60 protein-coding genes and 1 tRNA gene (2 of these 61 cut by a window edge) are annotated in these 54,901 nt (G+C 74.9%); 35 read left to right on the forward strand and 26 right to left on the reverse strand.

The window, feature by feature from the left end; translation table 11 throughout:
* Window positions 1-493, reverse strand: the beginning of a protein-coding gene (gene argS, locus ACWIX3_RS24140; protein ID WP_448609877.1) for an arginine--tRNA ligase. The gene continues 1,181 nt to the left of window position 1, outside the view; only the first 493 of its 1,674 coding nucleotides appear in the window; its start codon is at window positions 491-493; the stop codon falls past the left edge of the window.
* 189 nt (window positions 494-682) lie between these two features.
* Between argS and ACWIX3_RS24145 the strand changes: the two genes are divergently transcribed.
* From ACWIX3_RS24145 to ACWIX3_RS24155, 3 genes are all read left to right on the forward strand, one after another.
* Window positions 683-1,462 carry a DUF3105 domain-containing protein gene (locus tag ACWIX3_RS24145; protein ID WP_448609878.1) on the forward strand — a complete coding sequence of 260 codons (780 nt, stop codon included), beginning with the start codon at window positions 683-685 and terminating at the stop codon, window positions 1,460-1,462.
* Entirely contained in the window at window positions 1,459-2,112 is a 654-nt protein-coding gene (locus ACWIX3_RS24150) for a DUF305 domain-containing protein (RefSeq protein ID WP_448609879.1), read from the forward strand. The genes ACWIX3_RS24145 and ACWIX3_RS24150 overlap by 4 nt, the downstream gene beginning before the upstream one ends.
* A 59-nt stretch (window positions 2,113-2,171) precedes the next feature.
* Window positions 2,172-2,243, forward strand: a tRNA-Arg gene (locus ACWIX3_RS24155).
* Window positions 2,244-2,347: 104 nt separating this feature from the next.
* On the opposite strand, the gene ACWIX3_RS24160 is transcribed toward ACWIX3_RS24155, so the two are convergent.
* The gene (locus ACWIX3_RS24160) at window positions 2,348-3,211 is read right to left on the reverse strand and encodes an NmrA family NAD(P)-binding protein (protein WP_448609880.1); all 864 of its coding nucleotides are present in this window, start codon (window positions 3,209-3,211) and stop codon (window positions 2,348-2,350) included.
* Window positions 3,212-3,328: 117 nt separating this feature from the next.
* The gene (locus ACWIX3_RS24165; protein ID WP_448609881.1) at window positions 3,329-4,099 is read right to left on the reverse strand and encodes an SDR family NAD(P)-dependent oxidoreductase; all 771 of its coding nucleotides are present in this window, start codon (window positions 4,097-4,099) and stop codon (window positions 3,329-3,331) included.
* Window positions 4,100-4,248: 149 nt separating this feature from the next.
* On the opposite strand from ACWIX3_RS24165, the gene ACWIX3_RS24170 reads away from it, so the two are divergent.
* The 5 genes from ACWIX3_RS24170 (at window position 4,249) to ACWIX3_RS24190 (ending at window position 8,567) form a co-directional block, all read left to right on the forward strand.
* Window positions 4,249-5,748, forward strand: coding sequence for a long-chain-fatty-acid--CoA ligase (locus ACWIX3_RS24170; protein WP_448609882.1), 1,500 nt, complete (start codon window positions 4,249-4,251; stop codon window positions 5,746-5,748).
* Between the two features lie 72 nt (window positions 5,749-5,820).
* Entirely contained in the window at window positions 5,821-6,216 is a 396-nt protein-coding gene (locus ACWIX3_RS24175; protein WP_448609883.1) for a hypothetical protein, read from the forward strand.
* A complete protein-coding gene (locus ACWIX3_RS24180; protein ID WP_448609884.1) occupies window positions 6,137-7,255 on the forward strand; it encodes an alpha/beta fold hydrolase in 1,119 nt (372 codons plus the stop codon). Before ACWIX3_RS24175 ends, ACWIX3_RS24180 begins: the two co-directional genes overlap by 80 nt.
* On the forward strand, window positions 7,252-7,791 hold the full coding sequence (locus tag ACWIX3_RS24185; RefSeq protein ID WP_448609885.1) for an N-acetyltransferase family protein: 540 nt from the start codon (window positions 7,252-7,254) through the stop codon (window positions 7,789-7,791). The genes ACWIX3_RS24180 and ACWIX3_RS24185 overlap by 4 nt, the downstream gene beginning before the upstream one ends.
* Before the next feature lie 131 nt (window positions 7,792-7,922).
* Window positions 7,923-8,567, forward strand: coding sequence for a hypothetical protein (locus ACWIX3_RS24190; protein WP_448609886.1), 645 nt, complete (start codon window positions 7,923-7,925; stop codon window positions 8,565-8,567).
* 30 nt (window positions 8,568-8,597) lie between these two features.
* Here the strand turns inward: ACWIX3_RS24190 and ACWIX3_RS24195 are convergent, their stop codons facing one another.
* The 3 genes from ACWIX3_RS24195 to ACWIX3_RS24205 form a co-directional block, all read right to left on the reverse strand.
* Window positions 8,598-10,235 carry an ABC-F family ATP-binding cassette domain-containing protein gene (locus ACWIX3_RS24195; protein WP_448609887.1) on the reverse strand — a complete coding sequence of 546 codons (1,638 nt, stop codon included), beginning with the start codon at window positions 10,233-10,235 and terminating at the stop codon, window positions 8,598-8,600.
* A gap of 149 nt (window positions 10,236-10,384) precedes the next feature.
* Window positions 10,385-11,446 (reverse strand): adenylate/guanylate cyclase domain-containing protein, encoded by a 1,062-nt coding sequence (locus ACWIX3_RS24200; RefSeq protein ID WP_448609888.1) that lies wholly within the window; start codon window positions 11,444-11,446, stop codon window positions 10,385-10,387.
* A gap of 35 nt (window positions 11,447-11,481) precedes the next feature.
* Window positions 11,482-11,940, reverse strand: coding sequence for a universal stress protein (locus ACWIX3_RS24205; RefSeq protein ID WP_448609889.1), 459 nt, complete (start codon window positions 11,938-11,940; stop codon window positions 11,482-11,484).
* 184 nt (window positions 11,941-12,124) lie between these two features.
* On the opposite strand from ACWIX3_RS24205, the gene ACWIX3_RS24210 reads away from it, so the two are divergent.
* From ACWIX3_RS24210 to ACWIX3_RS24235, 6 genes are all read left to right on the forward strand, one after another.
* Window positions 12,125-13,129: an ABC transporter ATP-binding protein gene (locus ACWIX3_RS24210; RefSeq protein ID WP_448609890.1), complete on the forward strand. Its 1,005-nt coding sequence runs from the start codon at window positions 12,125-12,127 to the stop codon at window positions 13,127-13,129.
* Entirely contained in the window at window positions 13,126-13,893 is a 768-nt protein-coding gene (locus ACWIX3_RS24215) for an ABC transporter permease (RefSeq protein WP_448609891.1), read from the forward strand. Before ACWIX3_RS24210 ends, ACWIX3_RS24215 begins: the two co-directional genes overlap by 4 nt.
* 205 nt (window positions 13,894-14,098) lie before the next feature.
* Complete coding sequence (locus tag ACWIX3_RS24220; protein ID WP_448609892.1) at window positions 14,099-14,932, forward strand: ankyrin repeat domain-containing protein; 834 nt, start codon at window positions 14,099-14,101, stop codon at window positions 14,930-14,932.
* 157 nt (window positions 14,933-15,089) lie between these two features.
* On the forward strand, window positions 15,090-18,917 hold the full coding sequence (locus tag ACWIX3_RS24225; protein ID WP_448609893.1) for a multifunctional oxoglutarate decarboxylase/oxoglutarate dehydrogenase thiamine pyrophosphate-binding subunit/dihydrolipoyllysine-residue succinyltransferase subunit: 3,828 nt from the start codon (window positions 15,090-15,092) through the stop codon (window positions 18,915-18,917).
* 13 nt (window positions 18,918-18,930) lie between these two features.
* Window positions 18,931-19,110 (forward strand): DUF6104 family protein, encoded by a 180-nt coding sequence (locus tag ACWIX3_RS24230; RefSeq protein WP_448609894.1) that lies wholly within the window; start codon window positions 18,931-18,933, stop codon window positions 19,108-19,110.
* Between the two features lie 195 nt (window positions 19,111-19,305).
* Complete coding sequence (locus ACWIX3_RS24235; RefSeq protein ID WP_448609895.1) at window positions 19,306-20,019, forward strand: metal-dependent hydrolase; 714 nt, start codon at window positions 19,306-19,308, stop codon at window positions 20,017-20,019.
* 60 nt (window positions 20,020-20,079) lie between these two features.
* Here the strand turns inward: ACWIX3_RS24235 and ACWIX3_RS24240 are convergent, their stop codons facing one another.
* Window positions 20,080-21,267 carry an NAD(P)-dependent malic enzyme gene (locus tag ACWIX3_RS24240; RefSeq protein WP_448609896.1) on the reverse strand — a complete coding sequence of 396 codons (1,188 nt, stop codon included), beginning with the start codon at window positions 21,265-21,267 and terminating at the stop codon, window positions 20,080-20,082.
* 123 nt (window positions 21,268-21,390) lie between these two features.
* On the opposite strand from ACWIX3_RS24240, the gene ACWIX3_RS24245 reads away from it, so the two are divergent.
* Window positions 21,391-21,996 (forward strand): dTDP-4-dehydrorhamnose 3,5-epimerase family protein, encoded by a 606-nt coding sequence (locus tag ACWIX3_RS24245; protein ID WP_448609897.1) that lies wholly within the window; start codon window positions 21,391-21,393, stop codon window positions 21,994-21,996.
* A 212-nt stretch (window positions 21,997-22,208) separates the two neighbouring features.
* Complete coding sequence (locus ACWIX3_RS24250) at window positions 22,209-23,828, forward strand: FAD-dependent monooxygenase (RefSeq protein ID WP_448609898.1); 1,620 nt, start codon at window positions 22,209-22,211, stop codon at window positions 23,826-23,828.
* A 26-nt stretch (window positions 23,829-23,854) separates the two neighbouring features.
* On the opposite strand, the gene ACWIX3_RS24255 is transcribed toward ACWIX3_RS24250, so the two are convergent.
* Window positions 23,855-24,238, reverse strand: a complete 384-nt coding sequence (locus tag ACWIX3_RS24255) for a S26 family signal peptidase (protein ID WP_448609899.1) — start codon at window positions 24,236-24,238, stop codon at window positions 23,855-23,857.
* 51 nt (window positions 24,239-24,289) lie between these two features.
* Between ACWIX3_RS24255 and sodN the strand changes: the two genes are divergently transcribed.
* The 6 genes from sodN (at window position 24,290) to ACWIX3_RS24285 (ending at window position 28,328) form a co-directional block, all read left to right on the forward strand.
* Window positions 24,290-24,691: a superoxide dismutase, Ni gene (sodN, locus tag ACWIX3_RS24260; RefSeq protein WP_448609900.1), complete on the forward strand. Its 402-nt coding sequence runs from the start codon at window positions 24,290-24,292 to the stop codon at window positions 24,689-24,691.
* Window positions 24,692-24,820: 129 nt separating this feature from the next.
* On the forward strand, window positions 24,821-25,234 hold the full coding sequence (locus ACWIX3_RS24265) for a VOC family protein (RefSeq protein WP_448609901.1): 414 nt from the start codon (window positions 24,821-24,823) through the stop codon (window positions 25,232-25,234).
* A 125-nt stretch (window positions 25,235-25,359) separates the two neighbouring features.
* A complete protein-coding gene (locus ACWIX3_RS24270) occupies window positions 25,360-26,037 on the forward strand; it encodes a phosphatidylserine decarboxylase (protein WP_448609902.1) in 678 nt (225 codons plus the stop codon).
* A gap of 10 nt (window positions 26,038-26,047) precedes the next feature.
* Window positions 26,048-26,875, forward strand: coding sequence for a CDP-diacylglycerol--serine O-phosphatidyltransferase (gene pssA / locus ACWIX3_RS24275; protein WP_448609903.1), 828 nt, complete (start codon window positions 26,048-26,050; stop codon window positions 26,873-26,875).
* A 74-nt stretch (window positions 26,876-26,949) separates the two neighbouring features.
* Window positions 26,950-27,435 (forward strand): N-acetyltransferase family protein, encoded by a 486-nt coding sequence (locus ACWIX3_RS24280; protein WP_448609904.1) that lies wholly within the window; start codon window positions 26,950-26,952, stop codon window positions 27,433-27,435.
* Between the two features lie 110 nt (window positions 27,436-27,545).
* Window positions 27,546-28,328: an HAD-IIA family hydrolase gene (locus ACWIX3_RS24285; protein ID WP_448609905.1), complete on the forward strand. Its 783-nt coding sequence runs from the start codon at window positions 27,546-27,548 to the stop codon at window positions 28,326-28,328.
* 59 nt (window positions 28,329-28,387) lie between these two features.
* Here the strand turns inward: ACWIX3_RS24285 and ACWIX3_RS24290 are convergent, their stop codons facing one another.
* Window positions 28,388-28,870, reverse strand: a complete 483-nt coding sequence (locus ACWIX3_RS24290; protein ID WP_448609906.1) for a hypothetical protein — start codon at window positions 28,868-28,870, stop codon at window positions 28,388-28,390.
* A 126-nt stretch (window positions 28,871-28,996) separates the two neighbouring features.
* On the opposite strand from ACWIX3_RS24290, the gene ACWIX3_RS24295 reads away from it, so the two are divergent.
* Together ACWIX3_RS24295 and ACWIX3_RS24300 are read left to right on the forward strand one after the other, a co-directional pair.
* Window positions 28,997-30,019 carry a diacylglycerol/lipid kinase family protein gene (locus tag ACWIX3_RS24295; RefSeq protein WP_448609907.1) on the forward strand — a complete coding sequence of 341 codons (1,023 nt, stop codon included), beginning with the start codon at window positions 28,997-28,999 and terminating at the stop codon, window positions 30,017-30,019.
* A gap of 373 nt (window positions 30,020-30,392) precedes the next feature.
* Window positions 30,393-30,644, forward strand: a complete 252-nt coding sequence (locus ACWIX3_RS24300) for a WhiB family transcriptional regulator (protein ID WP_448609908.1) — start codon at window positions 30,393-30,395, stop codon at window positions 30,642-30,644.
* A 150-nt stretch (window positions 30,645-30,794) separates the two neighbouring features.
* On the opposite strand, the gene ACWIX3_RS24305 is transcribed toward ACWIX3_RS24300, so the two are convergent.
* Window positions 30,795-32,291: a sensor histidine kinase gene (locus ACWIX3_RS24305; protein WP_448609909.1), complete on the reverse strand. Its 1,497-nt coding sequence runs from the start codon at window positions 32,289-32,291 to the stop codon at window positions 30,795-30,797.
* Between the two features lie 74 nt (window positions 32,292-32,365).
* Between ACWIX3_RS24305 and ACWIX3_RS24310 the strand changes: the two genes are divergently transcribed.
* The gene (locus ACWIX3_RS24310) at window positions 32,366-32,872 is read left to right on the forward strand and encodes a GNAT family N-acetyltransferase (RefSeq protein ID WP_448609910.1); all 507 of its coding nucleotides are present in this window, start codon (window positions 32,366-32,368) and stop codon (window positions 32,870-32,872) included.
* Between the two features lie 72 nt (window positions 32,873-32,944).
* Here the strand turns inward: ACWIX3_RS24310 and ACWIX3_RS24315 are convergent, their stop codons facing one another.
* Both ACWIX3_RS24315 and ACWIX3_RS24320 read right to left on the reverse strand, forming a co-directional pair.
* Window positions 32,945-33,166, reverse strand: a complete 222-nt coding sequence (locus ACWIX3_RS24315) for a biotin/lipoyl-binding carrier protein (RefSeq protein WP_448609911.1) — start codon at window positions 33,164-33,166, stop codon at window positions 32,945-32,947.
* A gap of 118 nt (window positions 33,167-33,284) precedes the next feature.
* Window positions 33,285-34,328 (reverse strand): biotin carboxylase N-terminal domain-containing protein, encoded by a 1,044-nt coding sequence (locus ACWIX3_RS24320; RefSeq protein ID WP_448609912.1) that lies wholly within the window; start codon window positions 34,326-34,328, stop codon window positions 33,285-33,287.
* A 228-nt stretch (window positions 34,329-34,556) separates the two neighbouring features.
* Here ACWIX3_RS24320 and ACWIX3_RS24325 point away from each other — a divergent pair, with 228 nt between their 5' ends.
* Window positions 34,557-34,631: a 50S ribosomal protein bL37 gene (locus ACWIX3_RS24325; RefSeq protein ID WP_014377707.1), complete on the forward strand. Its 75-nt coding sequence runs from the start codon at window positions 34,557-34,559 to the stop codon at window positions 34,629-34,631.
* A 131-nt stretch (window positions 34,632-34,762) separates the two neighbouring features.
* Here the strand turns inward: ACWIX3_RS24325 and rsrA are convergent, their stop codons facing one another.
* Window positions 34,763-35,107: a mycothiol system anti-sigma-R factor gene (gene rsrA, locus ACWIX3_RS24330; RefSeq protein WP_448609913.1), complete on the reverse strand. Its 345-nt coding sequence runs from the start codon at window positions 35,105-35,107 to the stop codon at window positions 34,763-34,765.
* Entirely contained in the window at window positions 35,104-35,814 is a 711-nt protein-coding gene (locus ACWIX3_RS24335) for a sigma-70 family RNA polymerase sigma factor (protein ID WP_448609914.1), read from the reverse strand. Before ACWIX3_RS24335 ends, rsrA begins: the two co-directional genes overlap by 4 nt.
* Window positions 35,815-36,049: 235 nt before the next feature.
* Between ACWIX3_RS24335 and ybaK the strand changes: the two genes are divergently transcribed.
* A complete protein-coding gene (gene ybaK / locus ACWIX3_RS24340; RefSeq protein ID WP_448609915.1) occupies window positions 36,050-36,598 on the forward strand; it encodes a Cys-tRNA(Pro) deacylase in 549 nt (182 codons plus the stop codon).
* Here the strand turns inward: ybaK and ACWIX3_RS24345 are convergent.
* Both ACWIX3_RS24345 and ACWIX3_RS24350 read right to left on the reverse strand, forming a co-directional pair.
* Window positions 36,577-38,127, reverse strand: coding sequence for a fused MFS/spermidine synthase (locus tag ACWIX3_RS24345; RefSeq protein ID WP_448609916.1), 1,551 nt, complete (start codon window positions 38,125-38,127; stop codon window positions 36,577-36,579). The two genes, ybaK and ACWIX3_RS24345, sit on opposite strands and share 22 nt — an antisense overlap.
* Window position 38,128: 1 nt before the next feature.
* Entirely contained in the window at window positions 38,129-38,875 is a 747-nt protein-coding gene (locus ACWIX3_RS24350; protein ID WP_448609917.1) for an SOS response-associated peptidase, read from the reverse strand.
* 134 nt (window positions 38,876-39,009) lie between these two features.
* Between ACWIX3_RS24350 and ACWIX3_RS24355 the strand changes: the two genes are divergently transcribed.
* The 3 genes from ACWIX3_RS24355 to rsgA all read left to right on the forward strand — a co-directional run bounded on the left by ACWIX3_RS24355 (window position 39,010) and on the right by rsgA (window position 42,910).
* Window positions 39,010-40,473: an NAD-dependent succinate-semialdehyde dehydrogenase gene (locus ACWIX3_RS24355; protein WP_448609918.1), complete on the forward strand. Its 1,464-nt coding sequence runs from the start codon at window positions 39,010-39,012 to the stop codon at window positions 40,471-40,473.
* 140 nt (window positions 40,474-40,613) lie between these two features.
* A complete protein-coding gene (gene aroA, locus ACWIX3_RS24360) occupies window positions 40,614-41,894 on the forward strand; it encodes a 3-phosphoshikimate 1-carboxyvinyltransferase (protein ID WP_448609919.1) in 1,281 nt (426 codons plus the stop codon).
* A gap of 143 nt (window positions 41,895-42,037) precedes the next feature.
* Window positions 42,038-42,910, forward strand: a complete 873-nt coding sequence (rsgA, locus tag ACWIX3_RS24365; protein ID WP_448609920.1) for a ribosome small subunit-dependent GTPase A — start codon at window positions 42,038-42,040, stop codon at window positions 42,908-42,910.
* A 142-nt stretch (window positions 42,911-43,052) separates the two neighbouring features.
* On the opposite strand, the gene ACWIX3_RS24370 is transcribed toward rsgA, so the two are convergent.
* Window positions 43,053-43,736, reverse strand: coding sequence for a helix-turn-helix domain-containing protein (locus ACWIX3_RS24370; protein ID WP_448609921.1), 684 nt, complete (start codon window positions 43,734-43,736; stop codon window positions 43,053-43,055).
* Between the two features lie 51 nt (window positions 43,737-43,787).
* On the opposite strand from ACWIX3_RS24370, the gene ACWIX3_RS24375 reads away from it, so the two are divergent.
* A complete protein-coding gene (locus ACWIX3_RS24375) occupies window positions 43,788-44,219 on the forward strand; it encodes a VOC family protein (protein ID WP_448609922.1) in 432 nt (143 codons plus the stop codon).
* Window positions 44,220-44,318: 99 nt separating this feature from the next.
* On the opposite strand, the gene ACWIX3_RS24380 is transcribed toward ACWIX3_RS24375, so the two are convergent.
* Together ACWIX3_RS24380 and ACWIX3_RS24385 are read right to left on the reverse strand one after the other, a co-directional pair.
* Window positions 44,319-44,954, reverse strand: a complete 636-nt coding sequence (locus tag ACWIX3_RS24380) for a hypothetical protein (protein ID WP_448609923.1) — start codon at window positions 44,952-44,954, stop codon at window positions 44,319-44,321.
* 93 nt (window positions 44,955-45,047) lie between these two features.
* The gene (locus ACWIX3_RS24385) at window positions 45,048-45,584 is read right to left on the reverse strand and encodes a DUF2087 domain-containing protein (RefSeq protein ID WP_448609924.1); all 537 of its coding nucleotides are present in this window, start codon (window positions 45,582-45,584) and stop codon (window positions 45,048-45,050) included.
* A 53-nt stretch (window positions 45,585-45,637) separates the two neighbouring features.
* On the opposite strand from ACWIX3_RS24385, the gene ACWIX3_RS24390 reads away from it, so the two are divergent.
* Window positions 45,638-45,814, forward strand: coding sequence for a DUF2795 domain-containing protein (locus ACWIX3_RS24390; RefSeq protein ID WP_448609925.1), 177 nt, complete (start codon window positions 45,638-45,640; stop codon window positions 45,812-45,814).
* Between the two features lie 21 nt (window positions 45,815-45,835).
* A complete protein-coding gene (locus ACWIX3_RS24395) occupies window positions 45,836-46,642 on the forward strand; it encodes an inositol monophosphatase family protein (RefSeq protein ID WP_448609926.1) in 807 nt (268 codons plus the stop codon).
* 61 nt (window positions 46,643-46,703) lie between these two features.
* On the opposite strand, the gene ACWIX3_RS24400 is transcribed toward ACWIX3_RS24395, so the two are convergent.
* From ACWIX3_RS24400 to ACWIX3_RS24430, 7 genes are all read right to left on the reverse strand, one after another.
* Entirely contained in the window at window positions 46,704-46,874 is a 171-nt protein-coding gene (locus ACWIX3_RS24400) for a hypothetical protein (RefSeq protein WP_448609927.1), read from the reverse strand.
* A gap of 52 nt (window positions 46,875-46,926) precedes the next feature.
* Window positions 46,927-48,327, reverse strand: a complete 1,401-nt coding sequence (locus tag ACWIX3_RS24405; RefSeq protein WP_448609928.1) for an FGGY family carbohydrate kinase — start codon at window positions 48,325-48,327, stop codon at window positions 46,927-46,929.
* Window positions 48,328-48,400: 73 nt separating this feature from the next.
* Complete coding sequence (locus tag ACWIX3_RS24410) at window positions 48,401-48,919, reverse strand: XdhC family protein (protein WP_448609929.1); 519 nt, start codon at window positions 48,917-48,919, stop codon at window positions 48,401-48,403.
* Window positions 48,916-49,704 carry an alpha/beta fold hydrolase gene (locus ACWIX3_RS24415; RefSeq protein ID WP_448609930.1) on the reverse strand — a complete coding sequence of 263 codons (789 nt, stop codon included), beginning with the start codon at window positions 49,702-49,704 and terminating at the stop codon, window positions 48,916-48,918. Before ACWIX3_RS24415 ends, ACWIX3_RS24410 begins: the two co-directional genes overlap by 4 nt.
* Window positions 49,701-50,717, reverse strand: a complete 1,017-nt coding sequence (locus tag ACWIX3_RS24420; protein WP_448609931.1) for an aldo/keto reductase — start codon at window positions 50,715-50,717, stop codon at window positions 49,701-49,703. The genes ACWIX3_RS24415 and ACWIX3_RS24420 overlap by 4 nt, the downstream gene beginning before the upstream one ends.
* A 44-nt stretch (window positions 50,718-50,761) precedes the next feature.
* Window positions 50,762-51,982: a cytochrome P450 family protein gene (locus tag ACWIX3_RS24425; RefSeq protein ID WP_448609932.1), complete on the reverse strand. Its 1,221-nt coding sequence runs from the start codon at window positions 51,980-51,982 to the stop codon at window positions 50,762-50,764.
* Between the two features lie 126 nt (window positions 51,983-52,108).
* Window positions 52,109-52,843: an aldo/keto reductase gene (locus ACWIX3_RS24430; RefSeq protein ID WP_448609933.1), complete on the reverse strand. Its 735-nt coding sequence runs from the start codon at window positions 52,841-52,843 to the stop codon at window positions 52,109-52,111.
* Between the two features lie 158 nt (window positions 52,844-53,001).
* Here ACWIX3_RS24430 and ACWIX3_RS24435 point away from each other — a divergent pair, with 158 nt between their 5' ends.
* On the forward strand, window positions 53,002-54,396 hold the full coding sequence (locus ACWIX3_RS24435) for a cystathionine beta-synthase (RefSeq protein WP_448609934.1): 1,395 nt from the start codon (window positions 53,002-53,004) through the stop codon (window positions 54,394-54,396).
* A gap of 77 nt (window positions 54,397-54,473) precedes the next feature.
* Window positions 54,474-54,901: the start of a cystathionine gamma-synthase gene (locus ACWIX3_RS24440; protein WP_448609935.1), read on the forward strand. The gene runs 739 nt beyond the window's last position; the window shows 428 of its 1,167 coding nt (coding positions 1-428); its start codon is at window positions 54,474-54,476; its stop codon lies off the right edge, out of view.

Genomic DNA, 54,901 nt, shown 5'->3' on the forward strand with positions numbered 1-54,901 from the left:
AGTACTCCCGCGTGACCGTGGCGCCGCTGGCCTCCAGCAGCCGGCCGAGGGCGTCGCCGACGGCGGCCCAGCGGGTGCCCCCGATGTGCACCGGGCCGGTCGGGTTGGCCGAGACGAACTCCAGGTTGAGCTTCTGCCCGGCCAGGGTGTCGGTGTGCCCGTAGGCGGGGCCGGCGGTGACGGCGTCGACGGCGATCCTGCCCAGCGCGCCCTGCGCCAGGGTGATGTTGAGGAAGCCGGGCCCCGCGGGGTCGACGGAGGCGATGCCCGGGTGCGCCCGCAGCTCCTCGGCGAGCAGCTCGGCCACCTCGCGCGGCGGCCGCCCGGCCGGCTTGGCCAGCCGCAGCGCCACGTTGGTCGCGTAGTCACCGTGGTCGGGGTTCTTCGGCCGCTCGACCACGACCTCGGCGGGCACCTCGACGGACAGCGCGCCTCGCTCGACGACCGCGCCCACGGCGGTGCGGACGACGGCCTGCAGCTGCTCGGGTGTCACCGCACGAGCGTACTGACCGCACGTCCGCGCCCCGTGCGGCCTTCCTCACCCCCCGGACCCGCCGTTCCCCCAGGGTGCGTTCAGGTGCCGCACCTAGACTCGGCCGCCGGAACCACCGCGTGGACGTCGTCCGTGGCCCACCCGGCAGGACACCGAGCACCCGAGGAAACGAGCACCCGAGGAGAGGCCTTGGCCAAGGACCGCAAGCCCGAGCCCGGCCGCACGCGCGGCGGAGCCAGCCGGGCGGGCGCGGCAGGCGCGAAGGGCGGGCGCACGCGCCCGCCGGTGACCAACGTCGTCACGCCGCAGCGGCCGTGGGGGCTGATCGCCGCCGCGGTCGCCGTCCTGGTGTTCGCCGCCGCCGTCCTCACCTACGCGGTCCTGCAGGTCAACGAGTCCGAGGCCGGCCGGGTCGACGCCGTCGACGAGATCGGGGGCGTGCAGACCTTCGACTACCCCGCCGGCCAGGAGCACGTGACCACCCCCGTCACGTACGAGCAGTCCCCGCCGGTGGGCGGGCCGCACGACGGCGAGTGGGCCGACTGCACCGGCACCGTGTACGACGTGCAGATCCGGCAGGAGAACGCCGTCCACAGCCTCGAGCACGGCGCCGTCTGGATCACCTACGACCCCGAGGTCGTCACCGGGGACGCGCTGCAGACGCTCACCGACGTGGCCAGCGAGTCCGGCCGGATGCTCTCCCCCAACCCCGGCCAGGCCTCCCCGATCAGCCTGCAGTCCTGGAACCACCAGCTCGCGGTGGACTCGGCCGACGACCCGCGCATCGAGCAGTTCGCCGACTTCCTGACCTACAACCAGGAGTTCTTCCCCGAGCCGGGCGCCAGCTGCGAGAACCCGCAGTTCATCGCCGAGCCGCTCACGGTCGGCGACAGCAGCCGCGGCGCCGCCGCCATGACGACCGACTCCCCGACCACGCCGACGGCCGGGGCCGGGACCGGCGCTCCGTGACGGCCGCGCGCAGCCCGCTGCGGGTCCTCCTGCTGGCGGTCATCGCCGTCGGGCTGGTCCTGATCGGCGGGGGCGCCGCGGTCGCCCTGGGCATCGGCCGCGCCGAGCCGGCGCCGGCCGCGGACTCCGTGGAGGCCGGCTTCGCCCGTGACATGTCCCGGCACCACCTGCAGGGCGTGGAGATGGCGAACCTGGCGCTGGAGCGCAGCGCCGACGCGGAGGTCCGCCAGCTGGCGTTCGACATCGCCGAGACCCAGCAGAACCAGGTCGGGCGGATGCAGGGCTGGCTGGCGCTGTGGGGCCTGCCGCCGACCGGTGGGGACACCATGGCCTGGATGGCCTCGGACGGCGGGCACGCCGGGCACGACGCGGCCTCGGCGCACGGCGGCCTGATGCCGGGGATGGCCACCGAGTCGGAGCTGACGCGGCTGCGCTCCCTGTCGGGTGCGGAGTTCGACGTCGAGTTCCTGCGGTTGATGATCCGGCACCACCAGGGCGGCTTCGACATGGCGCAGTACGCGGCCGAGCACGCCGGCCTCGCCGCCGTCGCGGGCCTGGCCGGCACGATCGCCGAGACCCAGACGGCGGAGGTGACGACCATGGAGCGGATGCTCGCCGCACGTGGTGGGACCCCCCTCCCCGCGCCCTGACGCACCACCGTCGGAACGCCGCGGCGCGGCTGGTAGGTTCTACGACGCCCCACCGCAGAGCCCCCGTAGCTCAGGGGATAGAGCACCGCCCTCCGGAGGCGGGTGCGCAGGTTCGAATCCTGCCGGGGGCACTCCAGGAGCACCGAGAGGCCCCGCCGTCCGCGGCGGGGCCTCTCGCGTGTCCGGACGGCTCCTGCCCGGCGGGAACGCCGTACGGCGCCCCGCCGCGTCGCCGTCAGCCGCGCAGTGCGGCGACGGCGGCGGCCACGGCGTCGGTCAGCGGTGTCGGCGCCCGGCCGAGCAGCCGGCGCAGGTCGCCGCCCTCGACGAGCAGCTCGCCGGCGGCGACGCCGCGGTCGCCGTCGGCGAACACCGCGGCGGCCGGCTCGGGCAGGCCCGCGGCGACCAGGACCTGCCGGTACCGCTCGACGGGCATGTCGGTGTAGGTCACCGTGCGGCCGGTCGCTGCGGAGACGACCTGCGCCAGCTCGGTCATCGTGAACGGCTCACCGCCGAGCTCGTAGACGGCACCGGCGTGCCCGTCGGCGGCCACGACGGCGGCGGCCGCCGCGGCGTAGTCGGCGCGGGTCGCCGCACTGACCGCGCCGTCCCCCGCCGCACCGGCGATGCCGTGCTCCAGGTAGACGGGCAGCTGGCCGGTGTAGTTCTCCGTGTACCAGCTGTTGCGCAGCAGCGCGTGCGGGATCCCGGCCTCGGCGAGCAGCTGCTCGGTGGCCCGGTGCTCCTCGGCGAGCAGCAGCGTGGAGGTGTCGGCGTGCGCGATGCTCGTGTAGGCGATGAACCCGACGCCCGCGGCGCGCGCCGCCGCGATGGCGCTGCCGTGCTGCCGCACGCGCTGCCCCACCTCGCTGCCGGAGACCAGCAGGAGCCGGTCGGCGCCGGCGAAGGCCTCCTCGAGCGACGCCTCGTCGTCGTAGTCCGCGGTGCGGACGACGACGCCGCGGTCGGCGAGGTCGGCGAGGGTCTGCGTGCGGCGTCCGGCGGCGACGACCTGCCCGGCCGGGACGCCGCGCTCCAGCAGCGCCTCGACGGCCAGCCGGCCCAGGTGTCCGGTGGCTCCGGTGACGACGATCGACATGGTGCGTGCTCCTCAGGGTTCTCGTGCGGGGCGGACCCCGGTCCGCCCCGCACAACCCCACCTCCGGGAGGTCATTCCCGGACGGGGGCAGCCAGCCCCCCGGACGTGCACCCGGTGTCAGCTGGTCAGCAGGCCGCCCTCGACCGGCAGCGTCGTCCCGGTGACGTAGCCGCCGGCGTCGCTGACCAGGAAGACCAGCGCCGCGGCCAGCTCCATGGGGTCGCCCTTGCGGCCGGCCAGCACCCGGGCCATCTGGCCCTCGATGTAGCCCTCCGGGTACTGGTCGGTCATCTCCGACTCGAAGAAGCCGGGGGCCAGTGCGTTGACCCGGATCCCCTTGCGACCGGTCCACTGCTGCGCCAGGTCGCGCGTGAGCCCGATGAGGCCGGCCTTGCTCGCGGCGTAGGCGGCCTGGGGCAGGCCGGCGGTGGTCAGCCCGAGGATGCTGGAGATGTTGATGATCGAGCTGCCCGGCTGCATGACCCGCGCGCAGGCCTGCGCCATCCAGTAGCAGCCGTTGAGGTTCACGTCGATCACCGAGCGGAACTGCTCCGGCGTCTCGCGGGTGGCCGGCACGGCGGTGCCGACGCCGGCGTTGTTGACCAGGACGTCGACCTTCCCGAACTCGGCCACCGTGGCGTCGACCAGGCCCTGGCAGTCCTCGGGCCGCGCCACGTCGGTGCGCACGGTGATCGCCCGCCGTCCGGCCGCCTCCACCGCCGCCCGGGTCTCGCCCAGCCGGTCCTCGCGGCGGGCGCCGAGCGCGACGTCGGCCCCGGCCTGCGCCAGGGCACGGGCGAACACCGCCCCGAGGCCGGAGGACGCCCCCGTCACGATCGCCACCCGGCCGTCGAGCCGGAACATGTCCAGGACCGTCCTGTCCGTCACGTGCACTCCCGTCGTCGTCGGTGAGCCCTGAGCCTGTCGCCCCCACGGCCGCCCCGCCACCCGCGGCGACCCATCCACGCGTCTGTGGGGTAGACCACAGGAGTCCCGGGTAGGGCCCGGACCCGTTCCGCGATCCGGTGGGAGAACCCGTGGCCAACCTGGCACAGCACCTGCTCGACAGCTCCGCGGAGCACGGCGATCGGCCGGCGCTCCGCATGGACGACGCCGTCCTGACCTACGACGGGTTCCGCGACGCCGCGGCCGGGGTGGCCGCGGGCCTGCGGGCCCGGGGTGTGCAGCCCGGCGATCGGGTGGGGATGGTCCTGCCGAACGTGCTGAGCTTCCCGGTGGTGTTCTACGGCGCGTTGATGGCCGGCGCCGCCGTCGTCCCGATGAACCCGCTGCTCAAGGCGCGCGAGGTCGAGTACTACCTGCGCGACTCCGGCGCCCGCCTCGTGGTGGCCCTGGAGTCCGCCGCCGACGCGGCCACCGAGGCGGCGGCGGCCGTGGGCGTCGACGCGGTGACCGTCGGCCCGGTCGACGTCGGCGGGACGCTGGGCGGGTCCGGCGGCCGGGACGCCGAGCCGCGGGAGGACCGGGACGCGGCGGTCATCCTCTACACCTCGGGCACCACCGGTCAGCCCAAGGGCGCCGAGCTGACCCACGCCAACCTGCGCAGCAACTGCCGCACCGGGGGCCTGGAGCTCGTCGAGCTGACCCCCGACGACGTGGTCATGGGCTGCCTGCCGTTGTTCCACGTGTTCGGCCTGACGTGCGGGCTCAACGCCTCCGTGCTGGCCGGCTCCTGCCTCACCCTCATCCCCCGGTTCGACGGCGGGAAGGCGCTCTCGGTCATCGAGCGGGACCGGGTCACCGTCTTCGAGGGCGTGCCGACGATGTTCGCCGCGATGCTGCACTCCCCCGACCGGGACCGCCACGACGTCTCCAGCCTGCGGTTGTGCGTCTCCGGCGGGTCGGCGATGCCGGTCGAGGTCATGCGCGGCTTCGAGGAGGCCTTCGGTTGCATCGTGCTCGAGGGGTACGGGCTGTCGGAGACCTCGCCGGTGGCGTCGTTCAACCAGCTGCACGCCGAGCGCAAGCCCGGGACGATCGGGACGCCGATCCGCGGCGTGGAGATGCGCCTCGTGGACGACGAGGGCCGCGGCGTCCCGACCGGCGAGGTCGGGGAGATCGCCATCCGCGGCGAGAACGTCATGAAGGGCTACTGGGGGAAGCCGGAGGAGACGGCCAAGGCCATCCCGGACGGCTGGTTCCGCACCGGCGACCTGGCCCGGCAGGACGAGGACGGCTACTTCGCCATCGTCGACCGCAAGAAAGAGATGATCATCCGCGGGGGCTACAACGTGTACCCGCGCGAGATCGAGGAGGCGCTCTACGAGCACCCCGCGGTCGCCGAGGCCGCCTGCGTCGGCGTCCCGCACCCCGAGCTGGGCGAGGAGGTCGCCGCCGCGGTGGCCCTCAAGCCCGGGCAGGAGGCCGACCCCGACGAGCTGCGCTCCTGGGTCAAGGAGCGGGTGGCCGCCTACAAGTACCCGCGGCACGTCTGGCTGGTCGAGGCCCTGCCCAAGGGGCCCACGGGCAAGATCCTCCGCCGCGCCGTCGAGCTCCCGGCCGAGGTGCGGTCGTGAGCGGGCCCGGGAGCGCCGCACGGGCGCCGCAGCCCGGTCCGTGCGACGGGCGCGCGCCCGCGGGGAGGGCGCATGAGTGAGACACCCCTGTGGCGGCAGGCCTTCGACGCCGTCGAGCGGCGCGTGACCCCGCACGCCGACGAACTGGTCCGCAGCGAGGCCTTCACGGTCGGCGCGGCCCTGACCCGCCGGGCGGTGACCGTCGCCCGCGAGACCGCCCGCGGGGCCACGACCCGCTTCTGGCACCTGATCGACCTGCCGGCCGGGACCGACGTCAGCCGGCTGCGCGCCCAGGTCGGCGCCCTCGACCGCGAGGTCCGCCGGCTCACCCTCCAACTCGAGGCCGCGCGACGGGAGACGGAGCGCAGCCGCACCCCCGAGGAGTCCGATGCCGACAGTGCCCAGCCCGCAGACGGTCCTCGACCGCGTCCGGCGCGACGTCGAACGCAACGCCCTGCGCGCCCGTAACGGTCTCCGGCTGGTCAGCGGCGTCGCCCGGCCGGACGTCGGGCAGACGCCCAAGGACGTCGTCTGGCAGCGCGGCCGGACCCAGCTCTGGCACTACCGCAACGACCCGGACACCCACGGCGGCGTCCGGTACTCGCCACCCCTGCTCATCGTGTTCAGCCTGGTCAGCCGCAGCTACATCCTCGACCTCGCGCCGGGCAACAGCTTCGTCGAGCAGTTGCTCCGCGCGGGCTTCGACGTCTACCTGCTCGACTGGGGCGAGCCGGATGAGCGGGACGCGGCCAACACCCTCGAGGACTACGTCGACGACTACATCCCGGCCGGCGTCGAACGGGTGCTGGAGGTCTCCGGGGCCGACGAGGTCACCCTGTTCGGCTACTGCTTCGGCGGCGACCTCGCGCTGCTCTACGCCGCGCACCACCCGGACGCGCCCGTCCGCAGCCTCACCGTGCTGGCCACCCCGGTGGACTTCCGGCACATGGGCCCGTTGGCCGACCTCTTCCGGGTCGGCGGCCTGGAGGTGTCCGACGTGCTGGACGCCGACGGCAACGTGCCGCCACGGGTCGTCCTGCAGGGCTTCAAGACGCTGACCCCCACCGCCGAGGTGACCCGCTACGTGACGCTGTGGGAGCGCCTCTGGAACGACGAGTACGTGGCCGGCTACCAGGCCATGACCGGCTGGTCGGACGACCACGTGCCCTTCCCCGGGGCCGCCGCGGAGGAGACGGTGCGGATGCTGGTGCGCGACAACGGGATGGTCACCGACCGGCTGACGGTGGGCGGCGACCGCGTGCACCTGTCCGACATCCGATGGCCGTTCCTGACCGTCCGGGCCGACCGCGACCACATCGTCCCGCCCGAGGCGAGCGCTCCCCTGATCGACCTGGTGGGCTCGGCCGACAAGCACGAGCTGCGGCTCCCGGCCGGGCACATGGGCCTGGTGGTGGGCCGGACGGCGGCCCGGACGACGGTGCCGACGATCATCGACTTCCTCCAGCGGCGCAGCGAGCCGCTGCAGGACGAGGAGGTTGCCCGGTGACCACCGTGGAGCCGCTGACGGAGGCGCACTGCGAGGCCCTGGTGCGCTTCTTCGCCGAACTGCCCGAGGGCGACCGGACCTTCATCCGCGAGGACGTCACCGACCCCGACGTCGTGCGCGGCTGGGCGGCCGGCTCGCCGGGGGTGGACCGCTGGGTGGCGGTGGACGACGACCGCGTGCTCGGCTACGTCGCCGTCCTGCGGCTGCCCGGCTGGTCCGACCACGTCGGTGAGGTGCGCCTGGTGGTTGCGCCCGCCGGCCGCGGCACCGGGCTGGGACGCGAGTTGGCCCGGCACGCGGTGGTGCACGCCCTCGAGGCCGGCCTGACCAAGCTCGTCGTCGAGGTCGTCGCCGACCAGGGGCCGGCCCTGGCGCTGTTCACCGGTCTCGGGTTCACCGGGGAGGCGTTGCTGGCCGACCACATCCGCGACCGGGACGGGCAGCTGCGCGACCTCATGGTGCTGGCCCACCACGTCGGCGAGACCTGGGCCGGGATGGACGCGGTCGGCCTCACGGAGGCGCTCGACACGCCCTGACGCCCGGCGACCGGTCGTCCCGCGACCGTCCCGTGACCGCCCACCGGCCGTCACCGGCGCGACACCTCCGCCCGCGACGCTCGAGGTGCAGCGGGCCCGTCCCGGGTCCGCCGAGCGTCCCGGGAGGCACCGTGACCGCAGCGACCACCGCCACCCCCGCCTGGCTCCGCGTGGGCGCCACCGTGGCCGCCGGGCGGCTCCGTCCGCCGGTGGGCCGCCGTCGCCGCCGGAGCGTCTGCGGCGCCGCACGGGTGCTGACCGGCCTGGGCGTGCGGGTCGAGGTCCGCGCCCCGGCGACCGCCTGGCCGCGCACCGGCACCGGCCCGCTGCTGGTGTCGGACACCGTCACCGCGCTCGACCCGCTGGCGCTGCTCACCGCCGTCCCCGGGGCCGTCGTCGCCGGCGGTCCCGAGCGGCTGGCCGGCGTGCCGCTGCCCGCCCTGCCGGCCGACCCGGCGCGCGTGGCCGCCGCACTGCGCGCCGGGACGCCGGTGAGCACCGGCCGGGCGGACGCCGCCCTGCTGGCCGCCGCGGTGGACGCCGGCGCCGCGGTGTGCCCGGTCGCCGTCCGCTGGCGCGGGACCGCGCCCCCTCCCCCGGCCCGCCGCTCTGCGGTGGCGGCGATGCGCTGGCTGGCCGCCTCGCCCGGCACCGTCGTCGAGGTGCACCTGCTGCCGGCCCGGTCCCCGGCCGGCGCGAGCCCGCAGGAGCTCGCGACGGCGGCCGGGGACGCGGTCGCCGCCGCCCTCGCGGCCCCGTCCCGGGTCCCATCCTGAGCTCGCGGAGGGGGAGGACGGGGTCCTTCGTCAGCGCTCGGTGACCCGGCCGTCCTCGACGGTGATCCGGCGGGGGGTGTCGACGGCGGCCAGCATCCGCCGGTCGTGCGTGACCAGCAGCAGCGTGCCGCGGTAGGCCGCCAGCGCCTGCTCGAGCTGCTCGATGGCCGGCAGGTCGAGGTGGTTGGTCGGCTCGTCGAGGACCAGGACGTTGACGCCGCGGGCCTGCAGCAGCGCCAGCCCGGCCCGGGTCCGCTCGCCCGGCGAGAGGGTGTCGGCCGGGCGCAGCACGTGCTCGGCGGTCAACCCGTACTTGGCCAGCAGGGTGCGCACGTCGGCGGTGGGCCGGTCGGGCACCTCCGCGGCGAAGGCCTCCAGCAGCGGCTCGGCGCCGAGGAAGGCGCCCCGGGCCTGGTCGATCTCGCCGATCCGGACCGACGGGCCCAGTCCTCCGCGGCCCTCGTCCAGGGGCACCCGGCCGAGCAGGGCGGCCAGCAGCGTGGACTTGCCGCTGCCGTTCGGGCCGGTGATGACCACCCGGTCGCCCCAGTCAACCTGCAGGTCCACCGGGCCGAGGGTGAAGCCGCCGCGGCGCACCAGCGCGCCCGAGAGCGTGGCGACGACCGCCCCGGCCCGCGGTGCGGCGGCGATCTCCATCCGCAGCTCCCACTCCTTGCGGGGCTCCTCCACCACCTCCAGCCGCTCGATCCGCCGCTCGGTCTGCTTGGCCTTGGCCCCCTGCTTCTCCGCCGTCGCCCGGTTGTGGGCCTTGATGAACTTGTCCGGGTCCTTCTGCTTCTTGACCGCGTCCCGCACGCCCTTGGCCAGCCAGTTGCGCTGCATGCGGGCCCGGGCCTCCAGGTCGGCCCTGGTCTCGGCGTACTCCTCGTACTCCTCGCGAGCGTGCCGCCGGGCCACCTCGCGCTCGACGAGGTAGGCCTCGTAGCCGCCGTCGTGCACCCGCACCAGCTGCTGGGCGAGGTCCAGCTCGACCACGCGGGTGACCGTGCGGGCGAGGAACTCCCGGTCGTGGCTGACGACGACGATGCCGCTGCGCGCCCCGGTGACGAAGCGCTCCAGTTGCTCCAGGCCGGCCAGGTCCAGGTCGTTGGTCGGCTCGTCCAGCAGCAGGACGTCGTAGCGCGAGAGCAGCAGCCCGGCCAGCCCGACCCGCGCGGCCTGCCCCCCGGAGAGCGCGGTCGTCCCCGCATCGAGGGGCACCCCGGGCGCCACCTCGCCGACGACCTGCGCCGCGCGCTCGTCGAGGTCGGCTCCGCCGAGTGCCAGCCAGCGCTCCAACGCCTCGGTGTAGGCGTCGTCCGCGCCGTCGGCCCCCTCGGCGAGCGCCTCCGTGGCGGCGTCGAGCGCGGCCTGCGCGGCGGCGACCCCGGTCCGGCGGGCCAGCGCCTCGCGCACCGTCTCGCCCGGCCGGCGCTCGTGCTCCTGCGGCAGGTACCCGAGGGTCGCCGTCGGCGGGCTGACGGTCACGCTGCCGGACTCCGCCGGCAGCTCACCGGCCAGCGTGCGCAGCAGGGTGGACTTGCCCGCGCCGTTGACCCCGACCAGCCCGACGACGTCGCCGGGCGCGACGACGAGGTCGAGGTCGGAGAAGAGGACGCGGGCACCGTGACCGGCGGCCAGGCCGCGGGCGACGAGCGTGGCACTCACGGGGGACCAGGATGCCAAGCCGGACGGGGACGGCGCGAACGGTGGGAGGACCCCGTCCTCGTCAGCATCCGGGGAAGGACCCGCCCCCCGCCCTCCGCGAGCTCGGGACGGTGCCCTGGACGGGGCCGGGGGCTGGGACAGGGGTCCGCTCACTCCCCGGGGTCGTCCTCCTCCTCGAGGACATCGTCGGCCATCTCGTCGAGCATGCTCTCCAGCGCGAGGTCCGCCTGGCCGGGCGGACGGCGCTCCACCAGCCAGGGCTGCAGGTTGTCGTAGCCGCGCACCGAGACCCGGCGCAGCGGCCGCACCCGGTAGCGGGGCAGCCCGCGCAGCCGGCGGGCGAGGTCCCGGTCGACAAGCAGCGTGCCCGGCCGGCCCAGCGAGGTCAGCCGGCTGGCCAGGTTCACCACGGGCGAGTAGACGTCGCCGAGGTGGGTGAGCACCGAGCCGTAGGCGGCGCCGACCCGCAGCGGCGGGCGCTCCTCGGCCTGCCAGGCCTCGGGCAGCTCCAGGCCGATCTCCACGGCGTCGATCGCGGAGCCGGCGGTGTAGAGGACGCCGTCCCCCACCGTCTTGACCACCCGGCCGTGGTGGCGGGCGATGACCTCGCTGGCGGTGCTCTCGAAGTCCTCGACCATGGCGCCGAGCTCCCGCCCGCCCATGCCCCGGCTGCGGCTGGTGTAGCCGACCAGGTCGGCGAACCCGACGGCCAGCTCGCGCCGGTCGGCGGCGGCCGCGGGGGTGAGCAGCCGGTCGGCGTTGGCCGCCAGGTGTCGCCGCCACACGTAGTCCTGCACCTCGCGCAGCAGCGGGAACAGGCTGCGGGCGGCGGTCACCGCCTCCTCCGGCGAGACGGCGCGCTGCCCGGCCCCGGTGCCGCCGCGGGTGAGGGCGTCGGCGAGCAGGTCGGTCTGCCAGTCCGCCAGCCGGGACAGCGACTGCCCCATCGCGCGGGCGATCGAGGCCTCCGTCCCCGGCTCGACGAAACCGGAGCCGATGAGCGCGTTGAGCAGCTCCAGCGCCCGGACGTCGGCGTCGGTGAAGACCGGGTCGTCGTCGGCGACGTCGGGGAAGCCGAGCGCCCGCCACAGCCGCCGGGTGCGCTCGGGGGGCAGGCCGGCCATCGCTGCGACCTGCAGCCGGGTGTAGCGGCGCGAGCCACCGAGGAGCAGGCGCAGCAGCGCCTCGCGGGTGTCGCCGGTGTCCGTCACGGCTTCTGGGTCCCGAGGAGTGGGCGACAGCGCCGTCAGCCCGTGGTGTGGACGACCAGGACGTCGACCGACGAGCGGCGGGTCACGTCAGCCGGCACCGATCCCATCAGCTGCCCCCTGAGGCTGTTGAGCCCGCGGTTGCCGACGACGAGCAGGTCGGCCCGGGCGCGGGAGACGACGTCGAGCAGCGTCTCGACCGGCGAGCCGACGACGGCGACCTCCTCGACCTCCCCCGCACCGGCCGCGAGGGCCTCTTCCGCGGCGTGCCGGACGGTGTCCTCCGCCGGCGCGGATCCCACGACCTGGTGGGGATCCTCCCCCGGCTCGTCCCGGGCGCGGCGCACCTCGCGCTCGTCGGCCCGCGGCGGCAGGTACGCGCACACGATCAGCAGCCGGGCACCGCAGGCCCCGGTTAGGGCTCCGGCACGGCGCACCGCCCGCAGGGAGGACTCCGACCCGTCGGTCCCGACGACCACCGTGCGGTAGGCGTTCACGGACCCTCCTCGCTGGCGTTCCGGGGCCGCCCCGGGCGGCGCTGCTCTGGCGTGCCGGGAGCCGGCTCGCCCGCCCGACCGGCCAACCTACCGAAGCTGCCGGTCAGGGGTGTGCGCGGGGTCACTGCGCCGGCGGGACACGCGCACCCCGGAGGCTGCCCCGGCGGCCGCCCGGTGCGCTTGGATGGACGCGTCGCCCGGCCGACGCGAGGAGAGCGCCATCCACCCCGGCAGTAGTCGCCACCGCGACCCCGTGCAGGTCGAGGTCCGCGGCCTCAGCAAGAGCTTCGGCGCCGTCCGCGCCGTCTCCGACCTCAGCTTCACCGTCGAACCGGGCTCGGTCACCGGCTTCCTCGGCCCCAACGGGGCCGGGAAGACGACCACCCTGCGCATGGTCCTGGGCCTGGAGCGGCCCGACGCGGGGACGGCGACCTTCGACGGCGTCGCCTACGCCGACCTCCCGTCACCCGTGCGCACGGTCGGTGCGGTGCTCGAGACGGCGTTCCACCCGGCGCGGTCCGGGCGCAACCACCTGCGGGTGTACTGCCGGGCCGCGCGCCTGCCGGTCACGCGCGCCGACGAGGTGCTCACCCAGGTCGGCCTGGCCGACGCCGGCCGGCGCCGCGCGGGCGGCTACTCGCTGGGCATGCGCCAGCGGCTGGCGCTGGCCACCGCGCTGCTCGGCGACCCGGCGGTGCTGGTGCTCGACGAGCCGGCCAACGGGCTGGACCCCGAGGGCATCCACTGGCTGCGCGGCTTCCTGCGCCACCTGGCGCACGACGAGGGGCGCACGGTGCTGGTCTCCAGCCACCTGCTCGCCGAGATGGAGCAGACCGCCGACCGCGTGGTGATCGTCGGCGCCGGGCGGCTGGTCCGCGAGGGCTCGCTGGCCGAGCTGCGCTCCGGCGCGCTGGGCAGCGGGTCGGTCCTGGTGCGCAGCCCCGAGGCCGGCCGGCTGACCGAGGTCCTCGGCTCCGCCGGGCTGAGCGTCGGCCCCGCCGACGACGGCCGGGTCACCGTCGCGGCGACGACGCCGGCCACGGTGGGTGCACACGCGTTCCGCGCCGGCATCGAGCTGCACGAGCTGCGCGCGGAGACCAGCGGCCTGGAGGAGCTGTACTTCCGGCTCACCGCCGGCCAGGAGCAGTACGCCGCCACCGACACCACCGCGCAGGGGGCCGCCCGATGACCGCGCTCGTCCGCTCCGAGTGGACCAAGCTGTTCACCACCCGGGCCTGGATCGGGCTGCTGGTCGGCGCCTGCCTGATGGCCGGCGGGTTCGCCGCCCTGCTCACCGGGCTCGCCGGCCAGGATGGGGGCCCGCCCCCGGTCGGCTCGTCCGAGTACGAGGCGCTGGCCTTCTCCGTCGCGTCCAACGCCGCGGTGTTCGCGCTGATCCTCGGCATCATCGGGATGACCCAGGAGTTCCGGCACCGCACCGCGACGCCGACCTTCCTGACCTCGCCGAAGCGCGGCCGGGTCGTGGTCGCCAAGCTGGTGGCCTACACGCTGGCCGCCGTCCCCTTCGCCCTCGTCGCACTGGCCGTGACGGTCGCGGTTGTCGTCGTCTACGCCGGGGCACGGGGCGCCGCGCCGTCGCTGACCGGCGAGAACGCGGAGGTGCTGCTCAACGCCGGGCTGGCGATCGTCGTGTACGCGGTCATCGGCGTGGGCCTGGGCGCGCTGCTGCGCAACCAGGTCGGGGCGATCGTCGGGGCGCTGGTCTACCTCTACGTCGTCGAGCCGCTGCTGTCGGCCTTCTCCGCCACGGCGGCGGTCTACAAGTGGCTGCCCGGCGGCGCGCTGGAGGCCATGACCACCACCTTCCGCGGCCCGCAGGCCATCGCACCCGACCTCCTCGAGCGGTGGCAGGGCGGCCTGTTGCTGCTCGGCTACGGTCTGGTGGCGGCACTGCTGGGCACCCTGCTCTCCGTGCGCCGCGACGTCGTCTGAGAGAGGACCCGCTGCCCCCCACCGTGGAAGGACCCCGTCCTCCCCACCCTCCGTGGAAGGACCCCGTCCCCCTCACCGTTCGCAGGCCCACGGTGAGCCTCTGGACGGGGCCTACCCGGGACGGGGCCACGGCGGGGCCCTGCAGGGGGCCGAACAGAGCCTGACCGCACGAAGCACTGCTCCCGACCGGAACGGGGATCCCCCCATGACCACGCGCACGACCACGCGCACGACCACGCGCATGACCGCCCCGAGGCTGGGCCGGCTGATCGCCGACGGCGACGTCGAGGCCGTCCGCGCCGCCGTCCAGGACTCCCCCCGCCTGCTGAGCGCCACCGTGGAGCGCGACGGCCAGGGCGGCTGGACACCGCTGCACCTGGCCGTCGCCGAGGGGCAGGCCGAGGTCGTGCGGCTGCTGGTCGGAGCCGGCGCCGACCTCTCGGCCCGCACCGAGCACGGCCGGGACCCGCTGCACACGGCGCTGGAGTCGGCGCCCGCCCTCGTCCCGCTGCTGCGCGAGCTGGGCGCGCCGGTGGACGCGGCCAGCGCGGCCTACCTCGACGACGCCGAGCGACTGCGCGCCGAACTCGACCGCGGCGCCCCGCTGACCGACCCGGTGACCGGGGTGGACCTGCTGACCCTCGCCGCTGCCGGTGGCGCCGCCGACACCGCCCGGACGCTGCTGGACCGCGGCGCGGACGTCCGCGGCGGCGCGCTGCACGCCGCCGCGGGCCGCACGCGGCTGGAGCTGGTCCGCCTGCTGCTGGCCGCCGGCGCCGACGTCAACCGGCGCGACCCCGACACCGGCCGCTCCCCGCTGCACGCAGCCGTGGCCGCCGGTTCGGGACGCGACGCGCCGGAGGTGGTCCGCGAACTGCTGGACGCGGGAGCCGACGTCAACGCCACCACAGCCGACGGCGCCAGTGCCCTCGACATCAGCCGGGTCGCCGCGGCCCGCACCCGCCGGGACGACGCAGGTCAGGCGACCGCGCACGACGCCCTGGCCGACCTCCTCGTGGCCCGTGGCGCCACGGACTGAGCGAGGACCCCGTCCTCCCCACCCCTCGCAGCCGCGGGGCGGTGCCCTGGACGGGACCGTTCCGCACCCGGTCGGCCTGCAGTTGCGGGCGTAGACTCCAGCCCCGGTCCAGAGACGTGCACCGACGACGAAGAAGGCACTCGACCCCGTGTCAAGCGTGAACTCATCCCGGCCGTCCTCCACCCCCAACTCCTCAGCGGTGGCGGGATTCGGCACCAACGAGTGGCTGGTCGAGGAGATGTACCAGCAGTACCTCGCCGATCCCTCCAGCGTGGACCAGGCGTGGCACGAGTTCTTCGCCGACTACCGGCCGGGCAGCCCGGTCGCGGCGAGCGACGACCGGGAGGCGGCCCCGGCCGCCGAGCCCGAGCCGTCCGCCCCGGCCCCCGCGCCCGCACAGCCGGCCCCGGCCGCCCAGCAGCAGCCGGCCGCCGACCAGGAGCCCAGTGCCGGTGCCGGTGCCCCCTCCCGGGCCACCCGCGTCCAGGCGCGCACCGAGGACACCGTGGTGAACCGGGCCGCCGACCGGACCGCCCGGCAGGAGCCGGCCACCAAGGCCGCGCCCGCCGCGAAGCCGGCACCGGCCGCGAAACCCGCCGTCAAGGCCGACCAGCCCGCCGGTGAGGGCCCGAAGCGCGTCCCGCTGCGGGGCGCGGCGGCCAGCGTCGTCAAGAACATGAACGCCTCGCTCACCGTGCCGACGGCGACGAGCGTGCGCGCGGTGCCGGCCAAGCTCCTGGCCGACAACCGGATCGTCATCAACAACCACCTCCAGCGCTCGCGCGGCGGCAAGGTCTCGTTCACCCACCTGATCGGCTACGCGCTGGTCCGGGCGCTCGACGCCTTCCCGAACATGAACGCCGCCTTCGCCGAGGTCGACGGCAAGCCGACGCTGGTGCAGCCCGAGCACGTCAACTTCGGCCTGGCCATCGACCTGCCGAAGGCCGACGGCTCGCGCTCCCTCGTCGTCGCCTCGATCAAGGCCGCGGAGGAGATGGACTTCGCCGGGTTCTGGGGCGCCTACGAGGACGTCATCCGCCGCGCTCGCCAGGGCAAGCTGACCCTCGAGGACTTCTCGGGGACGACGATCAGCCTGACCAACCCCGGCACGATCGGCACCAACCACTCGGTGCCGCGGCTGACCGCCGGGCAGGGCGCGATCATCGGCGTCGGGGCCATGGAGTACCCGGCCGAGTTCCAGGGGATGAGCCCCGAGGCGCTCACCGACCTCGGCATCTCGAAGATCATCACGCTGACCTCCACCTACGACCACCGGATCATCCAGGGCGCCGAGTCCGGTGACTTCCTGCGCCGCCTGCACCAGCTGCTGCTGGGCGAGGACGGCTTCTACGACGAGGTCTTCCGGTCGCTGCGCATCCCCTACGAGCCGGTGCGCTGGATGCCCGACGTGCGGGTCAGCCGCGAGGGGCAGATCGACAAGGAAGCCCGGGTCATCGAGGTCATCGAGGCCTACCGGCGCAACGGTCACCTCATGGCCGACACCGACCCGCTCGAGTTCAAGGTCCGCAGCCACCCCGACCTGGACATCCTCCAGCACGGGCTGACGCTGTGGGACCTCGACCGGAAGTTCCCCGTCGGCGGGTTCGCCGGCGAGAGGCTGATGGCGCTGCGCGACGTCCTCGGGGTGCTGCGCAACTCCTACTGCCGCACGGTCGGCGTGGAGTACATGCACATCACCGACCCCGAAGAGCGGGAGTGGATCCAGCAGCGGGTCGAGCTCAAGGCCGAGCAGCCCGACAGGGAGAAGCAGAAGCACGTCCTCGGCCGGCTCAACGCTGCCGAGGCCTTCGAGACGTTCCTGCAGACCAAGTACGTCGGCCAGAAGCGGTTCAGCCTCGAGGGCGGCGAGTCGGTCATCCCGCTGCTGGACGAGGTGCTCATCGCCGGCACCGACCACGGCCTCGACGAGGTCGCGATCGGCATGGCGCACCGCGGCCGGCTCAACGTGCTGGCCAACGTCCTCGGCAAGAGCTACGCCAAGATCTTCGGCGAGTTCGAGGGCAACATCGACCCCGGCACCGTCCAGGGCTCCGGCGACGTCAAGTACCACCTCGGCGCCGAGGGCACCTTCGAGAACCCGTTCAAGCCGGGTGCGGAGATCGCCGTCTCGCTGGCCAGCAACCCCTCCCACCTGGAGACGGTCAACCCCGTCCTCGAGGGCGTCGTCCGCGCCAAGCAGGACATGATCGACAAGGGTGAGCAGGGCTTCACCGTCCTGCCCGTCCTACTGCACGGCGACGCGGCCTTCGCCGGCCAGGGCGTCGTCGCCGAGACGCTGAACCTCTCGCAGCTGCGCGGCTACCGCACCGGCGGCACCGTGCACGTGGTCATCAACAACCAGGTCGGCTTCACCACCAGCCCGGCGCAGTCCCGCTCGAGCCTGTACTCCACCGACGTGGCGCGGATGGTCAACGCGCCGATCTTCCACGTCAACGGCGACGACCCCGAGGCGTGCGTGCGGGTGGCGCGGCTGGCGGTCGAGTACCGGCAGGCGTTCAGGAAGGACGTCGTCGTCGACCTGGTCTGCTACCGCCGCCGCGGCCACAACGAGGGCGACGACCCGTCGATGACCCAGCCGCTGATGTACGACATCATCGACCGCAAGCGCTCGGTCCGGAAGCTGTACACCGAGGCGCTCATCGGTCGCGGCGACATCACGCTGGCCGAGGCCGAGGAGGCGCTCAAGGACTACCGCGACCAGCTGGAGCGGGCCTTCGCCGAGACGCACGACGCGCAGGACACCTCGAAGCCGCAGCCGGTCATGGACCAGCCCGCGCAGGAGAAGCCGGTCGCCACGGCGATCACCACCGAGGTGCTCAAGGCGATCGGCGACGCGCACGTCTCCCTCCCGGAGGACTTCACCGTCCACCCGAAGCTCCAGCGGATGCTGGAGCGGCGCGCGGCGATGGTCAGCGAGGGCGGCATCGACTGGGCGATGGGCGAGCTGCTCGCCTTCGGGTCCCTGCTCATGCAGGGCGTCCCGGTGCGGCTGGCCGGTCAGGACTCCCGCCGCGGCACCTTCGTGCAGCGCCACTCGGTGCTCATCGACCGGGAGTCCGCCGCGGAGTACACGCCGCTGGCGAACCTGTCGCCGGAGCAGGCGAAGTTCTTCGTCTACGACTCGCTGCTGTCGGAGTACGCGACGCTGGGCTTCGAGTACGGCTACTCGGTGGCCAACCCCAGGGCCCTGGTGCTGTGGGAGGCGCAGTTCGGCGACTTCGTCAACGGCGCCCAGATGGTCATCGACGAGTTCATCACCTCGGGCGAGGCCAAGTGGGGCCAGCGTTCCGGCGTCGTGATGCTGCTGCCGCACGGCCTCGAGGGCCAGGGTCCGGACCACTCCAGCGGCCGGATCGAGCGCTTCCTGCAGCTGTCGGCGGAGAACAACATGACCGTCGCCAACTGCTCGACGCCGGGCAACTACTTCCACCTGCTCCGCCGCCAGGCGCTCTCGGACGTGCACCGGCCGATGGTCGTCTTCACGCCCAAGTCGCTGCTGCGGGCCAAGGCCGCCGTCAGCCCGGTCGCGGACTTCACCGACGAGACCTTCCGGCCGGTGCTGGCCGACCCGGGTGTGGGCGGTGAGCCGCTGGACGACGCCGCCGTGCAGCGGGTGCTGCTGTGCAGCGGCAAGGTCGGCTACGACCTGTTCGCCCAGCGGGAGGCCGCCGGGACGACCGACACCGCGGTGCTGCGCGTCGAGCAGCTCTACCCGCTGCCGGCCGAGCAGATCCGGCAGGCGCTGGAGCGCTACCCGAACGCGCAGGACGTCGTCTGGGTGCAGGAGGAGCCGGCGAACATGGGCCCGTGGCAGTTCATGGCGGTCAACCTGCCCGAGCACCTGCCGGCCGGCCGCCGCCTGCGTCGCGTCAGCCGCCCGGCCGCGGCCAGCCCGGCCGTCGGCTCGGCCAAGGTCCACGAGGTCGAGCAGAAGCGTCTCGTGGCCGAGGCCTTCGCGGACTAGCCCGCACCTCCCGATGTACTTCACGGACCGGGGCCTGGAGGAGCTGGCCGACCGGCGGGGCGAGGAGCAGGTGACCCTCGCCTGGCTGGCCGACCAGATGCAGGCGTTCGTCGACCAGCACCCCGACTTCGAGGTGCCCGTCGAGCGGCTGGCCACCTGGCTGGCCCGCGGCGGCACCGAGGACGAGGAATGACACCGTGACACCGCGGTCCTCCCGGACCGCACCGCGGCCAGGTGCTCTGCCGCACCTGCGCTGAGCTGCTCCCCGGGGAGCGGGGAGGACCCTCCGGGCCCGTCCCCGCTCCCCACCGCGCGCAGGGCGGCTCCCGTGACACGCCGGATGGGTCGCCTTCCCTGCGACGGTGGACGCTGGCGGCACGCTGTGTCCGTGCTCGGTCACTCGCACGCGCTCTCGGGTCTCGCCGCCGGGGCCGCGACGCTGCCGTGGGCCCCGGTCGGGGGCACCGTCGGCCAGGTCGCCTGGATCGCCGCCGTGGGCGGGATGGCCATGCTGCCCGACCTCGACCACAGCGGCTCGACGGTCTCGGACATGTGGGGCCCGGTCACCGACGTCCCCTCCGGTGCCGTCGGGCGGCTGGCGCAGGGCCACCGCTGGGGCACCCACGACGCCGTCCTTGCTCCGCTGGCCTTCGGCGCCCTGGCGCTGGCCGCGGCCAACGCGTTCTGGTCCAGCCTGCTGCTCATGGCGCTGGCCATAGGGCTGGCCCTGCGGGCCCTGCACTTCGTCATCCCGGGGAGGGCGGAGAACACCGTCATCGGCAACCTGGTGCTGTCCTGGGCCGGCGCCTGGCTGCTGCTCGAGCACTCCCCCAGCCCGGCCTGGCTGCCCTGGGCGGTCGCTCTCGGCGTGCTGACCCACATCGCCGGGGACGCGCTCACGACGCAGGGCGTGCCGGTCCCGGTGCTGTGGCTGCTGCGCCGGTCCCGGCTGGCGCTCACCCCGCTGCGCACCGGGACGACGCTGGAGAAGGTCGTGCTGGTGCCGGCGTTCGTCCTCGCGACGGTGTACTGCGTCTACCTCAACACCGACGTCCGCGCCGCCGTCGACCCGCTGCTGCAGGGCCTGGCCGGACCGGGGTGAGCGCGGCCCCTCGGACGGGGCCCGGCACATGCGAGTGGCGGCGGGCGAGGGGGTCCTCTCTCAGCGGGTGACGCCCTCGTCCCGCGCGCAGGCGGCGACCGCGGCCGCGACGGCGTCGGCCACCCGTCGGTCCAGCGGGCTGGGCACCACGTAGTCGGCCCGTACCTCGTCGCCGACGACGTCGGCGATCGCCGTGGCCGCAGCCAGCTTCATCTGCTCGGTGATGGTGGTGGCGCCGGCGTCGATCGCGCCGCGGAACACGCCCGGGAACGCCAGCACGTTGTTGATCTGGTTGGGCTCCCCGCTGCGACCGGTGGCGACGACGGCGGCATGGCGGGCCGCCATCTCCGGGTCCACCTCGGGGATCGGGTTGGCCAGCGAGAACACGATGCAGTCCGGCGCCATCGACGTGATCGCCGACTCGGGCACCGAGCCGCCGGACAGGCCCAGGTAGACGTCGGCGCCCTCGAGCGCGCCCGCCATCGTGCCCGCGTAGCCGGCCCGGTTGGTGTTCTCCGCGACCCAGTGCTTGATCGGCGTGAGGTCGTCACGACCGGTGTGCAGCACGCCGCGCGAGTCGGCCACGGCGATGTCGCCGACGCCCGCCTCCAGAAGGATCTTGGTGCAGGCGACCCCGGCCGCACCGGCGCCGGAGACGACCACCCGCAGGGAGCCGAGCTCCCGGCCGACCACCCGCGCCGCGTTGCGCAGCGCGGCCAGGACGACGATCGCCGTCCCGTGCTGGTCGTCGTGCATGACCGGGATGTCCAGCCGCTCGCGCAGCCGGTCCTCGATCTCGAAGCAGCGCGGCGCGCTGATGTCCTCGAGGTTGATGCCGCCGAAGGACGGTGCGATAGCCGCCACCGTCTCCACGATCGTGTCCACGTCGGTCGTGGACAGCACGACGGGCACCGACGACAGCCCGCCGAACACGCTGAACAGGCAGGCCTTGCCCTCCATGACCGGCAGGGCGGCGGCGGGGCCGATGTCCCCCAGCCCCAGGACGGCGGTGCCGTCGGAGACCACCGCGACCACGCGCGGCGCCCACGTGAACCGGTCGGCCAGGGCCGGCTCGGCAGCGATCGCGCTGGAGACCCGCGCGACACCGGGCGTGTACGTGAGCGCGAGGTCCGCGGTCGACTCGATGCCGCGGGTCGGGCGTACGACGAGCTTGCCCCCCTCGTGCACCGCGAACGCCGGGTCGGCGGCGAAGCGGTCGGCAGTACCGTCGTGCTGCTGCGCGCTCATGGAACCGGGAGCGTAATCCAGCCCGGCGCTCGGTCTACCGGACCCGGTCCCGCCACTCGGGGACACGGCCCACCGGGGGCGCCGCTGCGCGGTTCCGCGGGCCGACCTGGCTACCGTCCGGGCGTGGAGATCCGCCAGCTCGCCGTCGGCGACGCCTACGTCCTCGACCTCGTGCCGCACGGCGACGCCCGCGGCCGGTTCACCGAGTGGTACCGCGCCGACGTGCTCGCCGACGTCGTCGGCCACGGCCTGCCGCTGGCCCAGGCCAACCACAGCGTCTCCGCCCGCGGCGTGCTGCGCGGCGTGCACTTCGCCCTCGTCCCGCCCGGCCAGGCCAAGTACGTCTACTGCCCGGCCGGCCGGGTGCTCGACATCGTCGTCGACGTCCGGGTCGGCTCCCCGACCTTCGGCGCGCACGACGCCGTCGTCCTCGACAGCGAGCAGCCGCGCGCGGTGTACCTGGCCGAGGGGCTCGGGCACGCCTTCCTGTCGCTGGCCGACGGCAGCTCGGTCACCTACCTCGTCTCCAGCGGCTACGACCCGACCCGGGAGTTCGGCGTCTCGCCGCTGGACCCCGCACTGGACCTGCCGTGGCCGGGCGACGTGCAGTTCGAGCTGTCGACCAAGGACCAGCAGGCGCCCACGCTGGCCGAGGCCCGCGAGCAGGGCCTGCTCCCGACGATCGAGGAGTGCACGGCCCGCTACGCGCAGCTGCGCGCCGGCTCCTGAGCCACCCCGGCTGATCACTCGGCCCCGTCTCCCGCTCCGGTGGGTACGGACGGATGGCCGCGTCGGTGCTCGACTCGTCGCGCGGCTCCCACGCTGGCGCATGTGACGCTTGACACACCTGCAGCCAGGCTCCAGGGTGGCGCCATCCTCGTCTGCGACCGCAGCACGGACATCTGTCCGCCAGTCGCTCCGCCGAGCCAGAGAGGCACCCGATGCCCGATCTCCACGCTCCGGTCCTCGTCGTGGGGGGCAGCCTCGTGGGGCTGACCACGTCCGTCCAGCTGGCCACGTACGGCGTTCCACACCTGCTGGTCGAGCGGCACCGGGGGACGGCGGTCCACCCGCGCGCGGCCTCCTTCCACCAGCGCACCATGGAGGTCTTCCGCGGAGCGGGCCTGCAGGAGGCCGTGGAGGCCGCAGCCGAGAAGGAGTTCGTGCAGAACGGCGCGATCGTCTCGGTGCCGACCCTCAGCAGCCCGGAGATGACGTTCTTCTACCGGTCGTTCAACGAGGGGGTCGAGGAGCTGAGCCCCACCCGGCGGCTGTTCATCACCCAGATCGGGCTCGAGCCGATCCTGCGCGACCGTGCGCGCGAGCTCGGCGCCGACCACCGGTACGGCACCGAGCTCGTCGGCTTCGAGCAGGACGCCGACGGGGTCACCGCGGTGATCCGGCCGCGGGATGGCGGCGAGGAGCTCGTCGTCCACTCGGACTACCTGGTCGCAGCCGACGGCGCGCACAGCCCGGTGCGTGAGCGGTGCGGCATCGACATGCAGGGCCGCGGCGCGTTCGCCCGGTGCGTCACCATCTACTTCCGGGCCGACATGCGCGAGCTGATCGGGGACCGCAACCTGAGCGTCGTCTACGTGAACCAGCCCGACCTGCTCGGCTTCTTCCGGTTCTCCATCACCGGAGACTCCGGCTTCCTCGCCGTCTTCTCCTCGACCAACCCCGACGGGACGCGGGACACGCACGTGGCCGAGGACCTCGACGACGCCAGGTGCATCGAGTTCGTCCGGAAGGCCCTGGGACGCCCGGACATCGCCGTGCGCGTCGACGACGTGCAGCGGTGGACGGCGGCGGCCTCGCACGCGGCTCGGTTCCAGGACCGGCGGGTCTTCCTCGTGGGCGACGCCGCGCACGTGATGCCACCCACCGGCGGCTTCGGCGGGAACACCGGCGTCGCCGACGCACACGACCTCGCGTGGCGGCTCGCGCTCGTCTCCCAGGGCGTCGCCGGCCCGGCGCTGCTGGAGAGCTACGACGAGGAGCGCCGGCCGGTCAGCGCTCTGGTGGTCGAGCAGGCCTACACCCGCTACGTCCTGCGGGTGGACCCCTCGCTACCCCGGGAGGCCCTGGCGCCCCAGCTCGACGACCCCTCCATCGAGCTGGGCCCGGTCTACCGGTCCCGGGCGGTCGTGCCCGACGACGGGGAGGACGACGGGGCGCTCCTCGACGACCCCCGCCGACCCTCCGGCCGGCCCGGAGCCCGGGCTCCGCACATCCCGGTCGAGGTCGACGGCCGCGCCGCGTCGGTCCACGACCTCGTCGGGCCGGGTTTCACCCTGCTCGCCGGCGCGGGAGGTCAGCCCTGGTCCGCCGCCGCGGAGGCCGTCGCCGGCGCGGAGGCCCTGCCGCTGCGCGCTTTCCGCGTGGGCCGCGACAGCACCGTCGGGGACCCCGGGGACCGCTTCACGGAGACCTTCGGCATCGGGGCGGAGGGCGCCACGCTGATCCGCCCCGACGGCGTCGTCGCCTGGCGCTCGGCCGGTGCGGCGAGTGATCCCCGCGCCGTGCTGGCCGACGTCATGGCACGGCTGCTGGCCCGCTGACGACGGTCGTCGCGTCAGGCCCCGGGTCACCGGGGCTGGTCACCGGGTGGCCCGAGCCGTCCTGGGCGCGGCCACAGCCGGCCCACCACCCGGCCGACGACGACCGCGGGACCGAACGCGCGGCTGTCGTCGGTGACGAAGGGGTTGTCCCCCTCGACCCAGTGCCCGCCCGGCACCGCACGGCGCACCCGCTTGACCACCAGCAGTTCCGGGCGCGCCGGGAAGCGGGCCAGGACGACGTCGTCGTCGCGCACCGTGGTGCCGGCGGCGACCCGGCGCACCAGCAGCCGGTCGCCGGAGCGGACCGTGGGCGTCATCGACGGGCCGGCGACGCGGGCCACCACCCAGGGCGTGACCAGCCCTTCGACCCCCGCCGTCCGCCCCGTTCCGGACGTGTCCCCGCTGCTCACCGGGAGTAGGGTCGCAGACGAACCGACCCCACAGAACCGGAGGCTCAGCCCATGCGTTTCCGCATGTTCTCCGCCGTGGAGGCCACCGCTCACTGCGACCTCCCCTGCGGCGTGTACGACCCGGCCCAGGCCCGCATCGAGGCGGAGTCCGTCAAGGCCATCCAGGAGAAGTACCAGGCCAACGAGGACCCGGTGTTCCGCACCCGCGCGATCCTGATCAAGGAGCAGCGGTCGGACTTGGTCAAGCACCACCTGTGGGTGCTGTGGACCGACTACTTCAAGGCCCCGCACTTCGAGAAGTACCCGCAGCTGAACGAGCTGTTCAACAAGGCGACCAAGCAGGCCGGCGCGTCCGGCGGCAAGGGCAGCATGGACCCGGCCGAGGGTCAGAAGCTGCTCGACTACATCGCCGAGATCGACAAGATCTTCTGGGAGACGAAGGCCGCGGCCTGAGACCCCCGCAGTACGGCGTCGGCCGGTGAGCGCTCTGCTCGCCGGCCGTTGCCGTCTCCCGGCGATGAGTCCTCCCTCCCGGGGCGGTCTGCCTGCTGACAGCCGAACACCCGGACCCCTGGAGACCCCGTGGCCGCCCGCCTGAACCCGTACCTGCACTTCTCCGGCAACGCCCGCGAGGCGATGGAGTTCTACCGAGCCGTCCTCGGCGGCCGGCTGGACGTGATGACCTTCGGGGACGTCGGCGGCGGCGGGGGCCAGTACCCCGACGACGGCGTCATGCACGCCTTCCTGCGCACCGACGACGGACTCGAGCTGATGGCCTCCGACGGCCACGATCCCGACGCCGCCGGCCCCGACCGGGTCTCGCTGTCGCTGTCCGGGGACGACGCGCCCACGCTGACCCGCTGGTTCGAGGCGCTGGCCGAGGGCGGCGAGGTCGACGTCCCGCTGGAGAAGCAGGCGTGGGGTGACACCTTCGGTCAGGTGACCGACCGATACGGGATGCGCTGGCTCGTCGACATCGGGCCCGCACCGGCCTGAGGACGGACCCCGCTGCTCCCCCTCGCTCGCAGGCTCGGCGGGCCCCTGCAGCGGGGCCGGACCGCGATCCCCGGGGCGGCGACCGGTCGTTGACGCCGAGTGCTCCCCGGTACCGTTTGACCTCGATGCGTATCGACCCGGCCGGGTGGCCGTTCATCACCGGGCCCCTGGCGCCCGCCGCCGTCCTCACCGCGGCCGGCCGGGCCGGCGGCCGTCGCGGCCTCCGGCTCGCCGCCTGGCCGTTCCTCGTCCTGTCGGCCTACATGGCGCTGTTCTTCCGTGACCCCGACCGCCGCTGCGACGTCGAGCCACCGGCTCCCGACGACGTCCTCTCGCCCGCCGACGGCGTGGTGATGGTCGCGGGCGAGCCGCAGGAGGGCGTCGCCCCGCAACCCGCTCCCGAGGGCGACTGGCAGCAGGTCAGCGTGTTCCTGTCCGTGGTCGACGTGCACGTCAACCGCTCGCCGTACCGCGGTGAGGTCGTGGAGAGCTCCTACCGCAAGGGCAGCTTCCTGGCCGCCTACCGCAAGGAGTCCGCGCACCGGAACGAGCGCAGCGAGCTGTGGCTGCGCGACGGCGAGCGCACCGTGGTGTTCCGGCAGATCGTCGGCGTGCTCGCCCGCCGCATCGTCACCCGCACCGGCGTCGGCCGGCGGCTGGCGACCGGTGAGCGGATGGGACTGATGAAGTTCGGCTCCCGCATGGACGTCTTCGTCCCCCGGGACTGCGACGTGCTGGTCCGGGTGGGTCAGCGGGTGCGCGGCGGCGAGACCGTCATCGCCCGCTGGTCCGACGCTCGCTGAGGAGGCCCCGGTGCCCAGCTCGGCGTCCGGCGCCCGCCTCCCCCAGACCCGGCGGACGGCGACCGTCGAGTTCGTCCGCGGATCGGTGCGCGGCTCCCGGCGACGGGCGCTGGCGACGCTGCCCAGCCTGTTCACGCTGGCCAACATGATGTGCGGCTTCGTCGCGATCCTGGTCTCCATCCGGGGCCAGTACACGCTGGCCGCCGTCCTGGTCGGTCTCTCCGTGGTCTTCGACATCACCGACGGCGCCGTGGCCCGGCTGGTCGGCGCGGTGACGCCCTTCGGCCTGCAGTTCGACTCGCTGGCCGACCTGGTCTCCTTCGGGCTGGCCCCGGCGCTGGTGGCCTTCACGCTGTTCTCGGAGGGCCGCGACGCCTGGGACCCCCTGGGCTGGGTCGTCTGCGGCCTGTGGGTGGCGTGCGCGGCCATCCGGCTGGCGCGCTTCAACACCACCATCGACCCGACCGCCGACAAGCGGTACTTCACCGGCATGCCGAGCCCCGGCGCGGCCGGCGTCGTGCTGGCCTCGGTCTTCGCCTTCGGCGACCAGATGCAGGGCCGGGAACGGCTGTGGGTGCTGCTCATCGTCGCGGTCCCGGCGCTGCTGATGGTCAGCACGATCCGCTTCCGCTCGTTCCGCTCGCTGGTCAGCCCGAAGAGCGGCCGCCCGTACGGGCTGATCGCCGCGGCGCTGGCCGTCGTCGTCGGCTTCGCGTTCGTGCCGGTGGTGACCGGCTGCGTGCTCGCCTACGGCTACCTGCTGGCACCGGTCCTCGTGCCGGTGTTCTCCCCGCTCGGCAGGCTGGTGCCGGCCCGCCTCAGGGAACTGCTCACGTGAGCGAGCCTGCCGGCTCACGCAGAGGACGGAGCACCGTCGGGCACGGGTCCGGCGAGCGTCGGCGAGGAGGACCAGTGACCGTGCGGCCCATCCGGCCCGACGACGTACCCGCCGTGGTGGGCCTGGTGCGCGAGCTGGCCGAGTACGAGAAGGCGCCGCACGAGGCGCGGATGACCGAGGAGCAGCTGTCCGCGGTGCTGTTCGGCGACGCCCCCAAGCTCTTCGGCCACGTGGCCGTGGCCGACGACGGCGCCGTCGTCGGGATGGCGCTGTGGTTCCTCAACTTCTCGACCTGGCGCGGCACCCACGGCGTCTACCTCGAGGACCTCTACGTCCAGCCCCGGCACCGCGGCAGCGGGCTGGGCCGCGAGCTGCTGCGCACGCTGGCCGACCTGTGCGTGCAGCGCGGGTACGGCCGGCTGGAGTGGTCGGTGCTGGACTGGAACACCCCATCGATCGAGTTCTACCGGGCCGCGGGTGCCGTGCCGATGGACGAGTGGACGGTCTTCCGGCTCACCGACGACGCCCTGGCCACCTTCGCCGCCGACCGCCGCAGCTGAGCACCTGGGCGCACGACCGCCGGTCCCGGTCTCACGGAGCCGCACGGCCGGGCCGGCCCGACCTGGGCAGAATGCAGCCGACGACCCCCACCCCACCCGAGGACGACGAGATGACGACCGACCGCAAGCCGCCGGAGTGCTGGCTGACCGACATGGACGGCGTCCTGGTGCACGAGGGACTGGCGCTGCCCGGTGCCGCCGACTTCCTCGACCGCCTGGTCGCGGCGGGCCGGCGCTTCCTGGTCCTCACGAACAACTCCATCTTCACCCCCCGCGACCTCTCCGCGCGGCTGGCCCGGTCGGGGCTGCAGGTGCCCGAGGCCTCCATCTGGACCTCGGCCCTGGCGACCGCGGACTTCCTGTCCACCCAGCTGCCGGGCGGCTCGGCCTACGTCATCGGGGAGGCGGGCCTGACCACGGCGCTGTACGAGGCCGGCTACACGCTCACCGACACCGATCCGGACTACGTCGTCCTCGGTGAGACCCGCACGTACTCCTTCGAGGCGATCACCCGGGCCATCCGGCTGATCGGCGCGGGCGCGCGGTTCATCGCGACCAACCCCGACGTCACCGGCCCCTCCCCCGAGGGGCCGCTGCCGGCCACCGGCTCGGTCGCCGCGATGATCACCCGGGCCACCGGCTCCGAGCCCTACTTCGTGGGCAAGCCCAACCCGATGATGTTCCGCAGCGCCATGAACCGGATCGAGGCGCACTCGGAGTCCACGGTCATGATCGGCGACCGGATGGACACCGACGTCGTGGCGGGCATCGAGGCCGGCCTGGACACCATCCTGGTGCTCACCGGGTCGACACGGGCCTCCGACGTGGCCCGCTTCCCGTTCCGGCCGGGCCGGGTGCTGGACTCGATCGCCGACGTCGTCGAGCTCGTCTGAGGCCCCGCGTCGGGGCCCCGCCCGAGCTCGCGGGGGATGGGGGGACGCGGGGTCCTCTCTCAGCGGTCCTCGAACGCGAGCCGGGCCTCGGGCGTGGCCAGCAGGTACAGCTCGGTCGCCACCAGTGCCAGGAGCGGGACGCCGACCCACTCCCCACCCCACTCGAACGCCGAGTAGTAGCCGAACAGGCCCAGCAGCAGCTGCAGGAAGACGACCGGCCCGCGCGACCACGGCGAGACCCGCCACAGGCCCACGGCGCCGGCCCCCAGCAGGACGGCGAAGAAGCCGACGTAGACGACCTCGGCCACCGCCCGCCCGACGCTGTCGGCGGTCGAGGTGAACGTGAGGACGAGCAGCCAGAGGGCGACCGCGGCCAGCGCCGCCGCCTCCACACCGGCCACCAGCGCCGCCCGGCGCACCGCAGGTGGGGTCGTCGGCCGCTCCCGCCCGGGGCGCGGCGCGGGAGGCTCGGCCGCGCCACCGAGCAGCCGCTCCGCCCGCCGGCGGTCCCGCGGCGGCCTGGCTCCGGACTGCTCGGTCACGACCGGGAGGGTACGCGCCGGGGCACCCGTGGCAGGCCCTCCCGCCGGGTCGGCCGGCCCTGCCACCGGGCCTCCCGTCCCACGCCAGCGCAGGGGTGGGCCGGGTCGCTGGCTAGCCTGGCTGTCATGCGCGCGCTCGTGGTGGCCAACCCCGCGGCGACGACGACCAACCGCGGCGTGCGCGACCGGGTGCTCACCACCCTCGCCGACGAGCTGCAGGTGGAGCTGGCCGAGACCACCCACCGCGGCCACGGCAGCGAGCTGGCCCGCAAGGCCTGCGTGGACGGCGTCGAGGTCGTCCTCGCCCTCGGCGGCGACGGCACGGTCAACGAGGTCGTCAACGGCCTGCTGCACGACGGTCCCGGCGAGCACGTCCCGCCGCTCGCCGTGGTGCCCGGCGGGTCGACCAACGTCTTCTCCCGGGCGCTCGGCCGGTCACGCGACCCGCTGGCCGCGACCCGCGAGGTCCTCGACTCGCTGCGTGCCGGACGCACCCGGCGCATCTCGCTCGGCACGGCCAGCGTCCGCGGCGCCAGCGCGGCACCGACCCCGCTGCCCGACCCGGCGCTGGCGCAGGCTGCCGCCGACGTCGGGGCCGTGGCTCATCCCGAGTGGAGCGAGCCGCGCTGGTTCGCCTTCTCCGCCGGACTGGGCTTCGACGCCGACGTCATCGGCCGGGTCGAGGCCCACCGCGCCCGCGGGCTCCGGTCCACCGGGCTGCTCTACGTGCTCGAGGCGACCAGCGCCTTCGTGCTCGGCCACGAGCGCCGGGACCCGCCGATCTCGGCGCACCTGCCGGGTGGGCCGCCACTCGACGGGCTGTTCCTGTGCCTGGTCTCCAACGTCTCGCCGTGGACCTACCTGGGCGCCCGCGCGGTGAACCCCACCCCGGACGCCACCTTCGACAGCGGCCTGGACGTCTTCGCCCTGGGCCGCACCGGCATCCTGCGGATGCTGCATCACGTGCGCGAGGTGTTCGCCGCACGGCCCGACGTCCGCGGCCAGGGCGTGCACCGCTGGCACGACCTGGACGAGCTGACCCTCACCGCCCGTCGTCCGCAGGGCTGGCAGCTCGACGGCGACCACCTCGGGACGGCGACCGGTCTGCGGGTGCGCAGCGTCCCCTCCGCCCTGACCGTCGTCGCCTGAGGCGGGCGGCAGCCGACGACGCGCGGTCGCCGGCGCCACAGAGACCGTCCCGTCTCGCTATTCGGCTCGCGACCTGCGGTTTCATCCACGGCCAGGAACCCTTGTCAACGCAGCGCGCGAGGGGTTCGTCTGGTCGAGTGGCGGCCCTACCATGCCCGTGGTGAGCTTGCTCACGAGGGGTCGACCGATGCCCTCGTTCTGCTTGACAGGCGTCCTCTCCGTGAAAACATCGCGGGAGGAAAGCAACCTGTCGGTAACAAATGCACGAAGTCGCTGTGCCATGGCGCTGGTCACCCCGGTGCCGGCCTGCGGATCGGTCCGAGGCCGGCGACGACTGCACCACACCGTAGACGACATCGAGGAGAACACGGCCATGGACTGGCGCCACCGCGCGCTCTGCCGCGACGAGGACCCGGAGCTGTTCTTCCCCATCGGGACGACCGGTCCGGCCCTCGTGCAGATCGAGCAGGCCAAGGGTGTGTGCCGGCGCTGCCCCGTCGTCGAGTCGTGCCTGGACTGGGCGCTGCGCTCGGGGCAGGACTCCGGCGTCTGGGGCGGGCTGTCGGAGGACGAGCGGCGCGCTCTCAAGCGGCGCCAGGCCCGCACTCGCGTCCGCACCGCCTGAGCAGACCGCACCACCGGCACCGGGCCTCGCGCCCGGCGCCCCGCACTGCAGCACCTCGAGGCCGGCCCGGGATCCCCGGGCCGGCCTCGCTGCGTCACCGCGATCCACCAGGCCGCACCGCGGCCACCGGCCCCGCGGTCGGTGCACCGCCTAGCGGCGGGGTCGACCCGCGCCGGGGAGGGTGAGCACCACCTCGGTGCCGGTGCGGCCGTCGGCGGGGCGGGAGGGCGGGCTGGTCATGGCGAGACTGCCGCCGAGCTCGCTGGCGACCAGCGTGCGCACGATCTGCAGGCCCAGTCCGTCGCTGGCGGAGGGGTCGAAGCCCTCGGGCAGCCCCCGACCGTCGTCCACCACCCGGACGACGAGGTCGTCGCCGTTCCGCTCGGCCACCAGCTCGATGCTGCCCGGGCTGCCGTCGGTGAAGGCGTGCTCGGCGGCGTTGTGCAGCAGCTCGGTGACCACGAGCACCAGCGGGGTCGCGGCGACCGCGGGCAGCTCGCCGAACTGGCCGACCCGCCGCGTCCGCGCGGCCGGGCCCACCGAGGTCAGGTCACCCAGCATCGGCAGCACCCGGTCGAGGACGTCGTCGACGTCCACCACGTCCTCACGGCTGCCGGCCAGTGTCTCGTGCACCACCGCGATCGACGACACCCGGCGCACCGACTCCTCCAGCGCCTCGCGGGCCGCCGGCTCGGTCAGCCGGCGGGCCTGCAGCCGCAGCAGCGCGGCGACCGTCTGCAGGTTGTTCTTGACCCGGTGGTGGATCTCCCGGATGGTCGCGTCCTTGGTCAGCAGCGCGCGGTCCCGCCGGCGGACGTCGGTCACGTCGCGCACGAGCACCAGCGCTCCCTCCTCGGCGCCCGGCGCCCGCAACGGCAGCGCCCGCACCAGCAGGGTCGCCGCCACGCTGTCGACGTCCATCGGGTCGGGGAACCGCCCGGCCACCGCGGCCCGGATGCCGGCGGCGACCGCCTCGCCGGCCACCCGGTCGACCGCGGCGTCCCGGGTGAGCCGGGCCAGGTCGGCACCGACGACGTCCCCGGTGACGCCCAGCCGGCGGTAGGCCGACAGCGCGTTCGGGCTGGCGTAGACCGCACGACCGACGGCGTCCAGCCGCACCAGCCCGTCCCCGACGCGCGGGCTCAGCTCGGCGTCCAGCAGCTTCTGCGGCGGGAACGTGCCCGCCGAGACCATCAGGCAGAGGTCGGCGGCGATGTCGAGGTAGGTCAGCTCCAGGGTGGACGGCGACCGGGTCACCGCCAGGTTGGTGTCCCGCGCCAGGACGGCGACGACCACGCCGTCGTGGCGCACCGGCACGACCTCCCGGCGGCGCGGCGTGCTGCCCGACCAGTCGGGTTCCCCCTCGGTCACCGGGCGGCCCTCCCGGTGCGCCACCACGAACGGCTCGGCGGCCGGGCCCTCCACCTCCGAGCCCACCAGGTCCTCGGGCTGGCTGGTGGGGGCGGTCAGCGGCCGCACCTGCGCGACGCACCACCACGCGCCGGTGCGCAGCGGCACCCACAGGGTCAGGTCGGCGAACGACAGGTCGGCCAGGAGCTGCCAGTCGGCGACCAGCCGGCGGGCGTGGTCGACCTGGGCCGGCGCGGACGCCGAGCCCCGGGTGAGGCGTTCGGAGAGGCTGTTCATGGTGGCTCCGAGCCTAGATCCGGCGCCTTCCCGGGTGTCCCGAGCCTCGGGAGGGCCTCCCTAGGCTCGTGGTCGTGTCCTCGTCCCCCGATGCACCGGCCCTGACCGTCGAGCGCGCCCGTCCCGACGACTTCGCGCGGATCGGGCAGCTGACGTCCGACGTCTACGTGGGCGGCGGGCTGGCCTCCCCCGAGTACGGCGTGCAGCTGCGTGACGTCGCCGGGCGGGCCGACCGAGCCGAACTGCTCGTCGTCCGTGACGATGGGGGCCGCGTGGTCGGCAGCGTGGCGCTGGTGCTCTCGGGTGACTTCGGCGAGATCACCGAGTCCGACGACGAGGCGGCGTTCCGCATGCTCGTCGTCGACCCGGCCGTGCAGGGCCGCGGGATCGGGGAACTGCTGGTGACCACCTGCCTCGACCGGGCGCGGGTGGCGGGCAAGCGGCGGATGGTGCTGTCGACGGACCGGCGGATGACGCTGGCGCAGCGCCTCTACGAGCGGCTGGGCTTCACCCGGCTGCCCGAGCGCGACTGGCAGCCGGTGCCCGGCATCGACCTGCTGGTGTACGTCCGGGAACTCTGAGCGGCCACCCGGCCCGCCGGCCCCGTCCCGAGGCCCCTCCCGAGCCTGCGAGGGGTGAGGGGACGGGGTCCCTCACCCGACGACGGTGGCGATGAGGTCGCCCTCCTGCAGCACCTCGCCCTCGACGACGTGCAGCTCGCGGACGGTGCCGGCCCGCTCGGTGAGGACCGGGATCTCCATCTTCATCGACTCGAGGATCACCAGGGCCTCGCCGGCCGCAACCTCCGCGCCGGGCTGCACGAGCACCTTCCACACGCTCGACACCATCTCGGCGTGGACTTCCTCGACCGCCACGGCACCTCCCTGAGCTCGCCGTCGACCCATCCTGGCACGTCACGGCCCTGCCCCTCTCCCCGGCGCCCCTGAGCGTCGGCCTCCTCCAGGGCGTCCGCGGACCCGAGAGGGTCCGCGCTCAGGCCCCGGGCGGAGGGCCCCCGGACGCCAGTCGCTCGAGCACCGCGCACACCTCGGCGCCGTCGTGGGGCACGCCGACCTCCGGCACCGCGTCCAGCACGGCGCTGACGGCACCCGCGGCGGTCGCGGTGTCCCGGGCACCGGCGCTGACGGTCGCCAGCAGCGCGTCGTACCAGCGGTCCAGCCGGTCGCCGGGGTCGTAGCCGCTCACCGCCACGACCTCGACGCCGCGTCCGACGCCGGTGTGCCTGCCCGAGCGGGGCAGCCGGCCGGTGACCCGCCCGCCCTGGCCCGGAGGCAGGGTGGAACGCAGCTGGACGGTGACCGCCCGCCGCGGCGGCGCGCCGATCCCCGAGTCGGCGGCCGGGCCACCCGCGGCGCTGCGCAGCGCCAGCTCGACGGCGTCCACGCCGTGCGCCCGCTCCAGCACCGTCGTGTCGAGGGAGAAGCCGGCCGCCACCTCTGCCAGCTCGCCGTCCGGGGAGATGCCGACGGTGACCAGGCCGCGCCAGCCCACCTCGGGCAGCCGCTTGGCCGCCGGGGGCAGCTCGAAGGGCTCGTCGGGGGTCCAGGAGACGCGGGCGATGCCGGCGGCACGGTCGCGCGACACCGGGGTCGTGCAGCGCAGCCCGCCGTCGGTGACCAGGGCGAGGAACCCGCGCTCGCTGGCCGGCTCGACACCGTCCCCGCCGAGCCGCTCGAGCACCGCGGCGGAGGGGCCCACCCAGGTGAGGTCCGCGGCCACCACCGCACCGGCGAGCCGGGCATTGCCGGCCAGCGCCGGGGGGACCGGGAGGACCGCCCGCGCGCCGCTGCGGCGGGCGGCCTCGACGATCCGGTCCACGGCGAGGTAGGACTCCGCGGCCGGCGCGGGGCCGAGCAGGAGCGCGTCGTCGGCCAACCGGACGTGCCGCGCGTTGCGGTCGGCCTCCGAGTGGACGGCGACCGTCTTCACGTCCAGGCGGGAGCAGGCCGCCATCACCGCGCACGCGGCCGGTCCACGACCGGCCACCAGCACGCTCTCGATCCCGACGTGTGCCACGTCCCGAACCCCCTTCCACCGACCTCGGCGTCGTCCTGCCTCCCAGCCTCGCCCCCCGGCCCGCCGGACCGCCACAGGGGGGCGGTGCCGCGCGGGCTCGTGAGAGGCTGGAGGTCCAGCCTGACGGGTCCACCCGGGGCCGCGGCGCAACACGCGGACCGGGTCACCCAGAGGTGTCCAGGGGCCCGGCACCGGGCCCGCAGCAGCGACGAGGGAAGGAGGGCAGCGATGTCCAAGCGTGGACGCAAGCGGCGCTCCCGCAAGGGGAACAAGGCCAACCACGGCAAGCGCCCCAACGCCTGAGGAAGGACCGCCCTTCTCCCCACGCCTCGCACGCTCGGCGCGGGACCCCGGAGGGCGGCCACCAGGCTCAGGGGGCCGAACGCCAGAGGCCCAGAACCCGATGGGTTCTGGGCCTCTGGCGTTCGACGGTCCTACGCGGTGGGGCGCTTCTGGGTGTGTTCCACGCTGACCCGCTCGACGCTGACCTGCGTGCCGTCCTCCTCGAAGGAGACGGTGGTCAGCTGGAGCTTGATCCGGTCCCGCAGTCCGGGCGGCGGGGTGTCGCCCCCGCAGCGGCGGCGGACCAGGGCCTTGAACTCCTGCTCGATGCCGAACTGCCGCAGACAGGGCGAGCAGTCCTCGAGGTGCTCGGCGATGACCTCCCGGCGGGCCGGCTCGGTCTCGTGGTCGAGGAACTCGAAGACGTGGGAGAGCACGTCCTCGCAGGAGTCCACCGAGATGGGCTCACCGGCGCCCGGACGCTGGTCGCTGGTCACGAGCGGCTCGCCTCCTCCCCGGCACCGGCCCGGACGAAGCCGCGCTCGCGGGCGTAGTCGGCCAGCAGCTTCTGCAGCCCGCGGCGGCCGCGGTGCAGGCGGGACATCACCGTGCCGATGGGCGTGCCCATGATTTCGGCGATCTCCTTGTACGCGAACCCCTCGACGTCGGCGAGGTAGACCGCCAGCCGGAAGTCCTCCGGCAGCTGCTGGAGGGCCTCCTTGATGTCGGAGTCCGGCAGGTGGTCCAGTGCCTCGATCTCCGCCGAGCGCAGACCGCTGGAGCTGTGCTCCTCGGCGGCGTACAGCTGCCAGTCCTGCACCTGGTCGGTGGGGTACTGCTGCGGCTGGCGCTGCTTCTTGCGGTAGCTGTTGATGTAGGTGTTGGTCAGGATCCGGTACAGCCAGGCCTTGAGGTTGGTGCCCTCGGCGAACTGGTGGAAGGCCGAGTAGGCCTTCACGAACGTCTCCTGGACCAGGTCCTCGGCGTCGGCCGGGTTGCGGGTCATCCGCAGGGCCGCCGGGTAGAGCTGGTCGAGGTAGGGCAACGCGTCCCGCTCGAAGCGGGCGTCGCGCTCGGCACGGGTCTCGTCGACCTCCGTGCGGCTGCCGCCCTCGCGCGCCTCCGGCACCTCGACCGGCGAGGTGACCTCGACGGTGTCGGCGCTCGTGGTCTCGGGCGTGCGGTCCGCGGACTCCTCAGGCACCGACCGTCCTCTCTGCGGCACCCGGACGCGGGCCACCGCCTCCGACGATCCTAGCCGCGCGGCTCCGGGCCGGCCCGGGGGCCGCCGGAGCGCAGCGCGCTGGCGGGCGCTGGTGGAGAGGGTGCTGCTCACGCCGGGTCCAACCGTGCCGGCGGGGGCGCCCATTCCCCGGTGTGAGCCGGAACCAGGTGAGAGCTGCCGCTGGCCACGCTGCCGCTGGCTACGCTCCCGCAGCGTGGCGGCGACCCCCGCGGTGCGGGCTCTCGAGCGGGCCCGGGTGGCCCACACCCTGCACACCTACGACCCGGAGCACGCCCAGGGCCAGGGGTACGGGGAGGCGGCGGTGGCCGCGCTCGGCCAGGACCCGCGGCAGGTGTTCAAGACGCTGGTCGCCCGGGTGGACGGCGCGCTGACCGTCGCCGTCGTCCCGGTGGCCGGGAGCCTCGACCTCAAGGCGCTCGCCGCGGCCGCCGGTGGGCGGAAGGCGGTGATGGCCGACCCGGCCGACGCCGAGCGCACCACCGGGTACGTGCTCGGCGGCATCAGCCCGCTCGGCCAGCGGAGGGCACTCCCGACGGTCGTCGACGAGTCGGCGCTGGGCTTCGCCACCGTGATGGTCAGCGCCGGACGGCGGGGGCTGCAGGTGGAGCTGGCACCGGCGGACCTGGTGCGGCTGACGCGGGCGCGCACCGCCTCGATCGCGAGAGGACCCCTCACCCCCCACCACTCGCAAGCTCGCGGCGGGCCCCCGCGAGGGGCCGATCACGAGCCGGGGGCGCCGTAGGGCGTGAGCAGCTGGTCGACCGGCGCGTGGTCGTCGGTGAGCACCTCGGCATCCCCGACGAACTCCGCGAGCTCCCCGTCGGAGGCCACCCGCCAGTCGAGGTCCCGGTCGCGCAGCGCGGCACCGACCGCGTCCAGCGGCAGCGGCTGCGGCGAGGCCACGACGATCACGTTGCCGCCGTCCTCCCCGGCGAGGACGGCGTCCCGGGCGAGCAGCGCGACGTGCGGGAAGACCGCCCGGAGCGTGGCCAGCTCGGCGCGGACGAAGCCCAGCGGCGGGTGGTCGATGAGGTTGGCGACGTAGACCCCGTCGTCGGTGAGTGCGCGGTCGACCAGACCCAGCGCCTCCACGGTGGTCAGCTGCCACGGCACCGACAGCCCGCCGAAGGCGTCGCCGACGACGAGGTCGCGCTCCCCCGGCGCCTCCTCCTCGAGCCCGACGCGGGCGTCGGCCACCTCGACGCGCAACCCCTCGGTCTCGCCCAGCCCGAGGTGCTCGCGGTCCATCGCGACCACCCCGGGGTCGACCTCGACCACCAGGCTCTCGGTGCCGGGGCGGACCGCGGCGAGGTAGCGCGGCACGGTCGCCCCGCCGCCGCCGAGGTGCAGCGCCGACAGCGGCTCGCCTGCTGGGGCCGTCGCGTCGGTGACCGCGGCGATCGCCCGGACGTACGCGAAGTCCAGGTACGTCGGGTCGGCGAGGTCGACGTAGGAGTGCTGCAGCGTGTCGAGGACCAGCACCCGGCCGCTGTCCCGCTCGGGGTCGGCGACCACCCGCGCGCAGTGGTAGGCGGTCTCGGCCTGGCAGCGGCTGGGGGCCACCGCGGCGAGCAGCGTGCCGACCACGGCCAGCAGCAGCAGCGCCGCCGGCACCCGCCCGGCCGCACCGCCGGTCCGCCGCCGCAGCAGCGCCCCGACCGCGATCCCCGTCAGCACGGTGACCAGGCCGGTGCCGACGAGGATGCCGCTGGTCGGGAAGACCGCGACCAGCAGGAAGCCGGTGAGGAAGGTGGCGGCGATCCCGCCGAGGGTCCCGATGCCCGACAGCCGGCCGACCACCGAGCCGGTCTCGGCGAGGCTGGCCAGCTGCAGCTTGACCACCATCGGCGGCACCGCCGACAGCAGCGCCGCGGGGACGACGACGGCGACCGCGGCCAGCAGCAGCACGCTGCCGGCGTCGGCGCCGGTGAGCACCGACCCGGCGAAGCGCACCAGCGGCAGGACGGCGACCACGAACGCGCCGCCGGCGACCAGCAGCGGCGCGATCAGCCGGCGCGGGTCCGTGCGGTCGGCCAGCGCGCCGCCCATCCACGCGCCGACCGCGATGGCGGCCAGCGCGAAGCCGATGACCGCGGTGTTGGTCTGCAGGGTGATCCCGACGTAGGGCGCGATCAGCCGCAGCCCGGCGATCTCGAGCACCAGCACGGCGCCGGAGGACAGGAAGGTGACGACGGCGGCCACCCAGTCCGGCAGCGCGTCCGGGCGGGTGCGGTCCGCGACCTCGGGCAGGGTCTGCTCGGTTCCGGCCACCTCAGAAGAGGGCGGGCTGGTCGGCCGGGGGGGCGACCGACTCGACGCGGGCGGTCAGCTCGACGCCGTTGTTCTTCACGCTGTTGACCGCGGGGCTGACCGGGCGCAGCTCCAGCCCCTCCACCAGCTCCGGCGGGGTCGGCGCGGCGAGCTCCGCGACGTCCTCCCGGGCCGGGTCCAGCCAGTCGGCCCAGCGGTCGCGGGGCAGCACCAGCGGCATCCGGTCGTGGATCTCGGTGAGCGCACCGATGGCGGGCTCGGTGATGACCGTGCACGTGTAGAGCCGGTCGTCGCCCTCGCCCCAGACCTCCCACAGGCCGGCGAAGGCGAGCACCGAGCCGTCGCGCGGGGTCATGTAGTACGGCTGCTTGCCGGGGCCGTCGAGCTTCTTCGCCCACTCGTACCAGCCGTCGGCGGGCACCAGGCAGCGGCGGGAGCGGGCCGCGCGGCGGAAGGCCGGCTTCTCGGTGAGCGACTCGACGCGCGCGTTGAGCATGCGGTTGCCGACCGACACGTCCTTGGCCCACGAGGGCACCAGGCCCCAGCGGACGGCGCGCAGCTCGCGGTGGGTGGCGCCGGTGGGCGCCCCCTCCGCGTCGCGCTCCCGCTTGGTGCGCACGACGTACACGTCCTTGGTCGGGGCGACGTTGTAGTCGGCCGGCAGCGGGGACTGCCCCCCGGCCGGGACCGCCTCGAACTCCAGGACGAGGTCCTCGGGACGGCGGCTGGCGGCGTAGCGGCCACACACGGTGGTACCTCCCGGTCGAGGGCCGGCTGATGCGGTCACCTGCGACTGTAGGCGGGAGCGGGGACGGTTCCCGGCGGCGGGAGACGGGCAGCCGGAGTCGACGTCCCGGAGCCCGGGAGACGAGGATCACGCACGTGACCGCGACCCAGAAGCCACCGACCGACCACCCGAAGACCGCCAGCGAGTCCGGCGAGCGCCGCTACGCGACGGTCAACCCCTTCACCGGTGAGACGGAGAAGGAGTTCGACTTCACCCCGACCGAGGCGATCGACGGCATCGTCGAGCGCGCGCACGCCGCCTACCAGGAGTGGCGGCAGCGGTCGGTCCAGGACCGTGCCGCCGTCGTCCGGCGCGCCGCCGAGCTCATGGACGAGCGCCGCGAGGACCTCGCCACCCTCATCACCACGGAGATGGGCAAGCGGCACGAGGAGGCCACCGGCGAGCTCTACCTCTGCTCGATGATCCTGAAGTACTACGCCGACAACGGCGCGGAGTTCCTGGCGCCCAAGCCGATCCAGCCGCTGATGGGCAAGGGCGAGGCGGTCGTCGAGACCCAGCCGATCGGCGTCCTGCTGGCCATCGAGCCGTGGAACTACCCCTTCTACCAGGTGGTCCGCGTGGCCGGCCCGAACCTGGTGCTGGGGAACACGGTCATCCTCAAGCACGCCGAGATCACCCCGCAGTGCGCGGTGGCCATCGAGCAGCTGTTCACCGACGCCGGAGCACCCGAGGGCGTCTTCACCAACACGTTCCTGCGCATCGCCGACGTGGAGCAGGTCATCGCCGACCCCCGCATCCAGGGCGTGACGCTGACCGGCAGCGAGCGGGCCGGCAGCGCGGTCGGCGCCCTGGCGGGCAAGCACCTGAAGAAGTCGGTGCTGGAGCTGGGCGGCAGCGACCCGTTCATCGTGCTCGACGCCGAGGACCTGGCCGCCACCGTCAAGGCCGCGACCATGGGCCGGATGCAGAACACCGGCCAGGCGTGCACCGCCTCCAAGCGGCTGATCGTCACCGAGGAGCTCTACGAGCCCTTCGTCGAGGGCCTCAGGCAGGCGTTCTCCACCTTCTCCCCCGGTGACCCGGCCGACCCGTCGACGTCTCTGGCGCCGCTGTCGAGCGAGCGGGCCGCCCAGGACCTGCACGCGCAGATCCAGGACGCCGTCGACAAGGGCGCCACCGTGGTCGCCGGCGGCGGGCGCCCCGACCAACCGGGCGCCTTCGTGGAGGCCACCATCCTCACCGACGTCACGCCGGAGATGCGGGCCTACCGCGAGGAGCTGTTCGGTCCCGCGGCCGTCGTCTACAAGGTCAAGGACGCCGACGAGGCGGTCGCGCTGGCCAACGACAGCGACTTCGGCCTGGGGGCCACCGTCATGAGCAGCGATCTCGACCGCGCGCGGGCGGTGGCCGAGCGGCTCGAGGCCGGCATGGTGTGGATCAACCAGCCCACCGGCTCCTCCCCCGAACTCCCCTTCGGCGGGATCAAGCGGTCCGGCTACGGCCGCGAGCTCTCCGAGCTGGCGGTGTTCGAGTTCGCCAACCGGCGGCTGGTCCGGACGGTGCCGGCGAAGAAGGCCGCCAAGCCGGTCGGCGGCTGAGTAAGGACCCCCTCCTCCCCACCCCTCGCGAGCTCGGGGCGGGCCCCGGGAGGGGGCCGTGCCAGCACGTCACCAGGCTCGGGGCGAGCCCCGGGACGGGGTCGGGCGGTGCGGTGTCGCCGACCGGGCAGGATGGACGCATGAGCCCGGTCTGGACGACGCCGCACCGCGCCACCCCGGTCGACGCCGTCGTGGCCCTGCCCGGGTCGAAGTCGCTGACCGCCCGGGCGCTGGTCCTGGCCGCGCTCGCTGACAGCCCGGGCCGGCTGGTCCGGCCGCTGCGGGCCCGGGACACCGACCTGATGGCGGCGGGGCTGCGGGCCCTGGGGGTGGGGGTCGACGAGGACGGCGAGGACTGGGTGGTCACCCCCGGAGCGCTGCGCGGCCCGGCCGAGGTGGACGCCGGCCTGGCCGGCACGGTGCTGCGGTTCCTGCCGCCGGTCGCCGCGCTGGCCGACGGCCCGGTGCGGGTGGACGGCGACCCGCGGCTGCACGAGCGCCCCAACGCCGGGCTCATCGCGGCGCTGCGCGACCTCGGCGTGCGGGTGGACGACGGCGGCCGCGGCCGGGCACCGTTCACCGTGCACGGCACCGGCCGGGTGCGCGGCGGTGCGGTGACCGTGGACGCGAGCGAGTCCTCGCAGATCGTCTCCGGGCTGCTGCTGGCCTCGGCGCGCTTCGACGAGGGCGTCGACCTCGCGCTGACCGGCGGGGTGCCCTCGATGCCGCACGTGGAGATGACCGTGGAGTCGCTGCGCGAGCGCGGCGTCGACGTCGTCCGCACCGAGCGGGGCTGGCGGGTCGCTCCCGGCCCCGTCGCCGCCCGCGACGAGGTGCTCGAGCCCGACCTGTCCAACGCGGCTCCCTTCCTGGCTGCCGCGCTGGTGACCGGCGGACGGGTCACGGTCCGCGACTGGCCCGCGGCGACCACCCAGCCCGGTGGCCGGCTCGACGCGTTGCTCGGCGCGATGGGCGCCGACGTCGAGCGCACCGGCGAGGGCCTCCGCGTGAGCGGCACCGGGACGGTCCGGCCGCTGGTCGCCGACCTCGGCGAGGTCGGCGAGCTGACGCCGGTGCTGGCCGCGCTCTGCGCGCTGGCCGACGGGACCTCCCGGCTGACCGGCGTCGCGCACCTGCGCGGGCACGAGACCGACCGGCTGCAGGCGCTCGACGAGGTGCTGACGGCCGTCGGCGCCCGCGTCGAGCAACTGCCCGACGGCCTGGTGATCGAGCCGGGGCCGCACCGGGCGGCGCGCCTGGACAGCTACGCCGACCACCGGATGGTGCACGCCGCGGCCGTCCTCGGGCTGGCCGTCGAGGGCGTCGAGGTGCGCGACCCGGGCGCGGTGAGCAAGACGCTGCCGGACTTCGTCGAGCGGTGGAACGGGATGCTCGAGACGCCGGCGGGAGTCCTGCCCTGAGTCCGCGCAGGCACGACTCCCGGTCGGACGAGGACGACGTCCGGGTCCGTCCGAGCCGGCGCGGTTCCCGGCCGCGCACCCGCACCCGGCCGAGCCACTCCGACGCCGTCCCGGGCCTGGTGGTCGCCGTCGACCGGGGCCGGATGACCGTGCGCATCGAGGCTCCCGACGGCGGGCCGGTCGAGGTCACCGCGATGCGCGCCCGCGAACTGGGCCGGCACGGCGTCGTCGTCGGTGACCGGGTGCGGCTGGTCGGCGACACCAGCGGCCGCCCCGACACCCTCGCCCGCATCGTCGTCATCGAGGACCGGACGACGTCGCTGCGCCGCACCGCGGACGACACCGACCCCACCGAGCGGATCGTGGTGGCCAACGCCGACCAGCTGGTGGTCGTCACCGCGGTCGCCGACCCCGAACCGGCGCTGGGTTTCCTCGACCGCTGCCTGGTGGCCGCCTACGCCGGCGGGCTGGAACCCCTGCTCTGCCTCACCAAGACCGACCTGGCCAGCCCCCAGCCGCTGCTCGACCGCTACGCGGGCCTGGACGTCGACGCCGTCCCGATGTCGCGGGAGGCGCCGCTGGACCCGCTGCTGGACCGGCTGCGCGGGCAGATGAGCGTGCTCGTCGGGCAGTCCGGCGTCGGCAAGTCCACGCTGGTCAACCGGCTGGTGCCCGACGCCGACCGGGCCACCGGCGACGTGAGCAAGGTGGGCAAGGGGCGGCACACGTCGTCCTCGGCGGTGCTGCTCGACCTGCCCGGCGGCGGCACGGTCATCGACACCCCCGGCATCCGCTCGTTCGGCTTGGCGCACGTGACCGCCGAGGACGTCGTCGCCGCCTTCGACGACGTCGCCGAGGCCGCGGTCGACTGCCCGCCCGGCTGCGGGCACACCCCCGAGGACCCCGACTGCACGCTGGACGCCTGGGCCGACGCCGGCCCGCCGGCCCGCCGCGAGCGGCTGGAGAGCCTCCGCCGCCTGCTCGACGCCGTCGGCCAGCTCGGCCCCGGCTACTGATGCAAGGACCCCCTCCTCCCCACCCCTCGCAGGCTCGGGGCGGTGCCCTGGAGAGGGCCGCCCCCGTCCCCACCCCTCGACCGGCCGATCCGTACAAGACCGCTGCCCGGCACCCGGCCAGGCTGGGGCCGTGCCCACCCCCTCATCCCCTCAGCAGTCGTCGCGGCGGCAGTCCCGCCAGCCGGCCGACCTCCCGGGTGAGGTGCGCCTGGTCCGTGTAGCCGGTGACGGCCGCGACCTCGGCCAGCGGTGTGCCGCGTCGGGCCTCGTCCAGCGCTCGCTGGAAGCGCCGGATGCGCGCCAGCGCCTTCGGCCCGTACCCGAAGGCCCGCACGCTCGCCCGGTACAGGGACCGCACGGGGATGCCCAGCCCGGCGGCCACGGCCGCCACCGGTGTGCCCACCGACAGCTGCCGGTCCAGCGCGGCGACCAGGCGCAGCACGGCACGGTCCGGGTCCGCATGCCGCCAGAGTGCGACGTAGACCTGCTCGAGCAGCTCCTCGGGCCCGTCGGTGCGGCGCACGGGCCCGGTACCGCGGGTCCCGACGAGGTCGGTGAGGTCGACGCGGGTGTCGACGAGCTCGCCCGCGGACACGCCGAGCAGCTCGGCCGCCGTGCCCGCTGGGAACCGCAGCCCGGTGATCACCTCGCCGGGCTGCGCCTCGATCAGCACGGCCGAGGTGTCCGGGCCCGCGACGGCGAGCCGCCCGCGCCACCACAGCAGGTCCAGGGCGCCGTCGGGGAGGACCCGGTGACCCGGCTCAGCGCGGACCCGCCAGAGCACCGTGCCCGTGCGAGGCCCGCGCAGCTCCCGGTACACGCCCATCCCCCGAGTCTGCCGCCCGGGCGGGCTCGCTCCCACCGACGAGGAAACCCCGTGGATCAACAGGTGCACTTCACCACCCTGGCCACCGCCGACCTCGACGCCGCCCGCCGGTTCTACGTCGAGGGCCTGGGCTGGCGGCCGCTGCTCGACGTCCCCGGCGAGATCGTGTTCTTCCAGGTCGCGCCGGGCGCCGTGCTCGCCTTCTTCGAGGCGGGGAAGTTCGCCCAGGACCTGGGCCGCGGTCCCGCGCGGCCGGAAGTCTCCGGCGTGACGCTGGCGCACAACGTGGCCGACCGGGACGCCGTCGGGGCACTGGTCGACGCGATGGCGGCGGCCGGCGGCACGGTGCTCACGCCGCCGGAGGAAGGCGCATTCGGCGGGGTCTTCCACGCGCTGGTGGCCGACCCGAACGGCGTCGTCTGGGAGGTCGGTCACAACCCGGGGTGGTCGGTCGACGCCGACGGCACCGTCCGGGTCGGCTGACGCCGTCCCGGCCGGGGCCCCGGCGCCTCGGTCGACGAGATGCGGACGGCGGCTGTCTCCGGCCGTGTCGCGACGGCCGTCGTCCGCATCTCGGCGCGGTCAGCCTCGGCACCCCGCCCGGCGGTCGACGAAGAGCGCGTCGGGCATCGGCTCGTCGACCGCCTCGATCCGCAGGTCGTGCGTGTCGCCGGCGTACGTGCCGTCCAGCACCTCGGCCCACACGCAGACGCCGGTCTGCACGTCGAGCCGCACCAGGTGCGCACCCGGGTACTCGACGCCGTCGGGGACGCTGCCCCACTCGAGCTCGTCGATCCGGCGGCTGCGCAGCAGCGGGCAGCACCCGCAGCGCGGTTCGTAGTCCGCCGTCGGCACGACCAGCGCCTCCCACGCGGGCCGCCCGGCGTGCTCGACCTCGCGCAGGGAGTTGACCTCCAGCGCCGGATCAGCGGACCGTCCGGTGGCCGGGTCGCGCCCGTCGGCGAGCTCGACGGGCTGCAGTTCCGCCACCCAGCGGTAGTCCTGCCACATCGGGTCGTCGTCCCCGTCGGTCCCGATGACGACGTCGAGCAGCCGTCCGGCGGCGTCCTCGACGCGCATGCGGTCCGGTCGGCGCAGCCACGCGCGCACCGGCTCCGACCAGGTCCGGTCCCGCCGTCGGCGCTCGGTGAAGCGCAGCTTCGTCCAGCGCTCCGGCGAGGACCGGGCGAGGGCGCGGAAGGCGTCGGCGTCGGGCATCCGCCGAGTCTGCGCGCCGCGATCATGGCGCCGCGACCACTTTCCCGGCTCCACCGGTGGTCCCGGCGCCATGATCGTCGAGGGACTGGGCCCCTACACGTCGACCCAGCCGCCGCTGCGCCAGTAGAGACCGGCCTCGCGGGTGAGCAGGCCCTCGTCGACCAGGTAGCGGCGGAGCGCGGCGGTGTCGGGGTGCCACACCGCGAGCAGCGCGTTCACCTCACGCTCGGGATAGCGGACGCCGACGTCGAAGACGCGGACCAGGTGCTCGAGCACGATCCGCCGCTTGCTCTGCTGCGCCGGGATGGAGACCAGGCGGCCGTCGCGGAGGAAGGCGGAGAGGACGGCGTCCTCGGCGGGGTCCTCGGACAGCGGCTCGGGCGGCGGGGCCGCCTCGGCGGCGGCGCGCGCCGCGGCGCCGAAGAGCTCGGTCAGCAGCTCGAGCTCGTGCCGGTCACGGCGGACGAGACCGGCCCGGCCCAGCCGGCGCGCGGCCAGTGCGACGTCCTTGAGGGGCAGCCCGGTGGCCTCGGCGACCTCCTCGAGCGTGCCGGCCCCCAGGGCGAGCGCGGCGACGACCTTGAGCCGGGTCGGGTCGGCCAGCAGCCCGGCGATCGTCGCGGCGTGCACGTCCCCGACGGTATCGGCGCATCGGCCGCGCCGGTCGGGGGTAGCCCGGGGACATGGTGAGCCCGATCGACATCCAGAAGGCCCTCAAGGGCATGGACTACCCGGCCACGAAGGAGCAGATCCTCGAGCACGCCAAGGGCGGCGACCAGGACGTGCTCGACGCGCTGCAGAAGATCGAGGACCGGGAGTACGAGGGGCCCAGCGGGGTCAGTGCCGCGGTCTTCGACTGAGCGCCGCTAGGTTCGGTGCCCATGACACCGGGCCGGGACTACACGGGGGACATGCACCTGGCGCACGTGCTGGCCGACCAGGCGGACTCGATCAGCCTGGACCGCTTCCGCGCGCTGGACCTGCAGATCGACACCAAGCCGGACCTCACGCCGGTCACCGACGCCGACCGCGCCGTCGAGGAGCAGCTGCGCATCACCCTCGCCCGCGCGCGGACCCGCGACGCGGTGCTCGGCGAGGAGATGGGCATGACCGGCCGCGGTCCGCGGCGGTGGGTGCTCGACCCGATCGATGGGACGAAGAACTTCGTGCGGGGCGTGCCCGTGTGGGCCACGCTCATCGCGCTGTTCGACGGTGACGAGCCGGTCGTCGGCCTGGTCTCCGCGCCGGCGCTGAACCGCCGGTGGTGGGCGGCCAAGGGCGTCGGCGCCTGGACCGGCCGTCGACTGGAGTCGGCGGCCCGCTGCACGGTGTCGGGGGTCGGCCGGCTGGACGACGCGAGCCTGTCCTACTCCAGCCTGTCCGGTTGGGAGGAGCGCGGGCTGCTCGGCGGCTTCCTCGACCTGACCCGGTCGGTGTGGCGCACCCGCGCCTACGGCGACTTCTGGAGCTACGTGCTGCTGGCCGAGGGCGCGGTGGACGTCGCCTGCGAGCCGGAGGTCTCGGTGTGGGACCTGGCCGCCCTCGACGTCATCGTGCGGGAGGCCGGCGGCGCGTTCACCGACCTCTCCGGCGTCCCCGGCCCGGCCGGTGGCAGCGCGCTGGCCACCAACGGCCTGCTCCACGACGCCGCCCTGGGCCTGCTGCGCCAGCCCAAGCCCGCCGCCTGAGGCCCGTCCCCGTCACGGTCCCACCCCGCGCCTGCGAGGTTGAGGAGGACGGGGTCCTCCCTCAGCGGCCGGTGCCCCGCCCGCCCTGGAAGCGACGGCGGGCGTCGTCGATCCTCGCCCGGGTCTTCGGGTCCTTGGCCAGCTGCTGGGCCTTCTCGGTGGCCTGCGCGATGACCTGACGGCCCTTGGGCGTGTTCGCGAACTGGGTGAGCTTGCTGAACAGCGACGCCATCCCCGGTCCTCCTCCGCGTCGTCCGGGCGGCCGTTCCGCCCGCCTGTGCGGATCAACGCGGCACCCGCGTCCCCCGTTCCGCACGCCACCGGTCGAGCGCGTCCGCCACCCCCGGTTCCGGCCGGGGCTCCACCGCCCGCCCCGGCTGCCGGCCCGTTGCGAGCTCGGCGCCGGTGCCGCGGGCGGCGAGCAGCGCCGCGCCGACCGCCGAGGCGCTGCGGATCGGCAGGTACCGCACGGGGACGGAGAGGACGTCGGCGAGCAGCTGCTGGACGACGACCGGCCGGCCGCCCCCGCCGGTGAGGACGACCGGCCCCTCCCCGCCGAGCAGCCCCGCGGCAGCCGCCACCGCGAACACGACGCCCTCGACCGCGGCTCGGGCCAGCTCGGCGCGGGTCGTGCCGGCGGTCAGCCCCGTCCACCCGCCGCGGTCGGCCGGGCCCGCCACCCCACCGCGCTCACCGGTGAGGAACGGGCGGAAGACCACTCCCCCGGCGCCGGGCGGGACCGATGCCGCGACCTCGAACAGCTCGGCGGGCGCCAGGCCGAGCACCCCGCACACCCACGTCCACGCGAGGCCGCCGTTCTGCAGCGCGGCCATCGCGTACCAGCCGCCCTCGACGTCGGCGTAGCCGTGCACCGGCGGGTCGTCGGCGGGCGCCGGTGTCCACCCGGGGAGCAACACCTGGGCGCCGGTGCCCAGGTTGACCTGCCGGCCGGCGCGCGTGCCCGCGGCGAGCAGGGCCAGCGGGGTGTCCCCGCCGCCGACGACCACGGGCACCTCGCCCACCGGCAGGACGGCGGCGCCCACGACCTCCGCCGACGGGCGCACCCGCGGCAGCAGCTCCGGGTCGATGCCGGCGGCCGCGGTGGCCTCGGGCGACCAGCCGTCGGCGACGACGTCCCACAGCAGCGTGGCCGAGGCGTCGCTGCGGTCGGTGACCCGCGGGTCGGCGTCCGGCACGAGCGAGGCGCGCAGCGCGTCCTTGGGCAGCAGCACCGCGCTCGCCCGCCGGAGCAGCCCGGGCTCGTGCGCGGCCAGCCAGGCCAGCACGGGGCCGGTCATCCCCGGCACCAACGGGTTGGCCAGCGCGGCGCGGACGGCGGCCGGCAGGGACCGCCAGCGGTCCACCTCGGCGGCGGCCCGGCCGTCCGGCCAGAGCACGGCGGGCGCCACCGGGGTGCCGGCGGCGTCGACGAGCACGGTGCCGTGCATCTGCCCGGACAGGCCCAGCCCGGCGACCCGTCGGCCGGTCAGCGCCGGCGCCACCCGCGCCAGCGCGTCGTCGAGGGCCGCCCGCCACACGGCCGGGTCGGTCTGCGCCCGACCCGGCCGTGGCCGGTCGACCTCGTAGCCGGACTCCGCCTCGGCCACCACCGCACCGGAGGGGTCGACCGCGAGCAGCTTCAGCCCGCTGGTGCCGACGTCGGCACCCAGCAGGACGTCGGTCACGTGTTCTCCTCGCCGACGCTCGACGAGCCCGTGCCCGAGGGTGCCGTGCCGCTGCACGAGCTCGCGAGCTCGCTCACGTCGGGCGGTGCGCGGGCCCGCCGCTGCGGCCGTTGCGGTCGGCCACGAGCCCGGCCAGCGTGCTCAGCGCGATCTCGGCCGGGGTCCGCGAGCCGATGTCCAGCCCGATCGGCCGGTGCACCCGCGCCACCTCCTCGGGCGGGACGCCGAGCGCGGCCAGCGCCGCCACGTGCGGGCCCTCGTGACGCGGGTTGCCCATCACGCCGACCCAGCGGACCTGGCAGGCCAGCGCGTCGCGCAGCACCTCGCCGAGCTCGGGGCGGTGGTGGTCGGTGACCACGACGTCGGCGTCCGAGGGGTCCGTGCCGTCGAGGTGCCGGGTGAGGTCGGCGAAGCCGGCCAGGCCCGCGCCCCGGGCGGGATCGGGGTCGAGCAACAGCGTGCGGAAGCCCAGCTCGGGAGCCCAGCGCAGCAGCACCTCGGCCACCGGCGAGGCGAAGACGGCGACGAGCACCCGCCCGGTGACCTCCGGCGCCGGGGCTCCGTGCGCCACCCCGCAGGTCGGGTCGGTCACGATGCCTCCCCGAGGAAGCCGACCAGCGCCGCGGCGAAGGCCGGCGTCCGGAGGGCGGTCGAGTGGTCGCCGGGGACGACGGCCACCCGGGCACCCGGGATGGCAGCGGCGAGCGCCTCGGGGCGGACCGCCAGCGGGTCGGCGTCGCCGGCGAGGACGAGCGTGGGCGCGGTGATGGCGGCCAGGTCGGCGTCACGGGCGTGTACCGCACGGGCGTGCGCGGCCAGGGCACGCCGGTCGGCGTCGAGGGCGTCGGCCAGCCGGCGGAAGACGACGGTGGCGGGATCTCGCACGTCGGCGACGTCGGCCGCCTCCAGCGCGGCAGCCAGCCCGGCCATCAGGACGGAGTGGCGCTCGGCACCGCCGGGTTCGACGAACGGGGCGCCGGCACCCCCGACGACCAGCCGGCGCACCCTCCGGTCGGTGGACGCGGTCAGCATCGCGACCGTCGCGCCCATCGAGTAGCCCGCCAGGTCAAAGGAGTCGTGGCCGAGTGCATCGGCCACCCGCCGCAGGTCGTCGGCCATCCGGCGCTCCCCGTACGCGGCGGGGTCGTGCGGCTTGTCCGACCTCCCGTGCCCGCGGGCGTCGACACCGACGACCTCCCGCCCGGCCGACAGGAGGACGCCGACGGTCCCGGTGCCGACCCAGTTGAGCCGGGTGTCCGCCACGAAGCCGTGCTGGAGGTACACCGGCGGCAGGTCGCCGGGGGCGCCCCACCGGTGCACGGCGACCTCGACGCCGTCGGCCCCGGGCACCCGCAGCCTCGTCGCCGGCACGGTCACGCCGCGCGCTCCGGGCTGTCGCCGTACGCGTAGGAGCTGTCGACGTAGCGCCCGCCCTGGGCCACCCCCGGCGGCGCGATGTCGCCGAGCCGCGCGAGGTCGCCGTCCGAGAGCTCGACGGCGGCGGCCGCGACGTTCTCCTCCAGGTAGCTGCGCCGCTTGGTGCCGGGGATCGGCACGACATCGTCCCCCTGCGCGAGGACCCAGGCCAGCGCCAGCTGGCCGGGCGTGCAGCCCTTCTCCTCGGCCAGCGCCCGGACCGCGTCCACCAGCCGGAGGTTGGCCGCGAAGGCCTCGCCGGTGAAGCGCGGGTGGCCGCGGCGCCAGTCGTCCTCGGCGAAGTCCTCCGGGCTGCGGATCGCGCCGGTGAGGAACCCGCGCCCCAGCGGGCTGAACGGGACGATGCCGATGCCGTGCTCGCGGGCCACGCCGAGCACCTCCGCCTCGAGGTCGCGGGTCCACAGCGACCACTCGCTCTGCAGCGCGGCGATCGGGTGGACGGCGGCGGCGCGGCGGATGGAGGCGGCCGACGCCTCGGACAGCCCGAGGTGGCGGACCTTGCCCTGCCGCACGAGCTCGACCATGGCACCGACGGTGTCCTCGATCGGCACCTTCGGGTCGACCCGGTGCTGGTAGTAGAGGTCGATGACGTCGACCCGGAGCCGGCGCAGGCTGGCCTCGGCGCGGGCCCGCACGTTCTCCGGGCGGCCGTCGATGTCCATGCCGCCGCGGTCGTTGCGCGACAGGGAGAACTTGGTGGCCAGCTGCACCTCGTCGCGCCGTCCGGTGATCGCCTCCCCGACCAGCTCCTCGTTGTGCCCGTCGCCGTAGACGTCGGAGGTGTCGAGGAAGGTCACGCCGAGGTCGAGGGCGCGGTGCACGGTCGCGATCGACTCGTCGCGGTCGGCCGCGCCGTACATCTGGCTCATGCCCATGCAGCCGAGGCCGAGGTCGGAGACGACCAGGCCGTCGCGGCCGAGCGTGCGGGTACCGACGGGAGAGGGAGAGGTCACCCACGCATCCTCGTCCCGCCCCCAGCGGACCCGCCACCGCCCGCCTACCCGGAGGCACTCCGCGCGGCCGCGGGTTGCAGGACCACCGGCAGCTGCTCCAGGGCGTGGACGATGACGCTGCGCCGGTGGCGCAGATCCTCCGGCGGCGCGGCCAGGCGGAGGTCGGGGAACCGGTCGAGCAGCGACCGCAGGGCCACCTCCCCCTCGAGACGCGCCAGGGGGGCGCCCAGGCAGAAGTGGATCCCGTGACCGAAGGCCAGGTGCCCCCCGGTCTCGCGGTCGGGGTCGAGCAGCTCGGGCCGGTCGAAGCGTCCCGGGTCGCGGTTGGCCGCGCCCACGGAGAGCGTGACCACCGACCCCGCGGGGATGGTGGTGCCCGAGTACTCGACGTCCTCGGCGGCGAAGCGCAGGGGGGCGTTGTGCACCGGGCCGTCCCAGCGCAGGAACTCCTCGACCGCCGCGGGGATCCGCTCCGGGTCGCCGAGCAGGTGCGCGCGCAACGCGGCGTCGGTGGCCACGCCGAGCACCGCGTTGCCGATGAGGTTGGCCGTGGTCTCGTGGCCGGCGATGAGCAGCAGCACGCCCATCGCGACGACCTCCTCGGTGCTGAGCTGGTCACCGGCCTCCGAGACCTCGACCAGGGCCGAGATCAGGGCACCGTCCGGGGCTCGCCGCTTGGTCTCGACCAGGGCGTACAGGTAGTCCGCCAGCCCCGCGGTGGCCTGCTGCTGGTCGACGTCGTCGTGGTCGTCGACCAGCGCCCGCGACCAGGTGCCGAAGGCGTCGCGGTCGGTGTCGGGCACCCCGAGGAGCTCGCAGATGACGGCCATGGGCAGCGGCACCGCGTAGGTGGCCAGCAGGTCGACCGGCTCGGTCGCGGGCAACGCGTCGAGCAGGCCGGCGGCCAGTGTCTCGATGCGCGGCCGCAGCTCGGCGGTGCGGCGCGCGGTGAAGGCGCGGGAGACCAGCCGGCGCAGCCGGGTGTGGTCCGGCGGGTCGAGCAGGATCATCATCGAGCCGAAGGGGCCCGGCAGGCGCGGGGCGTGCTCCCGGACCTCCGGCGGCAGGGTCGCGCGGTGGTCCTTGACCAGGCGGGGGTCGGTGAAGGCCGCGCGCACGTCGTCGTACCGGGTGATCAACCACGTGGTGCCGCCGCGGGGCAGCGCCACCTCGCGCACCGGGGCCTGCGCGCGCAGCCGCTCGTAGGCGGGATAGGGGTCGCGCCAGAAGGAGCCCTCGAAGACCGAGTCGTCGACCGCGGTCACCTCGACACCCCCCTGGTGCCTCGGAGGAGGACGTCGTCCGGGAACCGGCTCATCGAGTCAGCGTCGGGTACCGGGAGCCCCGCGGCAAGGCGGACGGCGTGTCACCGGCGCCCTCCACCGCCGCGTTCAGACCTGCGCCAGGCCGTCGATGCGGGCGACCTCGTCGTCGGAGAGCGAGAACCCGCCGATCGCCAGGTTGGCCCGGATCCGCTCCGGCGTGGCCGACTTGGGGATGACGACGACGCCGTGGTCCACGTGCCAGCGCAGCACGACCTGCGCCGGGGTGACGCCGTGCGCGTCGGCGACCTCGCGCAGCACCGGGTCGCCGAGGTCGGTGTTCTTGAAGGGGCTGTAGCCCTCCAGGACGACGCCGCGTTCCCGGTGCCCGGCCTCGACGGCCGGGTCGTACCGCGACGGCGCCCAGCTGATCTGGTTGACCTGCGGCGTCACGCCGGTCGCCCCGGTCAGCTCGTCGACCTGCTGCAGCGAGTAGTTGCTCACGCCGATCGCCCGCGCCCGGCCGGCCTCGCGTGCAGCGACGAAGCGCTCCCAGACGTCCGGCCTGGCACCGCCCGGCGGCCAGTGGACGAGCCACAGGTCGACCGCGTCGACGCCGAGCGCGTCGAGGGACCCCGCCAGCACCTGGTCGGCCTGGTCGGCCCGTGGCGGCGGCAGCTTGGTCGTCACGAAGACGTCCTCGCGGTCGACGCCGGAGTCGCGCAGCGCCCGCCCGACCTCGGCCTCGTTGCGGTAGATCGCCGCGGTGTCGAGGTGCCGGTAGCCGGCGTCCAGGGCGGTGCGGACGGCCTCGTAGCACTCGGAGCCGTTCATCAGCCAGGTGCCGAACCCGAGCAGGGGCATGCCGGGGGCACCGTCGAGCGGTACGGAGGGCAAGGTCTCGATCACACCTCATGGTCCCGTCGGGCCGGGAGGGCCGACAACACCCGGCGGGGCCGCCGCCGGTCTGGTGGGATGGTCGTGACGGACGGCGAGCGGCCGACCGCCGAGGAGGGCCTGCCGTGCAGTACGCCGAGAACGTCATCGAACTGGTCGGGCACACCCCGCTGGTCCGGCTGACGTCCGTGACCCGCGGCCTGGGGCCGGACGCGCCCCTGGTGCTGGCCAAGGTGGAGTACCTCAACCCCGGCGGCTCGGTGAAGGACCGCATCGCCGTGCGGATGGTCGACGAGGCCGAGGCCAGCGGCGCGCTGCGGCCGGGCGGGACGATCGTCGAACCGACCAGCGGCAACACCGGCATCGGACTGGCGCTGGTCGCCCAGCAGCGCGGCTACCGCTGCGTCTTCGTCTGCCCCGACAAGGTGGGCAAGGAGAAGGTCGACGTGCTCAAGGCCTACGGCGCCGAGGTGCACGTCTGCCCGACCGCCGTCGACCCGGCCGACCCGCGCTCCTACTACTCGGTCTCCGACCGGCTCGCCCGCGAGATCCCCGGCGGCTGGAAGCCCGACCAGTACGCCAACCCGGCCAACCCGCGGTCGCACTACGAGACCACCGGGCCGGAGATCTGGGAGCAGACCGAGGGGCGGGTCACCTGCTTCGTCACCGGTGTGGGCACCGGGGGCACGATCAGCGGCACCGGCCGCTACCTCAAGGAGGCCTCCGGCGGGCGGGTGCGCGTGGTCGGTGCCGACCCCGAGGGTTCGGTCTACTCCGGCGGCACCGGGCGGCCCTACCTGGTCGAGGGCGTGGGCGAGGACTTCTGGCCCGACGCCTACGACCGCACGATCGCCGACGAGATCATCGCCGTGAGCGACGGGGACTCCTTCGCCATGACCCGCCGGCTGGCCCGCGAGGAGGGCCTGCTGGTCGGCGGCTCCTGCGGGATGGCCGTGGTCGCCGCGCTGCGCGCCGCCGAGGGCCTGACGGAGGACGACGTCGTGGTGGTGCTCCTGCCCGACGGCGGGCGCGGCTACCTCGGGAAGATCTACAACGACGACTGGATGGCCGACTACGGCTTCCTCGAGCAGGCCACCCAGGGCACCGTCGGTGAACTGCTCGCCGGGAAGGGCGGAGCGACGCCGGAGCTGGTGCACACCCACCCGAACGAGACGGTGCGCGAGGCCATCGACATCCTCCGCGAGTACGGCGTCAGCCAGCTGCCGGTGGTGCGCGCCGAGCCCCCGGTGACCGCCGGCGAGGTCGTGGGGTCGGTGGAGGAGAAGACGCTGCTCGACGCCCTCTTCGCCGGGCGGGCGAACCTCTCCGACCGGGTGGAGCGGCACATGTCCCCGCCCCTGCCGATCATCGGCTCCGGCGAGCCGGTCAGCGCCGCGGTCTCGGCCCTCGGGACGGCGGACGCGCTGCTGGTGCACGAGGAGGGCAAACCGGCCGGCGTCGTGACCCGGCAGGACGTGCTCGGGCACCTCGCGGGGCTGGCTCCTACGGTCGGGGCATGAACCGCGGAGACGACGCCCGAGCGCGCATCGCAGCGAGCGCCGGCGAGCGAGGAGCGGAACGAGGGCGGAGTCGAGCCATGGGCGAGGTCCCCGGTTTCAACACCCGCGCCATCCACGCCGGGCAGGACCCGGACCCGGCCACCGGCGACGTCGTCGTCCCGCTGCACCTGGCGACCACCTTCAAGCAGGACGGCGTCGGCGGGTTGCGCGGCGGCTACGAGTACGCCCGCAGCGCCAACCCCACCCGGACGGCCCTGCAGGAGGCGCTGGCCGCCCTCGAGCAGGGCCGCACCGGGCTGGCCTTCGCCTCCGGCCTGGCCGCCGAGGACACCCTGCTGCGGACGGTCTGCGAGCCCGGCAGCCACGTCGTCCTCGGCGGGGACGCCTACGGCGGCACCTTCCGGCTCATCTCCCGGGTCGCGTCACGCTGGGGTGTCGAGCACACGCCGGCCGACCTCAACGACGTCGACGCGCTGCGGGCGGCGATCCGGCCCGGCACGCGGGT

The sequence above is a fragment of the Geodermatophilus sp. URMC 60 genome (assembly GCF_053502585.1).

Coding starts and splice junctions, on each gene's coding strand:
- ACWIX3_RS24160 (WP_448609880.1), bottom strand. CDS start 3,211: ATGTCGATCGTCGTCACCGGAGCCACCGGACACCTGGGCCGGCTGGCC.
- ACWIX3_RS24175 (WP_448609883.1), top strand. CDS start 5,821: ATGAGTGAGACACCCCTGTGGCGGCAGGCCTTCGACGCCGTCGAGCGG.
- ACWIX3_RS24180 (WP_448609884.1), top strand. CDS start 6,137: ATGCCGACAGTGCCCAGCCCGCAGACGGTCCTCGACCGCGTCCGGCGC.
- ACWIX3_RS24210 (WP_448609890.1), top strand. CDS start 12,125: ATGGACGCGTCGCCCGGCCGACGCGAGGAGAGCGCCATCCACCCCGGC.
- ACWIX3_RS24215 (WP_448609891.1), top strand. CDS start 13,126: ATGACCGCGCTCGTCCGCTCCGAGTGGACCAAGCTGTTCACCACCCGG.
- ACWIX3_RS24220 (WP_448609892.1), top strand. CDS start 14,099: ATGACCACGCGCACGACCACGCGCACGACCACGCGCATGACCGCCCCG.
- ACWIX3_RS24230 (WP_448609894.1), top strand. CDS start 18,931: ATGTACTTCACGGACCGGGGCCTGGAGGAGCTGGCCGACCGGCGGGGC.
- ACWIX3_RS24240 (WP_448609896.1), bottom strand. CDS start 21,267: ATGAGCGCGCAGCAGCACGACGGTACTGCCGACCGCTTCGCCGCCGAC.
- ACWIX3_RS24250 (WP_448609898.1), top strand. CDS start 22,209: ATGCCCGATCTCCACGCTCCGGTCCTCGTCGTGGGGGGCAGCCTCGTG.
- sodN (WP_448609900.1), top strand. CDS start 24,290: ATGCGTTTCCGCATGTTCTCCGCCGTGGAGGCCACCGCTCACTGCGAC.
- ACWIX3_RS24270 (WP_448609902.1), top strand. CDS start 25,360: ATGCGTATCGACCCGGCCGGGTGGCCGTTCATCACCGGGCCCCTGGCG.
- ACWIX3_RS24285 (WP_448609905.1), top strand. CDS start 27,546: ATGACGACCGACCGCAAGCCGCCGGAGTGCTGGCTGACCGACATGGAC.
- ACWIX3_RS24295 (WP_448609907.1), top strand. CDS start 28,997: ATGCGCGCGCTCGTGGTGGCCAACCCCGCGGCGACGACGACCAACCGC.
- ACWIX3_RS24300 (WP_448609908.1), top strand. CDS start 30,393: ATGGACTGGCGCCACCGCGCGCTCTGCCGCGACGAGGACCCGGAGCTG.
- ACWIX3_RS24305 (WP_448609909.1), bottom strand. CDS start 32,291: ATGAACAGCCTCTCCGAACGCCTCACCCGGGGCTCGGCGTCCGCGCCG.
- aroA (WP_448609919.1), top strand. CDS start 40,614: ATGAGCCCGGTCTGGACGACGCCGCACCGCGCCACCCCGGTCGACGCC.
- rsgA (WP_448609920.1), top strand. CDS start 42,038: ATGACCGTGCGCATCGAGGCTCCCGACGGCGGGCCGGTCGAGGTCACC.
- ACWIX3_RS24370 (WP_448609921.1), bottom strand. CDS start 43,736: ATGGGCGTGTACCGGGAGCTGCGCGGGCCTCGCACGGGCACGGTGCTC.
- ACWIX3_RS24380 (WP_448609923.1), bottom strand. CDS start 44,954: ATGCCCGACGCCGACGCCTTCCGCGCCCTCGCCCGGTCCTCGCCGGAG.
- ACWIX3_RS24390 (WP_448609925.1), top strand. CDS start 45,638: ATGGTGAGCCCGATCGACATCCAGAAGGCCCTCAAGGGCATGGACTAC.
- ACWIX3_RS24395 (WP_448609926.1), top strand. CDS start 45,836: ATGACACCGGGCCGGGACTACACGGGGGACATGCACCTGGCGCACGTG.
- ACWIX3_RS24400 (WP_448609927.1), bottom strand. CDS start 46,874: ATGGCGTCGCTGTTCAGCAAGCTCACCCAGTTCGCGAACACGCCCAAG.
- ACWIX3_RS24430 (WP_448609933.1), bottom strand. CDS start 52,843: ATGCCCCTGCTCGGGTTCGGCACCTGGCTGATGAACGGCTCCGAGTGC.